The 57,188-nt window shown below is 69.5% G+C and carries 53 protein-coding genes and 1 pseudogene (1 of these 54 cut by a window edge); 28 read left to right on the top strand and 26 right to left on the bottom strand.

The window, feature by feature from the left end:
- Positions 1–1,465: the 5' portion of an MFS transporter gene (locus tag CES90_RS37595; RefSeq protein ID WP_055539554.1), read on the bottom strand. It extends 179 nt beyond the left edge of the window; the window shows 1,465 of its 1,644 coding nt (coding positions 1–1,465); it begins with the start codon at positions 1,463–1,465; the stop codon falls past the left edge of the window.
- Between the two features lie 220 nt (positions 1,466–1,685).
- On the opposite strand from CES90_RS37595, the gene CES90_RS37590 reads away from it, so the two are divergent.
- The 4 genes from CES90_RS37590 (at position 1,686) to CES90_RS37575 (ending at position 5,566) form a co-directional block, all read left to right on the top strand.
- Complete coding sequence (locus CES90_RS37590; protein ID WP_055539555.1) at positions 1,686–2,180, top strand: VOC family protein; 495 nt, start codon at positions 1,686–1,688, stop codon at positions 2,178–2,180.
- A gap of 4 nt (positions 2,181–2,184) precedes the next feature.
- Positions 2,185–3,861 (top strand): bifunctional 3-(3-hydroxy-phenyl)propionate/3-hydroxycinnamic acid hydroxylase, encoded by a 1,677-nt coding sequence (locus tag CES90_RS37585; RefSeq protein WP_189784345.1) that lies wholly within the window; start codon positions 2,185–2,187, stop codon positions 3,859–3,861.
- Positions 3,858–4,700, top strand: a complete 843-nt coding sequence (locus CES90_RS37580; protein ID WP_189784346.1) for a fumarylacetoacetate hydrolase family protein — start codon at positions 3,858–3,860, stop codon at positions 4,698–4,700. Before CES90_RS37585 ends, CES90_RS37580 begins: the two co-directional genes overlap by 4 nt.
- Positions 4,701–4,780: 80 nt before the next feature.
- Positions 4,781–5,566, top strand: a complete 786-nt coding sequence (locus tag CES90_RS37575) for an IclR family transcriptional regulator (protein WP_107467897.1) — start codon at positions 4,781–4,783, stop codon at positions 5,564–5,566.
- Positions 5,567–5,742: 176 nt separating this feature from the next.
- Here the strand turns inward: CES90_RS37575 and CES90_RS50400 are convergent, their stop codons facing one another.
- Positions 5,743–6,195, bottom strand: coding sequence for an ATP-binding protein (locus tag CES90_RS50400; RefSeq protein WP_332836409.1), 453 nt, complete (start codon positions 6,193–6,195; stop codon positions 5,743–5,745).
- A gap of 195 nt (positions 6,196–6,390) precedes the next feature.
- Here CES90_RS50400 and CES90_RS37570 point away from each other — a divergent pair, with 195 nt between their 5' ends.
- The 9 genes from CES90_RS37570 to CES90_RS37530 all read left to right on the top strand — a co-directional run bounded on the left by CES90_RS37570 (position 6,391) and on the right by CES90_RS37530 (position 16,454).
- Entirely contained in the window at positions 6,391–7,872 is a 1,482-nt protein-coding gene (locus CES90_RS37570; RefSeq protein WP_189784347.1) for a carotenoid oxygenase family protein, read from the top strand.
- Positions 7,873–7,878: 6 nt separating this feature from the next.
- Positions 7,879–8,256: a nuclear transport factor 2 family protein gene (locus tag CES90_RS37565; protein ID WP_107467899.1), complete on the top strand. Its 378-nt coding sequence runs from the start codon at positions 7,879–7,881 to the stop codon at positions 8,254–8,256.
- Positions 8,257–8,301: 45 nt separating this feature from the next.
- Entirely contained in the window at positions 8,302–9,606 is a 1,305-nt protein-coding gene (locus CES90_RS37560; protein WP_332836408.1) for an MFS transporter, read from the top strand.
- Between the two features lie 166 nt (positions 9,607–9,772).
- Positions 9,773–11,218: a FadR/GntR family transcriptional regulator gene (locus tag CES90_RS37555; RefSeq protein ID WP_107467901.1), complete on the top strand. Its 1,446-nt coding sequence runs from the start codon at positions 9,773–9,775 to the stop codon at positions 11,216–11,218.
- Positions 11,219–11,364: 146 nt separating this feature from the next.
- Complete coding sequence (locus tag CES90_RS37550) at positions 11,365–12,216, top strand: hypothetical protein (protein WP_229913974.1); 852 nt, start codon at positions 11,365–11,367, stop codon at positions 12,214–12,216.
- A gap of 34 nt (positions 12,217–12,250) precedes the next feature.
- A complete protein-coding gene (locus CES90_RS37545) occupies positions 12,251–13,555 on the top strand; it encodes an acyl-CoA dehydrogenase family protein (RefSeq protein WP_055542665.1) in 1,305 nt (434 codons plus the stop codon).
- Between the two features lie 18 nt (positions 13,556–13,573).
- The gene (locus CES90_RS37540) at positions 13,574–14,374 is read left to right on the top strand and encodes an SDR family NAD(P)-dependent oxidoreductase (protein ID WP_107467904.1); all 801 of its coding nucleotides are present in this window, start codon (positions 13,574–13,576) and stop codon (positions 14,372–14,374) included.
- Between the two features lie 30 nt (positions 14,375–14,404).
- A complete protein-coding gene (locus CES90_RS37535) occupies positions 14,405–14,923 on the top strand; it encodes a flavin reductase family protein (RefSeq protein ID WP_107467906.1) in 519 nt (172 codons plus the stop codon).
- A 67-nt stretch (positions 14,924–14,990) separates the two neighbouring features.
- Positions 14,991–16,454 (top strand): benzaldehyde dehydrogenase, encoded by a 1,464-nt coding sequence (locus tag CES90_RS37530; RefSeq protein ID WP_189784348.1) that lies wholly within the window; start codon positions 14,991–14,993, stop codon positions 16,452–16,454.
- Positions 16,455–16,662: 208 nt separating this feature from the next.
- Here the strand turns inward: CES90_RS37530 and CES90_RS37525 are convergent, their stop codons facing one another.
- The 17 genes from CES90_RS37525 to CES90_RS37445 form a co-directional block, all read right to left on the bottom strand.
- Positions 16,663–17,883 (bottom strand): MFS transporter, encoded by a 1,221-nt coding sequence (locus CES90_RS37525; protein WP_107467905.1) that lies wholly within the window; start codon positions 17,881–17,883, stop codon positions 16,663–16,665.
- A 56-nt stretch (positions 17,884–17,939) separates the two neighbouring features.
- Positions 17,940–19,154 carry a PucR family transcriptional regulator gene (locus CES90_RS37520; RefSeq protein ID WP_189784349.1) on the bottom strand — a complete coding sequence of 405 codons (1,215 nt, stop codon included), beginning with the start codon at positions 19,152–19,154 and terminating at the stop codon, positions 17,940–17,942.
- Positions 19,155–19,234: 80 nt separating this feature from the next.
- Complete coding sequence (locus tag CES90_RS37515) at positions 19,235–20,251, bottom strand: amidohydrolase family protein (RefSeq protein WP_189784350.1); 1,017 nt, start codon at positions 20,249–20,251, stop codon at positions 19,235–19,237.
- 4 nt (positions 20,252–20,255) lie between these two features.
- Positions 20,256–20,777, bottom strand: coding sequence for a 3-hydroxyanthranilate 3,4-dioxygenase (locus tag CES90_RS37510; RefSeq protein ID WP_189784351.1), 522 nt, complete (start codon positions 20,775–20,777; stop codon positions 20,256–20,258).
- Positions 20,778–20,803: 26 nt separating this feature from the next.
- On the bottom strand, positions 20,804–21,229 hold the full coding sequence (locus tag CES90_RS37505; RefSeq protein WP_189784352.1) for a RidA family protein: 426 nt from the start codon (positions 21,227–21,229) through the stop codon (positions 20,804–20,806).
- Complete coding sequence (locus CES90_RS37500) at positions 21,229–21,990, bottom strand: 2-keto-4-pentenoate hydratase (protein WP_189784353.1); 762 nt, start codon at positions 21,988–21,990, stop codon at positions 21,229–21,231. The genes CES90_RS37505 and CES90_RS37500 overlap by 1 nt, the downstream gene beginning before the upstream one ends.
- Entirely contained in the window at positions 21,987–23,024 is a 1,038-nt protein-coding gene (dmpG, locus tag CES90_RS37495) for a 4-hydroxy-2-oxovalerate aldolase (RefSeq protein ID WP_189784354.1), read from the bottom strand. Before dmpG ends, CES90_RS37500 begins: the two co-directional genes overlap by 4 nt.
- A complete protein-coding gene (locus tag CES90_RS37490; RefSeq protein ID WP_189784355.1) occupies positions 23,009–23,971 on the bottom strand; it encodes an acetaldehyde dehydrogenase (acetylating) in 963 nt (320 codons plus the stop codon). Before CES90_RS37490 ends, dmpG begins: the two co-directional genes overlap by 16 nt.
- Positions 23,968–24,819: a 2-keto-4-pentenoate hydratase gene (locus CES90_RS37485; RefSeq protein WP_189784356.1), complete on the bottom strand. Its 852-nt coding sequence runs from the start codon at positions 24,817–24,819 to the stop codon at positions 23,968–23,970. The genes CES90_RS37490 and CES90_RS37485 overlap by 4 nt, the downstream gene beginning before the upstream one ends.
- Positions 24,816–26,291 carry a 2-hydroxymuconic semialdehyde dehydrogenase gene (locus CES90_RS37480; protein ID WP_055539669.1) on the bottom strand — a complete coding sequence of 492 codons (1,476 nt, stop codon included), beginning with the start codon at positions 26,289–26,291 and terminating at the stop codon, positions 24,816–24,818. The genes CES90_RS37485 and CES90_RS37480 overlap by 4 nt, the downstream gene beginning before the upstream one ends.
- Complete coding sequence (locus CES90_RS37475) at positions 26,281–27,777, bottom strand: amino acid permease (RefSeq protein WP_189784357.1); 1,497 nt, start codon at positions 27,775–27,777, stop codon at positions 26,281–26,283. The genes CES90_RS37480 and CES90_RS37475 overlap by 11 nt, the downstream gene beginning before the upstream one ends.
- A complete protein-coding gene (kynU, locus tag CES90_RS37470) occupies positions 27,774–29,063 on the bottom strand; it encodes a kynureninase (protein WP_099965892.1) in 1,290 nt (429 codons plus the stop codon). Before kynU ends, CES90_RS37475 begins: the two co-directional genes overlap by 4 nt.
- A 128-nt stretch (positions 29,064–29,191) precedes the next feature.
- A complete protein-coding gene (locus CES90_RS37465) occupies positions 29,192–30,082 on the bottom strand; it encodes an alpha/beta hydrolase (protein ID WP_055539672.1) in 891 nt (296 codons plus the stop codon).
- On the bottom strand, positions 30,079–31,248 hold the full coding sequence (locus tag CES90_RS37460) for an indoleamine 2,3-dioxygenase (RefSeq protein ID WP_079054936.1): 1,170 nt from the start codon (positions 31,246–31,248) through the stop codon (positions 30,079–30,081). Before CES90_RS37460 ends, CES90_RS37465 begins: the two co-directional genes overlap by 4 nt.
- A 100-nt stretch (positions 31,249–31,348) precedes the next feature.
- The gene (locus CES90_RS37455; RefSeq protein ID WP_189784358.1) at positions 31,349–32,464 is read right to left on the bottom strand and encodes an ArsR/SmtB family transcription factor; all 1,116 of its coding nucleotides are present in this window, start codon (positions 32,462–32,464) and stop codon (positions 31,349–31,351) included.
- Positions 32,465–32,470: 6 nt separating this feature from the next.
- Positions 32,471–33,763: a threonine aldolase family protein gene (locus tag CES90_RS52150; protein ID WP_373313421.1), complete on the bottom strand. Its 1,293-nt coding sequence runs from the start codon at positions 33,761–33,763 to the stop codon at positions 32,471–32,473.
- A gap of 17 nt (positions 33,764–33,780) precedes the next feature.
- A complete protein-coding gene (locus CES90_RS37445) occupies positions 33,781–34,314 on the bottom strand; it encodes a helix-turn-helix domain-containing protein (RefSeq protein ID WP_229913975.1) in 534 nt (177 codons plus the stop codon).
- A gap of 515 nt (positions 34,315–34,829) precedes the next feature.
- Between CES90_RS37445 and CES90_RS37440 the strand changes: the two genes are divergently transcribed.
- From CES90_RS37440 to CES90_RS50390, 12 genes and pseudogenes are all read left to right on the top strand, one after another.
- Entirely contained in the window at positions 34,830–35,645 is an 816-nt protein-coding gene (locus CES90_RS37440; protein ID WP_107468000.1) for a polyphosphate polymerase domain-containing protein, read from the top strand.
- Positions 35,642–36,319 carry a DUF4956 domain-containing protein gene (locus tag CES90_RS37435; RefSeq protein WP_055539676.1) on the top strand — a complete coding sequence of 226 codons (678 nt, stop codon included), beginning with the start codon at positions 35,642–35,644 and terminating at the stop codon, positions 36,317–36,319. Before CES90_RS37440 ends, CES90_RS37435 begins: the two co-directional genes overlap by 4 nt.
- The gene (locus tag CES90_RS37430; RefSeq protein WP_189784359.1) at positions 36,319–38,079 is read left to right on the top strand and encodes a CotH kinase family protein; all 1,761 of its coding nucleotides are present in this window, start codon (positions 36,319–36,321) and stop codon (positions 38,077–38,079) included. The genes CES90_RS37435 and CES90_RS37430 overlap by 1 nt, the downstream gene beginning before the upstream one ends.
- An 86-nt stretch (positions 38,080–38,165) precedes the next feature.
- Positions 38,166–38,912: a response regulator transcription factor gene (locus tag CES90_RS37425; protein WP_055539678.1), complete on the top strand. Its 747-nt coding sequence runs from the start codon at positions 38,166–38,168 to the stop codon at positions 38,910–38,912.
- The gene (locus CES90_RS37420) at positions 38,909–40,480 is read left to right on the top strand and encodes a sensor histidine kinase (RefSeq protein ID WP_189784360.1); all 1,572 of its coding nucleotides are present in this window, start codon (positions 38,909–38,911) and stop codon (positions 40,478–40,480) included. Before CES90_RS37425 ends, CES90_RS37420 begins: the two co-directional genes overlap by 4 nt.
- Before the next feature lie 31 nt (positions 40,481–40,511).
- Positions 40,512–41,348 carry a fumarylacetoacetate hydrolase family protein gene (locus tag CES90_RS37415; RefSeq protein ID WP_189784361.1) on the top strand — a complete coding sequence of 279 codons (837 nt, stop codon included), beginning with the start codon at positions 40,512–40,514 and terminating at the stop codon, positions 41,346–41,348.
- Positions 41,349–41,500: 152 nt separating this feature from the next.
- Positions 41,501–42,790, top strand: coding sequence for a bifunctional glycosyltransferase family 2/GtrA family protein (locus tag CES90_RS37410; protein ID WP_079054937.1), 1,290 nt, complete (start codon positions 41,501–41,503; stop codon positions 42,788–42,790).
- Positions 42,791–42,807: 17 nt separating this feature from the next.
- Positions 42,808–45,054: an ArnT family glycosyltransferase gene (locus tag CES90_RS37405; RefSeq protein WP_229913976.1), complete on the top strand. Its 2,247-nt coding sequence runs from the start codon at positions 42,808–42,810 to the stop codon at positions 45,052–45,054.
- Positions 45,055–45,105: 51 nt separating this feature from the next.
- Positions 45,106–45,849 carry a response regulator transcription factor gene (locus CES90_RS37400; RefSeq protein ID WP_055539682.1) on the top strand — a complete coding sequence of 248 codons (744 nt, stop codon included), beginning with the start codon at positions 45,106–45,108 and terminating at the stop codon, positions 45,847–45,849.
- Complete coding sequence (locus tag CES90_RS37395; RefSeq protein ID WP_189784362.1) at positions 45,846–47,381, top strand: sensor histidine kinase; 1,536 nt, start codon at positions 45,846–45,848, stop codon at positions 47,379–47,381. The genes CES90_RS37400 and CES90_RS37395 overlap by 4 nt, the downstream gene beginning before the upstream one ends.
- Positions 47,382–47,687: 306 nt before the next feature.
- Positions 47,688–47,923: pseudogene (locus tag CES90_RS50395) on the top strand (IS110 family transposase); the annotation flags it as partial.
- 269 nt (positions 47,924–48,192) lie between these two features.
- Positions 48,193–48,414 (top strand): hypothetical protein, encoded by a 222-nt coding sequence (locus CES90_RS50390; protein ID WP_189784363.1) that lies wholly within the window; start codon positions 48,193–48,195, stop codon positions 48,412–48,414.
- 9 nt (positions 48,415–48,423) lie between these two features.
- Here CES90_RS50390 and CES90_RS50385 read toward each other — a convergent pair whose 3' ends face one another.
- The 6 genes from CES90_RS50385 to CES90_RS37370 form a co-directional block, all read right to left on the bottom strand.
- Complete coding sequence (locus tag CES90_RS50385) at positions 48,424–48,609, bottom strand: hypothetical protein (RefSeq protein ID WP_229913984.1); 186 nt, start codon at positions 48,607–48,609, stop codon at positions 48,424–48,426.
- A 556-nt stretch (positions 48,610–49,165) separates the two neighbouring features.
- Positions 49,166–49,753, bottom strand: coding sequence for a TetR/AcrR family transcriptional regulator (locus CES90_RS37385; RefSeq protein WP_055539685.1), 588 nt, complete (start codon positions 49,751–49,753; stop codon positions 49,166–49,168).
- A gap of 133 nt (positions 49,754–49,886) precedes the next feature.
- Positions 49,887–50,372, bottom strand: a complete 486-nt coding sequence (locus CES90_RS37380; protein ID WP_107467999.1) for an SRPBCC family protein — start codon at positions 50,370–50,372, stop codon at positions 49,887–49,889.
- A 31-nt stretch (positions 50,373–50,403) separates the two neighbouring features.
- Positions 50,404–50,538, bottom strand: coding sequence for a hypothetical protein (locus CES90_RS51415; protein WP_269801974.1), 135 nt, complete (start codon positions 50,536–50,538; stop codon positions 50,404–50,406).
- Between the two features lie 37 nt (positions 50,539–50,575).
- Positions 50,576–50,866 (bottom strand): helix-turn-helix domain-containing protein, encoded by a 291-nt coding sequence (locus CES90_RS37375; RefSeq protein WP_268257066.1) that lies wholly within the window; start codon positions 50,864–50,866, stop codon positions 50,576–50,578.
- A gap of 950 nt (positions 50,867–51,816) precedes the next feature.
- Entirely contained in the window at positions 51,817–52,884 is a 1,068-nt protein-coding gene (locus tag CES90_RS37370) for a helix-turn-helix transcriptional regulator (protein WP_189787669.1), read from the bottom strand.
- Positions 52,885–53,233: 349 nt separating this feature from the next.
- Between CES90_RS37370 and CES90_RS37365 the strand changes: the two genes are divergently transcribed.
- Genes CES90_RS37365 through CES90_RS37355 form a run of 3 tightly spaced genes read left to right on the top strand, consistent with a single transcriptional unit; the run spans position 53,234 to position 56,558 of the window.
- Positions 53,234–54,775: a circularly permuted type 2 ATP-grasp protein gene (locus CES90_RS37365; protein ID WP_189787670.1), complete on the top strand. Its 1,542-nt coding sequence runs from the start codon at positions 53,234–53,236 to the stop codon at positions 54,773–54,775.
- Complete coding sequence (locus CES90_RS37360; RefSeq protein WP_189787671.1) at positions 54,772–55,707, top strand: alpha-E domain-containing protein; 936 nt, start codon at positions 54,772–54,774, stop codon at positions 55,705–55,707. Before CES90_RS37365 ends, CES90_RS37360 begins: the two co-directional genes overlap by 4 nt.
- Positions 55,708–55,715: 8 nt before the next feature.
- On the top strand, positions 55,716–56,558 hold the full coding sequence (locus CES90_RS37355; RefSeq protein WP_189787672.1) for a transglutaminase family protein: 843 nt from the start codon (positions 55,716–55,718) through the stop codon (positions 56,556–56,558).
- Positions 56,559–56,625: 67 nt separating this feature from the next.
- On the opposite strand, the gene CES90_RS37350 is transcribed toward CES90_RS37355, so the two are convergent.
- A complete protein-coding gene (locus tag CES90_RS37350; RefSeq protein WP_189787673.1) occupies positions 56,626–57,141 on the bottom strand; it encodes a hypothetical protein in 516 nt (171 codons plus the stop codon).
- Positions 57,142–57,188 lie beyond the last annotated feature (47 nt).

The following is a 57,188-nucleotide window of genomic DNA, read 5'->3' as shown; positions in this document are numbered from 1 at the left end:
CCGATTCGAGGGTCTCGCGGGCGAGCGGGGCCACGGCGCCCGATAGGCTGCCGAGGTCGGCGTTGGCGACTGCGAGTGCGCCTCCTTCGGTGTTGACGGCCTCGGCTACGCCCAGAGCCTGTGGCGGAAGGCCGGAGGAAGCGAGCTTGTCGGCCAGGCCGCTGCTCGCCGTGCCGAGTGCGACGGCGCCGACGACCGCGGGGCCGAGGGCCTGCCCGGTCTCTCGGACGAGGCTGGTGACCGCGCTGGCCATGCCGGCGTACCGGATGTCGACCGTGCCGACCGCGACGGCCGTCAGCGACGAGAACATCGTGATGAAGCCGACTCCCATCAGCAGGATCGGTCCGGTCATGGACGCGAGGCCCGTCGCGTCGCCCGGCAGCAGTGCCATCCAGAACTCTCCGGCGGCGAGCGACAGCAGCCCGCCGACCAGCAGGGTGCGGGGGTGCACGTGCTGCAGCAGTTTCGGCAGGAACGGGGTGAGCAGCAGCGGGACCGCCTGAACGAGCGCGAAGGGCAGAGCGGCCTGGAACGGGGAGACGTGGTGGACAGCCTCCAACTTTATGCTGAGCGCATAGGCCGTGCCGATGAAGCCGAACAGGGCGAGCAGTCCGATGGCGGCGGCCGCGGCGAAGGCGGGGGTGCGGAACAGGTCCAGGCGCAGCATCGGCGCCCGTGATCTGCGCTCCACGGCGAGGAACGCCGTGAAGGAGGCGGCGGCGAGGACGAAGGCGAGCACGATGTGGGGCTCGGAGTAGCCGTCGCTCGCGCCCTCGATGACGGCGTAGAGCAGCGCCAGCAGGGACACGGCGATGGTGAGCTGGCCGGGCCGGTCGAGGCCGCGGTCGGCGGTGGCCTGGCGGGAGTCGACGACCCAGCGACCGCTGACGGCGGAGGTGACCAGGCCGAGCACCGCGAGCGGAACGAAAGCCCAGCCCCAGTGGGCGTGCTCGGCGATGAAGCCGCTGATCAGCGGGGCGATCATCGCGCCGAAGGCGAGGCTGAGTGCCCAGTACGACAGGGCCCTGGCGCGGGCGACGGGCTCCCAGGTGCCCGCGACGATCACCGCCAGCGAGGAGGGGAAGATCGCTGCGGCTCCCAGGCCGGCCATCGCCTGGCCGGCGATCAGCTGGGTCATCGAGCCCGCGGTGGCGACGACCAGGCAGCCGGCCGTGATCAGCAGCCCGCCGAGGACCAGCAGGCGCTTTCGTCCGAACAGGTCGCCGAGGACACCGAAGTTCAGCTCCAGGATGGCCGTCGGGAGGATGAACGCGGCCGGGATCCAGGCCAGGGCGGCGGCCGACGCCCCGAGGTCCTGCTGTATCTCACCGATGAGCGGCGAGGCCAGGGGAATGCCGATCTGAGCCACGCAGATGGCGAAGCAGGCCGCCACCAGCGTGGCGCGGCCCAGCGGAGCGGGCGTGTTCGGAGAGGGAGCGGGGCTCTCGGCAGCGGGATCGGTCATGAGGGATGCCTCCGGCGGTGCTCCGTGGACGCCGTTGACTGAGCGACGCACCGGACACCATGTCTCGGAAACCCGGACTTGGGTTTCATTTGGCAGGACCGTGCACTGCGGACTTGCCTCCAGTCAAGGGGCATGAAGGCGGAATTTTGCGATTGACGACCGGAGATCCGACCGCTAGCGTCCTATAAATCAGTTACTCAGTCCTGATATTGGAGACAGTATGAGCATCACTGGGCTCGGGCACACCGGCTTCTGGGTCGACGACCTCGAAAAGATGCGCGACTTCTACAGCCGGGTCCTGGGGCTGACGGTGACCGATGAGGACGAGGAGCGGCGCATCGTGTTCTTCTCGTCCCGCCCGGACGAGGAGCACCACGAGTTCGTGCTCCAGGAGGGCCGGACCGCCCCAGCCGGAAGCAAGCTCACGCACCAGGTGTCTTGGCGGGTGGACTCACTGGAGTCGATCATCGACTTCCACCACCGGTTCCGCGCCGAGGGCATCGAGGTCCAGCAGGAGGTCACCCACGGCAACGCGATCGGGATCTACTTCTTCGATCCCGAGGGCAACCGCAACGAGGTCTACCTCCGCCTGGAGCGTGACGTGCGCCAGCCGTTCCGCAAGAGCATCGATCTGGACCTGTCCCCCGAGGAGATCATGGCCGAGGTCGAGCGGCTGCTGACCGAGGGCGGACCGGCCTACCAGCCGGTCCAGTAGTCCCATGCCCACGACATCCGAGACGCCGCCTGTCCTGGTCGTCGGCGCCGGACCGACCGGGCTGACGGCCGCCCATCTGCTCGGCTCGCGAGGTGTACGGGTGCTGCTGGTGGAGCGCAACACCACCACAAGCAACGACGCCAAGGCGATCAGCCTCGACGACGAGTCCCTCCGTACCCTGCAGTCGGCCGGCGGCCTGGACGAGGCGGTCTACCCGATCCTTGTGCCGGGCACCGGCACGAGATACTTCGGCGTGGGCGGGCGGCCGCTCGTGCACGCCCGGGGCACTGGCGACCAGCGCCTGGGACATCCGTTCAAGAACCCCTTCGCCCAGCCCGACCTGGAGCGGGTGCTGTGTACGCAGCTGCGCCGCCTGCCCGGCGTCGACGTCCGTTTCGGCACCCGGCTGACCGCCCTCGCCCAGCACCCCGACCGGGTGCGCGTGTCCCTGCGAACAGGCGGGGAGGACGGGCCGGTCGAGGAGTTGGACGTCTCGTACGTCCTCGGCTGCGACGGCGGCCGCAGCACCGTGCGCGACCTGCTGTCCGTCCCCATGCGGGGACGCAGCTTCCCTGACGTGTGGCTGGTGGCCGACACCCTCGAGGACACGCACGACCAGCGTTACGGCATGCACCACGGCGACCCCGACCGACCCGTCGTCATCGTCCCGGGCCAGGACGGGCGTTGCCGCTACGAGTTCCGCCTCAAGCCGGGCGAGTGCGAGGCCGGTACCTCTCCCCCGTTCGCCCTCGTGCGCGAACTCCTGCGGCCCCACCGGGAGATAACGCCCGACCAGATCGAGCGCGCGGTCGCCTACAGCTTCCACGCGTTGCTGGCCGACCGGCTGCGCGAGGGCCGCTGCTTCCTGCTCGGCGACGCCGCGCACATGATGCCGCCGTTCGCCGGCCAGGGCCTCAACTCCGGGATCCGGGACGCGGCCAACCTGTGCTGGAAGATCTCCGAGGTGTTGGCGGGCCGGGCCGGTGACGCGATGCTCGACACCTACGACAGCGAGCGGCGCCCGCACGCCCGCGCCGTGATCGACCTCTCCGTGCGCCTCGGCCGGATCGTCATGACCACCAGCCGCCCGCGTGCCCTGCTGCGCGACGCGCTGGTGCGCACTGCCATGCACATCCCGCCGGCTCGCCGCTACCTCACCGAGATGCGCTACCGCCCCGACACCCGGCTACGGGCGGGGGCCGTCCTCCCGACGAACGGCGCGGGCAGTGGGCTGGTCGGCACGATGCTGCCGCAGCCACGGGTGCTGCACGGACCGCACCACCGCCCCGCACGGCTCGACGACATCCTCGGACAGGGCTGGAGCCTGCTGGGGATCGGCGTGAGCGACACCGACTGGGCAACCGTCGTCCGGGCCGGCCTCCCCGAGGCCACCGCCGTGGATGTCTTCCTGGACGACCGCACACCGCGTGACCGGGCCGGCCGAACGGGGATCGCCGACGCCGACGGCCGACTCGACGCCCTCCTCGCCGGGCTGACCGGATCCTTCGTCCTCGTACGTCCTGACCGGTTCGTGGCCGCCGTATTCGCCCCCGATCGGGCCCAGTACGTCGGCGTGACGCTGCGGCGCTTCGCACGCCCCCGCCCCACCACGGGCACCACCACCGCCACCTCCGATCTCGCCCCCGAGATCCCGTACGACTCCCCAGGAGTACCCCGATGAGACTGAGCACCGTCCGTATCGCCGACGACCGCGTGACCTCCGCCGCCCGGCAGGAAGGCGACGAACTCGTCCTGCTCCCCTACGCCGACGTGGGCGCGCTGCTTGCAACCGGCGACGACTGGCACGAGCGTGCGGCCTCCGCCGACGGCGAGCGCCTGCCCCTGGCCGAGTCGTCACTCGCCCCACTGGTCCCCCACCCGAACAAGATCGTCTGCCTGGGTCTCAACTACGCCACGCACATCAAGGAGATGGGCCGCCCCACCCCCGCCCATCCCACCCTCTTCGCGAAATACGACGGCTCCCTGATCGGCGCCCACGACGACATCCACACGCCGCCGGTCAGCGACGATCTCGACTGGGAAGCCGAGTTGGCAGTCGTCGTCGGACGCCCCGGCCGCCACGTGCCGCGCGAGAGGGCCCTGGAGTATGTCGCCGGCTACACGGTCGCCAACGACATCACCGTGCGGGACTGGCAGCACCGTACCCGTGAGTTCCTCTCCGGCAAGACCTTCGAGGCCACCACCCCGGTCGGGCCCGCGCTCGTCACCCCCGACGAGCTCCCGCCCGGTGCCTCGGGGTTGGACATCTCCTGCAGCGTCGACGGGCACACCATGCAGAAGTCCAACACCGCGGACCTGCTCTTCGACGTGGCCGAGACCGTCGCGTACATCAGCACCATCATCACGCTGCTGCCCGGCGACCTGATCCTCACCGGCACCCCGGGCGGCGTGGGCGCCGGTCGCGATCCGAAGGTGTTCCTTCGCCCCGGACAGGAACTGATCACCACGGTGGAAGGCATCGGGGAACTCCGCAACACCGTCATCAAGGAACAGCTGTGAACCATGACCGCAGGAAAACCGGCGGCCATGCGGCACCGCAGGGTCTCCACCGGCCCACGCCCACCCACTAGAGTTCTCGTATGTCAGGAAACATGTCTCCCAGCTACCGCGAGCGCAACTCCACGGCCGACCGGGCGCTGGACATCCTGACCATGTTCGACGACGTCCATCTCGTCGTCTCCGGAGCCGCCGTGGCCGAGCGGCTCGGCGTGGCGCGCTCCACCGCGTACCGCTACCTCCAGAGTCTGGTGGCCGGGCGTTTCCTCGAAGAAGCCCCGGGCGGCGGCTTCCGGCTCGGCCTACGAGTGTTGGAGATCGCCCGACTGGCCCGCCACAGCTACGGTCTCTCCGAGGTCGCGGTGCCGTCGATGGAATCGCTCGCCGAGGAGGTGCACGAAACCGTGCTGCTGACCCGGCGCACCGGCGACCTGGTGGTCTGCGTCGACCGCGCGGAAAGCACCCGCGCGGTGCGGATCTCGTACGAGCGCGGCAGCGCCCTGCCGATCAACGCCGGCGCCTCCGCCCTCGTCCTGCTGGCCTGGAGCCCGGACGACGAAGCCCGCGGGCTGCTGCAGAGCGCCGAACTGCGCCGCTTCACCTCGGCCACCCTCACCGACGTCGACGCCCTGATGGAACGACTCGGCCGGATCCGCCGCATCGGCTACTCCGTCACCCGGGGCGAACTGGATCCCGACGTGGTCGGCATCGCTGCCCCGATCCGGGACGAGAACAAGCGGGTGGTCGCGGCGGTCAGCGTGGCCGCCCTCGCCTCCCGGGTCTACCCGGAGGCGGAGACGGAGATCGCTCAGAAGGTCCTGGCCACCGCGCAGGAGATCAGCGAGCGGATGGCCGTCGTCGCGGGCTGACCCCTGGTCCTGCTCCGTCCGGGCGGGGTGGCGCGGCAAGCCGTGCCAGGGCTCGAGCGTGCGCCTGGCACACAGTTTTTCAGTATCACGGCACAGTCGACGGTCTGTCGGACCGTCGGGCCCCGTACCAGCGCGAGCACCGCGCATCATCTCTGGCACCCGAAGACACCGACTCATCAACGGCCCTGCACGAAGTCGGCTGCGGGAAGGACCAGGCGGAAGGTGCAGCCCTCGCCCGGGACTGCGTCGAGTTCGAGGCGGCCGCCGTGGCTCTGGGCGATGGCCGCGGCGATGGCGAGGCCGAGGTACGTCCCGGCCGGTCGGTGCCGCCGGTTCTGGGTCCGGTCTCTGTCGTGCCCACCCGCGCGTGGACACGGGTGGGCGGCTGGGTGTGGATGCGGGCGTTGCGCAGCGGGTTCTCCAGGATCTGGCCCAGTCGGCGCGGGTCGCCGAATATCTCGGCCACGTCGATTTCCTCGGTGCCGCTCGGATCTGCCGATGGCGGCAAAGCCACCACCTTTCTTTCTGCGGAAACTCACCCGAGTCGGCCCCGTGCTGACCAAACTCGCCTGCCCCCAGCGAGTTCTGTCAGCGACTGACCACGACGCAAGGCAACGACTCCGAGCCATAGCGTCAACACGGAAACCACAGGGATAACAGCCCAGGTCAGCGAGCGTGCGCGGCGCCTGGTGCCTGCCCGGCCGTCACCGGAAGTGGGGTGCGGTGATTCCACCGTCTGGTTTGGGCAGCGACCGCGTCCTACTGTCAGAAAACCGCAGCTCGTGGCGAAATTCTGCGCGACGGCAGTCAAAGGAGACGGCTTCATGGCAAGGACTTTTCCACCCGAAATCACCATGGGAATGGACGAGCCGTGCCGGTTCGATATCGAGGTGTTCGATCTGGAGGTCGTCGAGGGCACAGTACCCGCGGACATCGATGGTCTGTTCGTCCAGGCGGTTCCCGACCAGGTGTATGTTCCCGAGGTCCCGGTGCTGTGGCCGATGACCACCGCTGCGGGCGGGGACGGTGCGGTACGCGCGTTCCGAATCAAGGACGGCTGCGTCGACTTCCGGACCCGCTATGTACGCACCGAGCGTTTTCTGCTCGAGCGCGAGGCCCGCCGATCCCTTTACGGGAATTACCGGGATCCGTACTCCGACGACCCGAGCGTCGCCGGCGCGAGCCGTACGACGGCGAACACCGCCATCTACTTCCACGCCGGCCGGATGCTGGCGTCGAAGGAAGACGGACTGCCGTACGAGATCGATCCCGTAACCCTCGAGACCCGGGGCGTGTGGGATGCGCACGGTGATATCACGAGTCTTACCTTCACGGCCCACCCGAAATTCGACTCGGACACCGGCGAGATGTTCGGTTTCGGTTACGCCGCGAAAGGCGAGACCACACGCGACATCGCCTACTACGTGATCGACGCCTCGGGCAAGGTGATCCACGAGACCTGGTTCGAGGCACCGTACTCGGCCATGATCCACGATTGCGCGCTGACCGAGAACTTCATGCTCTTCCCGGTCATGCCCATTACCAGCGACCTCGACCGTCTGAAGGCCGGCGGCCCGCACTTCGTGTACGACGGCGACCTTCCGCAGGTCTTCGGAGTCATTCCGCGCTTCGGCGATGCTTCCGAGGTGCGCTGGTTCCAGGCCCCGCCGGCCTTTCCCGGCCACACGATCAACGCCTACGAGGAGGACGGCGTCATCGTCTTCGACCTGTACGAGGCGGACGGCAACGGCTTCGCACCGGTCGTGCCCGACAAGAACGGCAGGCCGACGCCTCCTGGCAGCGTCACCACACGGCACGTGCGCTGGCACATCGACTACCACACCGGCGAGGAGCGGCTCACCGAGCGGGAGGTGCTGGCAGTCGTCAACGGCGAAGGGCCGCACATCGACCCGCATCGCGAGTCGAAGCCGTACCGCCACGTCTTCGTGCCGACGCTCGACCGCGACAAGCTCGAGACCGACGTCAACGGCCGCCCCTATCCGGTGATGTTCAACCAGCTCAGCCACTTCGATCTGGTGGCCGGGACCCGTGACGACTGGTATCCCGGGCCGGCCGCGACGTTCCAGGACCCTGTGTACTTCACCAAGTCCCCTGAGTCCGCGGAGGACGACGGCTATCTGATCGCCACGCTCAACTGGCCGACGGAAAAGCGCAGCGAACTCGTCATCCTCGACACGCTCGACCTTGCAAGCGGGCCGGTCGCCCGGCTGCGGCTTCCTGTACGCATGCGCCTCGGCATCCATTCAACGTGGATCGACGGCGCCCTCGTCCCCTCCTGGAGGTGACCCACCATGTCCGGCGACCAGCCCAAGGACATCGTGCTCAAGATGATGTCACTCCTCGTCGATCCCTCGACCTCGGAACAGGCGCGCGAATACCTCACCGAGTCCTATATCCAGCACAACCCCAACATCGACTCGGGAGCCGACGCGATCATCGAGTGGACGAAAACCGATCAGGCTCGCGCAGCACGGGAATCCATGCGCCCTGCGCCCGAGCCTCCGGTATTCGTCGCCGAAGGAGACAAGGTCGTGATGATGCTGGCCCGGGACCTGCCCGACCCGGACGCCCCGGGAAAGACCTACCGCTCCTACTGGTTCGACATGTGGCGGATCGAGGACGGCAAGCTCGCCGAGCACTGGGACGGCGCTCCCAAAGAAGCAGGATAGACGTCGAATTCGGGCAACGGAGCCCGGTCGCGAGAGGGTTTTCGAATGTCGTCATATGCTCGTATCTCCGCTACGATCGCCGCTTTCCTCTGCATGTCCTTCGGCATGTCGGCGATTTACGTCGGATCTCTGTCGGTCTTTCTCGGTCCGGTTTCGGCATCGATGGGCTGGGGCGTCTCCGTCTTCACCTTGGTGTTCACGGTGTCCGCCTACATCGGCGCTTTCAGTACTCCCTTCAGCGGGCGCCTGATCGACCGGGTCGGGGTGCGGATCCCGGTCACCATCGGTGTCGCGACCTTCGCCCTGGGGCTGTTCGGCCTGTCCCAGATACACTCAACCGGCTTCGTGTTCTGGGCATCCGCCGTCTGCATCGGCATCGGTGCCGCACTGGCCGGGCCGGTAGCCCACGTGCGCGTCGTCTCCTCGTGGTGGGACAGCAACCGGGCGCTCGCCCTCGGTCTGGTGGTCGCGGTGGCCCCCGCACTGTCGCAGTCCCTGGTCGCGCCGGTGGCGCGATGGCTGATCGACGCATTCGGCTGGCGCACCGCCTACGAGGTGCTGGCCGCCGCTGTCCTGGTCGTCGGATGCATATCGGCCCTGTTCTTCCTGAAGGTGCGGAGCGCGGATGCCGCCACGGATTCCCCGGCTGCTGTCACGCCGTCCCCAGCGGTCCTCGAAGGCGTGCCCGCGAAGCGGGCATACCGGTCCCGGACCTTCTGGACCTTGACGGCGGCGGAGTGCCTCGCGACGAGTTCGTTGATCGGCACGCAGGCGCACATGGTGCACTGGTTCACCGGCCGCGGCGTCACCGGCGGCACGGCGACCTTCCTGGTGTCCCTCATGGCGGTGTCCGGGATGGTCGGCGTGCTGTTCTCCGGCTCCCTCACCGACCGCATCAGGTCGCACCGCGTCGCCGCCGTGCTCTACACCCTGCCGGCGATCAGCCTGGTCCTGCTTCTCGCCGCCGGGGACACCTTGTGGATGCTGGGCGTCGGAGTCGTCCTGATGGGATGCGCGCTGACCGCCGTGACGCTCCTGTTGCCCTACCTGATCACCCGGTACTTCGGGCTTCGGGCGTCCGCCGAGATATTCGGCATCAGCCTCGCGTGCAGCATGATCAGCATCGGAACCGGGCCCACGCTGATCGGTATGGGCTTCGACACCTCCGGCAGCTACACGCTCCCGATCTCACTCGCTGTGGCCGCCACCACCGTTTCCGCGCTGCTCATGTTCACCCTGAAGCCGTACATCTACGCGGTGGTCAAGCCCGCTCCTCGCGATGCGGGCAGGACGCACACGGTCACGGGCGGGACGGACACACGCCTCTCCGGACAGGAGGCAACCCCCTAGCGTCGGCGAGCCGCCGGCAACCGAGTGCGATCACGCCCGTTGCTCCGCCACCCCCCGGATCTGAGGGACAGCGATGAACACAATTAGACGCTCTCGCGGGCCCTTCGATGGCCCCGGCGGAGTACAGCGCCCCCTTACGACCGGAGCGACCGGAGCGACGGGAAACATGCTGTCGGAGCTCTACTCCAGCGTGGTCGGCGACCAGGAGCGACTGACCAAGCTGCCTCTGGTTGTCGCCCGGGACATGGAGGAACGTTTCATCCGCGATGGCTGGCCGGTCGGCAAGGTTTACGGCAGCGAGGCCGACATGGCCGCGTACTACGGCGTCGGCCGGGACGTCATGCGGGAAGCCGTACGCGTGCTGGAGGCACGTGACGAGGTGCGGGTACGACGCGGTCCGCAGGGCGGCATCGCGGTCGCCAGGCCGGGCGGGACACATCTGCTGGTCATGATCGGGGGTTACGCCTACCTCACCGGCCTGGGGCTGCCGGACATCGTCGAGGCGTGGAGTGCCGTCCACATCAGCGCCGTACGTCTCATCGGTGACCGGTCACGGCAGGCCGGCGGCAGGCCGATATGGGAGAACCAGGCGGCGGACGACGGCGGGATACCGGACACCGCCGGGCTGCTCGGGCGGTTCGCCGCCGAGGTGATCGACGGAAGCGGCAGCGGTCCGCTGAAGTACTTCAACGACGTCCTGGCCCCGCTGTTGCCGCGGATGAGTACCGCCCTGGGGGCCGACGCGCTGGCCGACATACGGCAGCGGATCATCCATGACCTCGATCGCGGCCGTACGGAGGACGCCGTGCGTCTGGCACGTACGCTCTTCTGCGGCGCGGCGCGGGACACCCTCGCGCAGGTCGCACGGACAGGCGGCTGGAAGGGCACGCCGGTGCCGGAGCCGCTCGAGCAGATGCGCATACCCGCCTTCGCGGCCGTGCGGCGGATGATGTCGGAGATCACGCCAGAGGAATGGGTGCGAGGCCGGCCACTGGGCAACGAGTGCGAACTGGCTGAACGATTCGGCGTCGACCGCAGCGTTATCCGCCAGGCAATCCGCATGATGGAGGACGCGGAGACAGCGGTCACGTTGCCCGGACGCGGACACGGCCTGATGACCCGGTGCCCGAGCCCGGCCCCCCTGAGCCGTCAGGTCTGCGTCTACCTCGCATCGCACTCCGAACCGCCTGAGGGCGCCGCCCTGGCACTCGGCAGTCTCATGATCGAGATGGCCGAGATCGCCGCCCGGAAGACAGGTCCCCGCGATGCCGAGCTTTTCGACGCGCTCTTCGATGAACTGCGGCAACTGACGAGTGCCGCACCGATAGCCAGCGTCCAGCTGATCGAACGGCTGCAGAACCGTCTTGCGCGCAATGTGCTGCTGTCGCTCTTCGTGAATGGCATCAAGGCCTATGTGTCCTGGAGCATGAGCGAGGAGTTGCATGCGCCGTCCTGGGTCATCGAGTTCTTCGCCCAGTCCACACACGATGTCCTGCGGGCCATCGGCCGTCGTGACGCACCGGAAGCGGCCCGGCTTCAGGCCGTGAAACAGGAAATGCTCGCGCAGTACCGCCGAGCTGTGCTCGAAGGGCAGGAGCCGGAATTCCGGTGAATCCGGTGAATCGCACCCGGCCCCTTCGCAGTCGATAACCCCGACAGATCCGAATACGCCGTCTGGTTACCGAGAGGGACGAGACCTAGGGTCAATCTGCCGGGGCCGATAGAAGACATCCACTCGAAGAGCAGGAGCGGGCAGGAATGCGAACCCTGACTGGTGGTGCCGGAATGACGCACAGCTGGGAAACCGAGCGGGACCTTTTCAGGCACGGGGAGAGCTTCCTGCAGAGCTTGGTGGGGCACGATCCGGGCCTCGCGAGCCTCGCGCGTTCATTCCGGGCGACGGAGAACGCCGATGAGGTCGCACCAGGACAGGGGCTCTGGGCGACCGCCGAGGATTTCCTCGGCCTACAGACCTTCGCCGATCCGGTCCAGGGGCAGCTCATGACCATGGGGGTCGTCGTCACGGCGGGACAACGCCAGCCGTTCGGCCTGCGACTGAAGGTCGTCGGGGACGAGGTGACCGAGGCCGAGGCCGTCATCAGCACGGATCCGAGCGGGCACTTCGCCGATGTGGACCAGTTGCTGGCACCCGACGTGCTCTACGGCGCACCGGTTCCGCCCGACCGAGCCTGCGACCGAGACGGGCTGGCCCTTGCGGCGGACAGCTACTGGACCGCACTGCAGGAAAGCGACGGCAGCCTGGCTCGCTTCGGATACCGCTGTGACCGTTATGACAACGGCAAGAAGGTGACGAACACCCTCACCACTCTGCTGTCTCCGGACGCCACCGTCCACACCGTCGCGAGTTGCCTGAACAACACCCGAGGCGCCAGGCCCAAGGCCCGTGGGCGTCGCTGTCCCGTTGTCGACGTGGCCCGCGGAATCGCGGCGAGTGTGGTCGTCGTCGACTTCCACCCCGTCCCCGGCAGCCCGCGACCCGACAACGGCTCTTTTTACATGATGGCCCTCTTCAAAGTGGTCGACAACGAAATACGCAGTATCGACGAAATACGAGAAATCCTGCCGCTCGGCACACCATCGGCTTGGTGAGCGAAAAGATATGTATATGAAAGAAGCGCCAGCTATGACTGATCCAGGGTCTATACACGAGTCACCGTTCACGACACCGGAAGGGCGCCGCATCCGTGACGCCGTGCGGGCAGCGGTACCGCTGATCCGGGAGTACGCCCCGGAAGGTGAGAAAATCGGCTGTCTGCCGTCGCCCACGCTCGATGCGCTGCACGAGGCCGGAGCGTTCCGGGCCTCAGTGCCGCTGGAACTCGGAGGCTATGCCCTCGGGGCGCGCGATCTGGCCGAAATCGTCAGCGCGGCGGCGAGCGGCGACGGATCGGCGGGCTGGACCGCCATGATCGCGAGCGGGTTCACCCGGGTCATGCTCACCTTCCCGCAGGAGACGGTCACCGAGGTCTACGCACGCGCTCCGCAGTGGCCGGGGCCGGTCGTTGCGAGCGCCTCGCTGTTCTCGGAGAGGATTCAGAAGGCCCGCCCGGTTCCGGGCGGCTACGTGATCGAGGCCGGGAACAGGTGGGGCTTCGGCAGCGGCTCCAAGCACGCCGCCTATCTGGTCGTCGGCATCGAGGTGGAAACCGCCCCCGGCACCACGACGCGCGCGATGGCGTTGCTGGAGAAGGGCCAGTACGAGATCGTCGAGGACTGGCACGTCATGGGACTGTCCGGTTCCTCCAGCAACAGCGTCACGACACCTGCGGAAGTCTTCGTCCCCGAACGGCGCGTCGCAGATCTCGCCGGCCTGCCGGGGCGTCTGGACGGCCTGCACCAACGCTACGCGGGGCTGGGCTTCGCCCTCGACGCCCGAGGCCTGATGCTCATCGTGGCCATGGAGACCATGGCTGTGGTCCTGGGAATGGCCAAGGGCGCCTTCGACTGCTTCCTCGACCAGAGCCGGCGCAAGAAGCCTTTCAACCTCCCCTACGACACGCTGGCCGCCACTCCGTCGGTGCAGGTCGTCGCGGGCAAGACGCGCGCCATGATCAACGCGGCGGAAAGCCTGCTGTTCGGCCGCGCGGATCACATCGACCGCAAGGCGCGCGCCGGACAGCCGTTCACGGCGGCCGAGGAGTCCGAGATCACCATGGACTTCGTGCACGCCGGCAATGTCTGTGGTGCCGCCATCGACGCGATACAGATCGCGCTCGGCTCGTCCACGGTCGGTCTGCGCAACCCGATTCAGCGCTTCGCACGCGATGCGCGGGTGGCATTGACCCACGGCTCCACCCGGCTCGACCCGGCGGCGGAGATCAGCGGACGGCATCTCCTGGGGCAGACACCGTTCACCGACGGCATGGCGGCCGTGCCCGGAGTGGCCAAGGCCGCAGAGGCCCCGCGCATCGTCGAACCCGTCGCTTGAGCTGGACCAGGAGACATCATGAACCTCGAACTGAACGGCAAGCGGGTCCTCGTCACCGGCAGCAGCTCAGGCATCGGCACCAGTATCGCGCTGGCATTGGCCGACGAGGGCGCCCACGTCGTCGTGCACGGCCGGAACCGGGAGCGCACGTCCAAGATCGCGGCGATGATCCGGGAGAACGGTGGCCAGGCCGACGAGGTGCTCGGCGACCTCACGGACGCCGACCAGGTCGACGCCGTCTGCCGACGGCTGCTCGACTCCGGCGGCGTGGACATCCTGGTCAACAACGCGGGCGGACGCCATGGAGGCTGGGAGCGCGACGGCTGGTTCGGTACCTCGCCCGGCAACTGGCTCGAGACGTACAAGCTGAACGTGATCTCGACCGCATCCCTGGTCAACAGCCTGGTCCCCGCCATGAGGGAGCGCGGCTGGGGACGCGTCATCCAGATCGCCAGCGCCATCGCCCTGCACCAACCGCCCAATTTCCCCGACTACCAGGCGGCCAAGGCAGCGGAGATCAACATGACACGCAGCCTGTCCCGCGGCCTGGCCGGAACCGGCATCACGGCCAACTCCATCAGTGCCGGCATCATCCACACGCCCGGCTCCGCCGCGGAACTCGCCGCCATCGCTGCCGAGATGCGGCTGGAGGGCGGGTGGCAGGCGCACGAGCGCCACATCGCCGTCGAGGTGTTCCGCCAGACCGCCGGCCGCATCGGCAGGCCGGAGGACATCGCCGCCGCCGTCTGCTACCTGGCCAGCCCCCGCGCCGACTTCGTGACCGGCGTCAACTTGGTCATCGACGGCGGCATCAACTGAACCGCTCAGGCGGCGAGGAGAGAAGTGTCGATGCAAGCATCCCAGGAGACGCCCGAAGAGCTGCGCCGCGCGTTCGGTCATCTGCCCTCCGGAGTGGTCGCGGTCTGCGCCCTCGTGGGTGGCCGGCCCGTCGGGATGGCGGCGAGCTCGTTCGTTCCGGTCTCTTTGAAGCCGCCGTTGGTGTCGTTCTGTGCGGCACGCACTTCCCGCACGTGGGAGGCGCTGCGCCAGGTGCCGAGCCTCGGTGTCAGCGTGCTCGCCGAGGACCACGCGACTTTGTGCCGGGCGCTCGCCTCCTCGGCGGAAGATCGTTTCGCGGATGTCCGATGGCAGGCCGGGGAATCCGGCGCGGTCTTCCTGCCGGGCACGGTGCTGTGGCTGGAATGCGCGCTGGACTCCGAAGTCGAGGCGGGCGACCACGTGATCGCCGTGCTACGGCTACGCGGGACCGCATTGTTTCCGCAGGTGAGGCCGTTGGTGTTCCACCAAGGGCACTTCGAGCGACTCGGCTCGTCCCAGCCCCCCGCCCGGACGCATGCTTCGGCTTGACCGACGGGCGGCGATGTCAATCGCGGCAGCGGCTGACCCCCCATCACCTTATGAGGAGCAGAACATCATGACGTTTCTGGAAGCAGGCGACTGGTCGGAAAGGATCTTCTCCGGCGAGTGGATCAAGGGTTCGGGCGAATCGTACGACGCGCTCGAGCCGGCGACCGGCGAGACGCTGGGTCGTGTCGGTGCTGCCACGCCCGACGACCTGGGCCGGGCCGTGGGGCAGGCGGTGCGGGCGCAGCAGCAGTGGGCGGCGCTGCCGTACGTCGAACGGGCACAGGTCCTGCGGCGTGCTGCGCGCCTGTTCGAAGAGCATCACTCCGAGATCGCCGACTGGATCGTGCGGGAGTCGGGAGCGCTGAGGGCATTCGCAGACTTCCAGACCTCCAACGGCGCAGCGGAGGAGTGCCACGAAGCCGCGGCACTGTCCGCGGCGCCGTTCGGGGAGGTGCTCCGCTCCGTGGAGGACCGGCTGTCGTTCTCCCGTCGGCGCCCGGTCGGCGTTGTCGGTGTGATCTCCCCGTTCAACGCACCGATGGTGCTGGCGATGCGAGCGGTGGCTCCGGCGCTGGCTCTGGGAAACGCCGTCGTCCTCAAGCCCGACCCCCGGACCGCGATCTGCGGCGGTGTGGTGATCGCGAGGGTTTTCGAGGAGGCGGGGCTCCCCAGCGGCCTGCTGCACGTACTGCCGGGGGGCGCTGACGTCGGCGCGGCACTGGTGGATCACCCCCAGGTGCCCGTGATCGCCTTCACCGGATCCACGAGGGCCGGAAAAGCGATCGCGGCAGCGGCAACGCGGCATCTGAAGCGCGTCCACCTCGAACTGGGGGGCAACTCGGCGCTGATCGTCCTGGACGACGTGGATGTGGAGAAGGCGGCGTCCGCGGGGGCGTTCGGCTCCTTCCACCATGCGGGGCAGATCTGCATGGCCTCAAGCCGGCATCTGGTGCACGCGTCGATCGCCGAGGAGTACGTCGAGTCGCTGGTCCGGCGGGCGAATGCCGTGACAGTGGGAGACCCGGCGAGGAGCGAGGTGGCAGTTGGTCCCATGATCGACGAGCAGCAGCTGCAGGCCGCGCACGCTGTCGTCAACGACACCGTGGCGGCAGGCGCTCGGCTCGTGGCAGGTGGCACCTACGAGGGCCTTCTGTACCGGCCGACCGTGCTGGCCGACGTCCCCTTGACCGCACGCGCCTACCGAGAGGAGATATTCGGCCCGGTCGCACCCGTGGTGCCCTTCCACAATCTGGACGAGGCGGCGAGGCTGGCCACCGGAACCGAGTACGGACTCTCGCTGGGCGTGCTGACCCGGGACATCGCCAAGGGTCTGGTATTGGCCGAACGCATTCCCACCGGGCTCGTACACATCAACGACCAGACGGTCAACGACGAGGCCACCGTGCCCTTCGGCGGTCGCGGCGACTCCGGCAACGGTTCCCGTCACGGCGGCGCCACCGCGAACCTCGAGGCTTTCACCGAGCAACAGTGGGTGACCGTCCGGGGCGACATCCCCGCCTACCCCTTCTGATTCCAGGCTGCCCCGGCGCGGAGCTCAGGTCACCGTGAACCAGTTGAAACGGGTGCCGGGCCGCAGTCTCCCCCAGACTGAGCGGGTAACCGCAGCGGCATCAGCCTCCCCGCTCGCATCTTCGTAAGTCCAGGGGCGTAGGGGCACCGACGAAACGCGCTGGCCAGCGGCTACGAATGGCCCCTAGCCGTCGCCATCCCGCAAGGGGTCACGGCTGCGACAGGACCGTGACGCGCTCGGTGGGGCGGCTGCGGGCTCCTGACATCGCTGTGAGCGCAACCGCGGCAGCGAGCGCGATTGCTATGAGCACGGCGCTGGAGACCATGAAGGCGCGATCCACTCCGATGTGTCCGATGACGCTGGAGGCCAGGAACGGCGACACCGCCAGCGCGCCGGCGATACCGGCCTCCCACAGGCCCAGAGCCTTGGCGAGGTGGGCCTCGGGAATGCGCTGTTGGACGAAGGCGATCAACGGGATGTCGGTCAGGGCCGACGCGAGTCCGGTGACGGCGAGGAGCACGGCGATGGCCGCAGGCGCGTGGACCAGGCCCAGCGGAAGGCGGAAGGCTCCGAGCAGGGCCCAGGCCAGGACCGCGGTCACGGCGAGTCTGGGCAGAGGCAGGCGTACGAGCACCAGGGCGCCGGCGATCTCGGCGAGGCCGGCGATGCCCAGCATGAGCCCGTACTCACCGCCTTGGCCGACCAGAACCACCAGACCGACGGCCAGGAACCCACTGGCCACGGCGAGCGCGAGGACGAAGGTCGCGATGACGACCAGCACATCGGGCGCCGCCCGCAGGGCTGCGAGGCCGGCGGCGAGGTCCGCGCCCAGCCGGACGCGCGGCCCGGCCGGGGCGGGACGGCGGACGCGCAGTGCCGACAAGGCCGCCGCGGAGACCAGGAAGGTGAGCCCGTCCACCGCCATGACCAGCGGGAAGGAGCCGAAGGCGAGTAGCGGGGCGAGCAGCAGCGGTCCGACGAAGAAGGCGGCTCGGAAAGCGACCTGGAGCACGCCGTTGGCCTGCTGCAGGTTTTCGGCCGGCACGATCTGGGGCACGATCGCGTTCCGTGCCGGTGCGAAGGGCGCGCCGATGAGGGCCAGCAGGGCCGTTCCCAGAACCAGTACGGTCAGGTTCAGCGCACCTGCCATCACCATCCCCACCCCGGCGGCCACCACGGCCGCACGGGCGAGGTCGGTGCCGATCATCAGGCGTCTGCGGTCGTAGCGGTCGGCGTACGAGGCGGCCACGAAGGTGGCCAGGAACGCCGGGGCGTACGCGGCCACGGTGACCAGCGCGACCGCCGACGGGTTGTGGGTGAGGGCCCATGCCTGCCAGGCGACGGCGGCGGTGTACAGGCCGTCGCCGAGTCGGGAGACGCCCTGGCCGACGAAGAGCAGCAGGAGGTTGCGGTCGCTGAGCAGTGCCATGCCGAAAGGGTCCTCGGCGGCCCCCGCGCCGCTCAACTTATTCGTCGGAACACTAATCAGTCGGGGATCCCCAGATCGCGCATGCGCAGGTGCAGTTCCGCCAGGAAGCGCGTCTGCGCGTCACGCGGGTCGAAGCCGCTCACCTCTCTGATGCGTTGGAGGCGGTAGCGGAAGGTGTTCGGGTGCAGATGCAGCTGCGCGGCGGCGGCGTTGGTGTCGCCGAAATGGTCCAGGTAGCAGCGGAGTGTGGCCAGGAGCTGGGTGTGCTGGTGCCGGTCGTGGCGTTCCAGTGCGGAGACGGCGCCGCCCAGGGTCTCGCCGTCCTGGCGGAGGGCGCCCCGCAGCCGGGAGAGGGCGTACAGCAGCTGGACGTCCTCGAAGGCGGCGACGCGGGGGGCCGACGGGTACTGCTGTTGCAGCCCGTTGATCCGGTCGACGTGGGATCTGGCGTACGGGATCCGGCCCGGATCCGCGACGGCGGCGCTGACGGCCAGGACGATGCGCTCGCGCAGCGCCGCACGGTCCCACAGGTCCCGGGCGACGTTCATCGAGCGGGCCCTGGCCTCGGTGTCGTCCGTGGATGCCGGCCAGGGCAGCACCGCGTAGGTGGCGCGGTCGTGCCGGATGACGAGGGAGCGGGGGTGCACGGTCGTCAGATACAGACGCAGCGTGTCCGACGGGGTCTCGCCGAAGGCCGCCCCTTGTGCGGGCCGGCCCTGCGCGGCGGCCAAAACGGTGACCTTGGCGGTGGACAGCCCCAGTCGTGCGGCGGCCTGTTCGGCGTCCGCCGTCCCGAACAGGAGGGCCTCCAGGTCGTCATGCTCAGTGGTGCCCTGCCCGTCGCGGCTCATGCGGACGGCGATCGTCTGTGCGGCGGCGCGGAAGTGCGCCGTCTGCTGTGGGTCGAACGGGGTCTGGGTGGTGGCCCACAGGTATCCCAGGTGCGGACCGTCGTGCTGGACCCGGCAGGCCATCCGGGGCTTGGCCCGGTCGGAGGCCGGGTCCAGGAAGACGGGCTCCGGGGAGGCGGTCAGGCGGGCGATGTCCCCCCGGGAGCGCAGCACCTCGACGAGCCAGGGCTGGGCCTGCCGCTCCAGGATTCCGGAGACCCTTTCCTCGTCCGCGCTCTGCTGTCCTTTCGACCAGGCGAGCACCCGGAACTCGGTGTCCTCCAGGACGATCGGCACGTCGAGGAGTTCCCCGGCGGCGTCGATGACCGAGAACAGGTCTTCCCGCCGGCCGGCCGTGCCGTCGCGGCCCGGTTGGGACATCTCACTCACCTCCGCAGGTCCGGCAGTCATGTTAGGCGGCTTGCGCACGGGCCCTGGCGCGGCACCGGGCACGCCGCCCGTCAACCGGCGAGCCCGAGGAAGCGTTCGGCGTTGCCCCGGCGGATCGACGCCTTCTCCTCGGGAGAGAGGAAGTCGCTCTCGCGCACGACGCGGCCGACGGGCCGCTCTCCCAGCGGGTACGGGTAGTCGCTGCCGACCATGACCTGTCCGGCGCCGTAGGTGTCCACCAGCAGGCGCAGGGCGCGGGGGTCGAAGACGACGGAGTCGACGTGGAACCGGCCGATGTAGTGCGACGGCGGGTGCGCGGAGGTGCCCACCACGTCGGGGCGGCCCCGCCAGGCGTTGTCCATGCGCCCGAGCCAGAGGGCGAAGGATCCTCCGCCGTGCGCGAAGCAGATCTTCAGCCGGTCGTCGACACGGTCGAAGACCCCGCCGAGGATCATCGCCAGGAGCGACAGATGGGTCTCGGCGGGCATGGCGGTCAGCCACTGCGCCATCCAGCGGCGCAGTCGGGGTGAGTCGTCCATGTCCCAGGGGTGGACGAAGACCGGGACCTGAAGCAGGGCGCAGTGCTGGAGGAAGGTGACGACGCCCGCGCTGTCCAGGTCGTGGTCGCCGACGTGGTTGCCGATCTCGACGCCCCGGTGCCCGTTGGCCAGGCAGCGTTCCAGTTCGCGGCAGGCCGCGTCGGGGTCCTGCAGCGGCACCTGGCAGAAGGGGACGAGGCGGTCGGGGGCCGGGGCGACGATGTCCAGGGCCAGGTCGTTGAAGATCCGTGCGATCCGTGCCGCCTCGGCACCGCTGCGGCCGTAGTGGAAGAAGGCCGGCGTGGGTGAGACGACCTGCATGCCGATGCCGTCGGCGTCCATGTCCTTCAGACGGGCCGAGGCGTCCCAGCACTCGGCGCCGATCCGCCGGAACTTCCGGGATCCGAGCATGATCATCGCGTCGGTCTCCGACTCGACGCGCAGCCAGGGCGCCTGGGGACCGGCGTCGGCGCGGAGGTCGGGCCAGCCGTGCGGGACGTAGTGGGTGTGGATGTCGATGGTGTCGGTCTCGTGCGAGTGCTCGGGCACGGGGTCATCCCTTCCCGGGGTGCTCGGCCCCGCAGGAGCCGCAGATCCGGGCCTGCCGGTCGTCGTAGAAGGCGGCGAAGACGGGGGGCAGGTCGGCCACGATGTCGGTGACCTGGAGCTCCACCTCGTGGAGGACGGCGTGGCAGTCGGGGCAGTACCACTGGAACTTCTCCAGGGTGCCCGGCTCGCGGACCCGTTCGATGACCAGGCCGATGCTGTCGGCTTCCGGGCGCTGCGGGGAGTGCGGCACGCTCCCGGGCAGCAGCCAGGTCTCGCCCTCCCGGATGTGGACGGTTCGCGGGCCGTCCTCGGTCATGACGTCGACGTACATGGAGCCGCGCACCTGGTGGAACCACTCCTCGTACGGGTCGACGTGGTAGTCGGTGCGCTGGTTGGGGCCGCCGACGACCTGGACGATGAAGTCCGATCCCAGGGCCATGGTGCGGTTGTTCACGGGTGGCTTGAGCAGGTGGGCGTGGTCGTCGATCCACTTCTGGAAGTGGATGACCTCGGGAAGGGCGGTCATGACGTGTCTCCTTGAGGGATGGCGGGTCAGTGTCCGGAGCGGCGGCCGAGGGCGGCGATGGCCTGGATCTCGATGAGCAGGTGCGGGTGGGGCAGTTGGTGGACGGCGACCGTCGTGCGGGTGGGGCCGTGGGCGTCGAAGTACTCGGCGTAGACCTCGTTGTAGCCACCGAAGTCGTTCATGTTCACGAGGTAGGCGGTGATCTGGGCGATGTCCTCCAGGTCGGCGCCGACCGACCGCAGGATGGCGCGCAGGTTGTCGATGACGGCGCGGGTCTGGGCCCGGATGTCGAGGGTGGTCGTGCCGAGGGCGTCGGCCTCGGCGCCCTCGAAGGTGTTGTCCGGCCTGCGGGAGCTGGTGCCGGAGACGAAGACGAGGTCTCCGACGACCTTGACGTGCGGGAACCGTCCTCGGGGGGTGGCCTGCCCGTCGACCACGTGTGCGGTGTTCATCAGCGGCCCTTCAGGGTGACGGTGCCGAGCCCCGCGATGTCGCAGGAGGTGACGCCGGGGGTGAGCGGCAGGGCGGCGGTGGCGGCGCCGGCCAGGACGATCTGTCCGGGGGCGAGGGGGATACGGCGCCTGCGGCAGATGTCGAGTAGGGCGTGCAGGGCGGCCAGGGGTGCTCCGAGGATCGCCGCGGTGGATCCGACGGCCTCCGCCTGCGGGGTGCGCAGCCGCACCGCCTTGTTCGCGACGTCGGTGAGCGGGTGCCAGGAGCCGACGGCGTACCCGGCGGCCGAGGTGTTGTCGGCGATGACGTCGGTGACGGTGAAGCGGAAGTCCTGGTAGCGGGAGTCGATGATCTCGATGGCCGGTGCGACCGCGTCCACGCACGAGGCGATGTCGGTCGCGGGGTCGTCGAGGTCGACCGGGCGGCTCAACCGGAACGCCACTTCCGGTTCGACCCGCGGATGGATGAAGGCCGACAGGTCCACCTCCGCCCCGTCGCCGATGCGCATGGCGTCGGTCAGGCGTCCCACGATGATCTCGGAGACACCCATCTGCGCCATCTTGGCCTTGCTGGTGAAGCCCAGCTTCACGCCGGTGAGCCGCTCTCCCCCGGCCTGCCGCAGACCGACCAGGGCTTCCTGCACGGCGTAGGCGTCGTCGATGCCGAGAGAGTGGGTGTCGGCGAGGCCGGGAACGGGGGTGCGCCGGCGAGCGGCCGTGTGCAGACGCAGGGCCCGTTCCAGGCGGTCGGGGGTGCTCATGCCGTTCCTCCTGCCTCGGCGGGCACACGGGCCAGGTCGAGGGCGATGTCGGTGAGAAGGTCCTCCTGGCCGCCGACCAGACCGCGGCGGCCGGCCTCCTGGAGCAGCAGGCGGGAGTCGAGCCCGTGCCGTGCGGCCACACGTGCCGCGTGCAGCAGGAAGCTGGAGTAGACACCCGCGCGGCCGAGGGTCAGGGTGTCGCGGTCGACCTGGACGGGCCGCTCCCGCAGGGGCCGGACGAGGTCCTCGGCGGCGTCCTGGAGGGCGAACAGATCGCAGCCGTGGCGCCAGCCGAGCAGGTCCGCCACGGCGACGAACGGCTCCGCCGGACAGTTCCCGGCGCCCGCCCCTTGTCCGGCGAGCGCGACGTCCACACGCAGCGCCCCGTGCTCGACGGCCGTGACGCTGTTGGCGACGGACAACGACAGGTTCTCGTGCGCGTGGATGCCGATCTGGGTGTCGTCGGCGAGCACCTGGCGCAGGGCGTCGACCCGTTCGGCCACCTCGGACATGGTCAGCCGGCCGGCGGAGTCGGTGACGTAGACGCAATTGGCTCCGTAGGACTCCATCAGCCGTGCCTGTTCGGCGAGCCGGGCCGGGGCGGCCATGTGGCTCATCATCAGGAACCCGGCGACGTCCATGCCGCTCTCGCGTGCCCAGGCGATGTGCTGCGCGCTGATGTCGGCCTCGGTGCAGTGGGTGGCCACGCGCACGCTGCCCACGCCGAGAGCACGGGCCCGGCGGAGATCGGCGATGGTGCCGATGCCCGGAAGCAGCAGGGTGGTGAGGGTGGCGTTCTCGATCACCTCGGCCGCGGCCCGGATCCATTCTTCGTCGGTGTGGGCCCCGAAGCCGTAGGTGGCGCTGGAGCCGCCGAGGCCGTCGCCGTGGGCGACCTCGATGGCGTCCACCCCGGCCCGGTCGAGTGCGGCCACGATGTCGCGGACTTGGGCGGTGGTGTAGCGGTGTCCGACGGCGTGCATGCCGTCCCGCAGGGTCACGTCCTGGACGTAGAGGTTCACTTGCTCACCCATCCTCGGAGTTCGGCCATGCGCTCGGCTGTCCGCAGGGCGGCGGAGGTCATGATGTCGAGGTTGCCTGCGTATTCCGGCAGGTGGTGGCCGGCGCCGCGGACCTGGAGGAAGCAGGTGACCTGAGTGCCCGTCACTTGCCGGCCGAGGTGCGGGATCCACACCTCCCGCAGGGCGTCGAACTGCACGTCCTGCACGAGTTCGTAGCCGGGCACGTACTCCTGGACGTCCCGGACCGCCTGCCCCACCGAGTCCTCGATGGAGCGCAGCGTGCCGGCCGAGGTGTCCTCGACGACGCAGTAGACGGTGTTGCGCATGGACACCGGCGGATCGGCCGGGTTGAGCACGATGACGGCCTTGGCGGTGGCCGCGCCCGCGACCTCGCGCAGGGCCCGGGCGGTGGTCTCGGTGAACTCGTCGATGTTGGCGCGGGTACCGGGCCCGGCGGAGCGGGTCGAGAGGGAGGCCACGATCTCGGCGTAGACCACCGGAGCCACCCGGGAGACGGCCGCGGCGACGGGTACGGTGGCCTGCCCGCCGCAGGTGACCATGTTGACGTCGTCGGCGGCGAGGTGCTTCTCCAGGTTCACCGAAGGGACGGTGAGCGGCCCCGAAGCGGCCGGCGTGAGGTCCACGAGCAGTTTGCCGTGGGCGCGGCAGACTTCGGCGTGACGGGCGTGGGCACCGGCCGATGTCGCGTCGAACACGATCCGGACGTCGGCGAACTCGTCCATCTCCAGGAGACCGTCGATTCCCGCAGGGGTCGTGGCCACGTGCAGGCGCCGGGCGCGCGCCAGGCCCTCGGAGGCCGGGTCGATGCCCGCCAAGGCCGCCATGCGCAGGTTCTTCGACTGCCGGATGACCTTGACCATCAGGTCGGTTCCGATGTTCCCCGAGCCCAGGACGGCGACCTTGACGCCGTCGGCCCGGGCGGTGGTTCCGGTGCTCATGCGCTGTCCTCCGTACGGGGCTCGATCAGGGCCTCGACCGTGCCGAGTCCGTCCAGTTCCAGGCGGTAGCGACCACCGTCGGTGATCTCCGCCATCGGTCCCAGGGCACCGGACATCACCACGTCGCCGGCGCACAGGGGCCGGCCCCGGCGGGCCAGTTCGCGCGCCAGCCAGGTGACGGCGACGACCGGGGAGCCGAGGCAGGCGTGACCGGCACCGAAGGAGACGGGCTCGTCGTCGCGGTACAGCGTCATCCCGACCCGGGCCAGGTCGAGCCCGGTCAGGGTGTGCGGGACGGTGCCGAGGACGACGGCGCCGCTGGAGGCGTTGTCGGCGACGGTGTCGGTGATGGTCAGGTCCCATCCGGCGACGCGGGAGTCCACGATCTCGACGGCCGGCAGGACGAAGGCGGTGGCGCGCAGGACGTCCGCGACGGTGGCGCCGGGCCGGTCGAGGTCACGGTCGAGGACGAAGGCGATCTCCCCCTCGGCGCGCGGCTGTATGAAGCGGTCCAGGGCGACGGGCTCGCCGTGGGCGAGGAGCATGTCGTCGAAGAGCATCCCGAAGTCGGGTTCGAAGACGCCGAACTGCTCCTGTACGGCGGGCGCGGTCAGGCCGATCTTGGCACCGACCCTTCGTGCTCCCGCGGCCAGCCGCGCGGAGGCGAGGCGGCTCTGCGCCTCGTACGCGGTGTCGATGCCGGTGTCGCCGAGCAGGTCACGGACGGGGGCGCAGGGCGTTCCGGTGGCGGCTGCGCGGGTCAGGCGGGAGACGGCGGCCTCGATGGCTTCGTCTCCTCCCGTCGGCGGGGCGGGTGTGGTCGGCTCGGTGTCGGTGTCGGTCGTCATAGCTGCACGCACACATTCGTGGGCTCGGTGTAGAAGTGGAGGGAGGAGGCGCCGCCTTCCCTGCCGATGCCGGAGAGCCCGGCGCCGCCGAAGGGAGAGCGCAGGTCGCGCAGGAACCAGGTGTTGACCCAGGCCATGCCTACGTCCATACGTTGGGCGACACGGTGACCGCGGCGCAGGTCGTTGGTCCACACGGCGGCGGCGAGACCGTAGTCGGTGTCGTTGGCCAGGGCGATGGCCTCCTCCTCGGTGTCGAACGGGATGAGCGCGGCGACGGGACCGAAGATCTCCTCGCGTACGGGGCGGTCGGCGTTGGTCAGCCCGGTCCACAGGGTGGGTTCGATCCACGCGCCGCCGTCGAGGGCCGGGCCAAGGTGCGGTGTGCCGCCTCCGGTGACGACCTTGGCGCCGGCCTGCTCGGCGAGGTCGAAGTAGCGCAGCACCTTGCGCCGGTGCTCCTGGGAGATCAGCGGGCCGGTGGTGGTGTGCGCGCTGAACGGGTCGCCGAGCCGCAGCCGGCCGGCCCGCTCGGCCAGGCCGTCGACGATGTCCGTGAACACGGCCCGGTGGACGTAGACCCGCTCGGTGCACAGGCACACCTGGCCCGTGTTGGTGAACACCGACCGGCACAGCCCGTCGAGCGCCTCGTCGACATCGACGTCGTCGAAGACGATCGCGGCGTTCTTGCCGCCGAGTTCGAAGGACACCGGGCGCACCCCGGGCGCCGCCGCCCGCATGACCGCGGTCCCGGTGGCGGACGATCCCGTGAACGTGATCCCGTCCACGCCCGGGTGGGTCACCAGGAACTCGCCCGCGGAACCGGCGCCGAAGCCGTGCACGACGTTGTAGGCCCCGGCGGGCAGACCGGCATCGGCCAGCACCTCGGCCAGCAAGGCCGCGGTGGACGGGGTTTCCTCGCTGGGCTTGACGACCACCGCGTTGCCGCAGGCGAGCGCGGGGGCGACCTTCCAGGTGAGCAGCAGCAGCGGCAGGTTCCAGGGCACGATCACGGCCACCACGCCCAGCGGTTTGCGCACCGCGTAGTTGAGGGCCTGGCGCCCGTCCGGCAGGTCGGTGAGGTAGGAGTCCTGGCCGGCCGCGGCCACGATGTCGGCGAACGTGCGGAAGTTGGCGATCGCGCGGGCGACGTCGAGCTCGCGGGCCTGGGTCACGGGCTTGCCCGTGTCGCCGACCTCCGCGGCCACGAACTCCTCGAAGCGCTGCTCGATCAGGTCGGCCGCCCGGCGCAGCAGCGCGGTGCGTTCCCGTACGGGAGTGTGGGCCCAGCCATCCGCCAGGGCGCCGCGCGCCGAGCGGACCGCGCGGTCGACCAGGGTCCGGTCCGCCTCGTGCACCTGGGCGAGGGGCGTGCCGGTGGCCGGGGCGGTCTTCGTGAGACAACGTTCCTCGTCGGGTTCGGCGAAGGTGCCGCCGACGAAGTTGCGGATGACGGGCAGCGGTTCAGCGGACATGGGGTGCCTCCTGAGGGTCGGGTTCGCCCGCCTCCTTGTTCGGCGCGACGGGTGCATCCCGGCACATCACGTGGCGGACCTTGAGGGCGTAGACCTGGAGCAGGGCGAGGGTGAAGCCGGAGCCGACCCAGGCGGCCTGCGCCATCACGGGCACCACCGCGGCGGTCGAGGCCACCGCCAGCACACCCGCGATGCCGGCCCAGGCCGTCCAGGCGCCGCCCGGAACCCGCAGGTCCCGCGGTGCGGCCGGTTGAGCGGAGCGGCGGAACGCGAGGTAGGACGCGAGGATCAGCAGCCACACCAGGAGGACGGAGAAGATGGCGACGGAGACCAGGAGGTCGAAGACGCCGTTGACCTTGAAAGCGGCCAGCAGGGCTGCCGCGACGATGCCGACGGCGGAGACCAGCAGGGCCCGCACCGGGACCCCGCGGCGGCTGAGACGGGCCACGGCGGCGGGGGCACATCTGTCGTGGCCCAGGGAGTCCAGGAAGCGGCTGGCCGCGTAGAGCTGCGCGTTGGCCGAGGAGACCGCCGTGATCAGCACGATCGCGTTGGTCAGCGAGGCGGCGGCCGGAATGCCGACCTGGGTGAAGACGTGGACGAACGGGCTGCCGTCGACGCCCCCGTCACCGCCTGCGACGTCCCGCCACGGCACGAGGGTGACGATGAGCCCTATGGACAGGATGTAGAACAGTCCCAGGCGCCAGATGAGCGCACGCATCGCGGTGCGGATGGACCGTGCGGGGTCGGCTGTCTCCGCCGCCGAGAGGGAGACGGTCTCGAATCCCACGAAGGCGAACATCACGACGGACAGGGCGGTCCAGACGGCCGTCAGCCCGTTGGGGAAGAAGCCGCCACCCGAGGTGAGGTTTCCCAGGCCCGTGGCCGGCGTGTGCGGCAGTCCGACGAACACCAGCAGCAGTCCTGCCGCGATGAACACCACCACCGCGGTCATTTTCACGCTCGACAGCCAGAACTCCGCGAAGCCGAAGGACCCGACGCTGAAGAGGTTGACGCCCAGTACCACGGCGGCGACGGCGGCGATGAGCAGGAGCATCGGGGCCTGCGGCCACCAGTAGCGGATGTAGATCGCCGCGGCCACCACCTCGCCGCCGATGGCGACCGTCGTTCCGGCCCAGAACAGCCGCCGGACGACGAAGCCCGCCCACGGGCCGAGATAGAGGTGGGCGATGGTCCCGAAGGTGCCGCGCACGGGATGGGCGATGGTCATCGCCCCCAGCACCCGGGCGATGATGGCGACGAGTACCGCGCCCGCGATGTAGGAGAGGATCACGGCAGGGCCTGCTATGCCAATGGCCGAACCGGACCCCAGGAAGAGGCCGGTGCCCAGCGCGCAGCCGAGGCCGATCAGGGTGGTCTGGCGGTGGGTGAGCGAGCGTACGAGCTCGCCCGGGGGCCGTTGGTCCCCGCCTGCGACGGCCGCCTGCCCAGATGGGAGAAAGGCCGCGTTGCCGGTCTGGGTCATCTTTCCTCCGGACCGGAGTGGGCCAGCGCGTCGGCGGCCCGCCAGCAGTCGTGGAAGGTGGAGTAGAGGGGCACCGGCGCCAGCCGGATGATGTCCGGCTCGCGGGCGTCGGCGACGACTCCGTGCTCGTGGCGCAGCCTGCGGGCCAGGTCGGCCGCGCTCGTACGGCCGACGCGCAGCGACAGCTGGGCGCCTCGGCGTTGCGTGTCCCTAGGAGTGATCAACGTCAGTGGACGGGTGTGGGTGATCGCGTCGAGAAGTCCCTCCAGGTACCCGGTCAGCTTCTCGCTGCGCGCCCGCAGCGCCGCCATGCCGACGGTGTCGAACAGTTCCAGCGAGGTGCGCACCGGGCCCATGGCGAGAATCGGCGGATTGGAGATCGCCCACGCGTCGGCGGTGGCCGGCGGCTGGGAGACCGGTTCCATCCGGAACCGGGTGGCGGCGTCGGTGCTCCACCACCCTTCCAGGCGCTGCAGGCCGCGGTCGGTGACGTGCCGCTGGTGGATGAACACCCCCGACAAAGCGCCGGGTCCGGAGTTGAGGTACTTGTAGGAGCACCAGGCGGCGAAGTCGACGTCCCAGTCGTGCAGATGGAGCGGGACGTTGCCTGCCGCGTGGGCCAGGTCCCAGCCGACCGTCGCGCCCGCGGCGTGGCCGGCCGCGGTGATGGCGGGGATGTCCATCAGCTCGCCGGTGAGGTAGTTGACGCCGCCCAGCAGCATCAGGGCCACAGTGTGTCCCTGCCGGTCGAGGAAGTCGACGACGTCCTCCGTGCGCAGGCAGTCCTCCCCGGGACGCGGACGCAGCCTGATGACCGCCTGGTCCGGATCGAGGCCCCGGAAGCGCACGTGGCTGCGCACCGCGTAGCTGTCCGAGGGGAAGGCGCTGTCCTCGATCACGATCTGTGTCCGCTCGCCCTGGGGGCGATAGAACGAGACCATCAGCAGATGCAGGTTCACCGTCAGGGAGTTCATGACGACGGTCTCTTCGGGCAGTGCCCCGACCAGGCGCGCGGCCGGCTCGGTCAGCAGGCGGTGATAGCCGAACCACGGGCGTACGGCGTCATGGTGGCCTTCGACGCCGAAGCGGCTCCAGTCGGAGAGGTCCTGCGTCAGTTCCGCGAGGGTGGCCTTGGGCTGCAGGCCGAGGGAGTTGCCCGCGAGGTACGCGGTCTCGGTGTATCTGCCGCCGTCGGCGGGCGGTATGTGGAACAGCTCGCGGTGCCCCGGGAGGGCTTCGTCGAGCTGGTGGGCCTCGGCTTCGGAGGCGGTGGGTCGCGCGAGCAAGGCAATGCCCTTCTCGAAATGGTGCCGGATGACCGATGCGGGTCGACGCAGGCGCCGAAGCTGAGCGCCGGGGGCCCGAAGGTGGTGATGAGCGGGGTGGGTCGCTCTGGTGGCGGGGAGTGAAGCGGTCAGCGCCGAGCCGCGGCCAGACGCATCAGACGGAGGGTTTCGGCATGAACTCGGGCGGAGGGCACGGCGAGTTCCACGGGAGAGTCGAAGTGGTTGCGCCCGGACTGCTCGAACGCGGTGACCGGGCAGCCCTGCCGGCGCAGATGCTCCGCGAACGCGCGCGACTGCCGCTTGAACTCGTCGGTCTCACGTTCCCCCCAGGCGATCACCACGGGGCAGCGGACCGAAGGGGTCAGCAACAGCGGACTGCAGTCCTGGACCTCGCTGCCGTCGATGCCCACGACATCGTTGACGTAGGTCTGCCGTACCGGGGTCAGGTCGTAGATCCCGCCGAAGAGCACCGCGCCCGCGATGGGGTCCGCGGGCAGACCCCACTGCCGCCACGGCGTGGCGAGCAGCATGGCGGCCAGGTGAGCGCCGGCGGAGGATCCGGAGACCACGATCCGCTCGGGGTCGATGCGATGGTCGGCCGCCCGGCGCCACAGCCAGACGAAGGCCCTGCGCACCTGGTCGACGATGTCCGAGAGCCGGGCTCGCGGGGCGAGGGTGTAGTCCGGAGTGACGTAGACAGCACCCGCCTGCACCATGGCGGGAGCCGGGAACGCGGTGTCCTCCTTGGACAGCTGCTGCCAGTATCCGCCGTGGACGAAGAACAGAGCGGGTCGGCTTTCCGGGCCCGGTCCCGAGGGACCGTAGACGTCCAGCCGATCGTCGTCTCCCGGTCCGAAGCGCAGGTCGCGGCGGGCCACCGCGGCCAGCTCCTGTCGGGCGAGACGGCTGCGGTCCGCGTAGTCGTCCAGGAACGGCCGGATGTCGTCCACCATGCTGCTGGGTGAGTACTGGGCGTCCAGCTGGTGCTGGTCGAAGTCCCCGTACAGAGGTGCTGTCATGGCAGCAGCCGATCGGTGGTCTCCTCCCGCGACTTCTTCAGAAAGGCGACGAAGTCGCTGCCGCCGGTTCCCTTGGCGGTCTCCTGGTCGCTTTGGAATCGCTTGATGTAGCGCCCGGTGATGCCGATGTGCTGGGCCCGGAGCCGGACCAGGGCGTCCACCGCCGCGTTGTACGCGTCGCCGAGCCGGGGGTGGGTGCCGCGATTGCGCTCGACGCATTCACGGACCGACGGACCGGCCTCGAGATCCTCCAGGAAGCGACGGTGCGGCGCGGGCATGTATGCGCGCATGCCGGTCAGGAATCCCGCCGTCATCCCGTGCGGGTGCGGTATGTCGAGTCCGGCGTCGAAGGCCTGGATGAGGGAGCTCTGTGCGGCGCTCCCGCCGGCCAGCACCAGCGGTTCCCGGTCCACGCCCTCGAAGCGCAGCCCCGGCGCGGACCATCCCGTGAGGAACGGCCTGATGCGATGGTAGAAGACGTAGTGATCGCACCAGCGCTCGACGTCGAGGAACGCGTCGGTCACCTTGTCGACGACATCGCGGATACCGAGCAGCGCCTCGGTGAGGCCGGCCTGGTCCTCGTCCGCCGCCGCGTGCTGGGCCCGTACGAGCAGGCGGAGCCCGGGAGCGCCGGCGAGTTCGACGCCCACCGTCGCCAGATAGAACCACTTCTCGTCGACGCCGCCGAGAAACGTCACCTGGGTGTCGATGTTCGACATGCTCAGCGGTTCGCCGGCGTCGATGCGCCGCCAGTTCTGGAGCACGATGGAGGCGTGGGAGATGATCGGCGCCCGGTCCAGGGTTTCGGCGAGCGTGTGGAGCGGTTGCGCCAACGGTGCCGGAAGCGTGTCCGCGGGTGTGTCGGTGGCCCACACGTACGCGTTCGCGAGAGAGCACAACAGCAGCATGGCCCGTTCCTGCTCCCCGCTGGAGTGCAGCCGGTCCGGTGCGAGGACGGCCAGCGATTCAACTGCCGGGCGCATCCGCCCTGTCATGATCAGGGCCGCGATGTTCCGCCCGAGCCGCTCCCACGGTTCGTAGTACGTCGGCAGCGCGTCCACCGGGTCCTCGGCGGGCACGAACCCGTGCACGGCATCGATGGCGTACTCGCCCAGCGCGGCCACTCGGGGCCGGGGAGCGCGTATGCGGGTCGTTTCAGGGATCATTGCGCTTCCTCCTCGTGCGTCTCCACGAGGCTGCCCTTCCCGCGAGCTGGGGCATATGGACGCCGGCACGAACTCGGCGCCCTCCCATTGGTCTCGGGCACTATGACGTCGCGGTGTCGTCGCCCCTCAGGAAGCTCTCCAGGCCCGGGGTCAGGCCCGCCACCTGCCCGGGCACGAGCCGGTACAGGACGTAGTAGCCCTCGCGGCGGCGCTCCAGCAGGCCCGCGTCCGCCAGCACGCGCAGGTGCTTGGACAGGGCGGCCTCGCTGACGCCGACGAGCGGGGCCAGTTCCTGGGTGCTGCGTGGGCGTTCGGCGATCAGCCGGAGGGCACGCAGCCGGGTGTCGTCGGCGAGCGCCCGCAACGTGCCGACGAGCCGGGTGGGTGGAATCCTTGGGCGGGCTTCCCGGGCGATGGAGGAGACCGGGAAGACGAGGCCGAGAGGCCACGGACCGTCGCAGTTGACGCGTACGTGCGGCCACACATAGGAGCTGGGGGCGAGCACGAGGGTGTCGTCCGGACCGATGGCGACCTCGTGATCGTGCGGTCGCTCCAGCCAGAAGCGTTCGGTCTGAGGATCGCTGCGCACCTCCGGCCACAGGCCGCGCAGCATCCCGTACAGACCGCGCTGCTCGATCTGGTGTCCGGCCTCGCTGACGCCGGCGGCGAGTTCGGGTTCGAGCCGTGCCCATTCCTCCTCGAACGCCTCCCGCCAGTAGCGCTCCAGCATGCTCAGGAACCGTTCGAGCAGCGCGCGGGGGTCGTCGAGGAGCATCGCGGCGATGGCGTCGTCGCTCTCCCGTGCGAGCCGCTCCCGCAGCAGCCGGCGTACGTCCGGTTCGTCCAGCACGCGCGGGTCCCTGCCCTGGCCGCCGCCCGGCCATGGCGAGAGCAGCGGGATGGCGAACTCCAGCCGGACCAGCTCCGGATCCGCTGTGCGCAGGGCGGCCAGTTCGTCGGCGAAGTCAGTCAGTCCGCCGGTCGGCTGCGGAAAGAGGAACTCCGGGAAGTACGAGCGCACCGCGTAGGAGAACGCCTCGATCTCCCGCTTCAGCGCCGGGGACAGCATGCGCATCGCGCGCACCCAGCCGTGCTGGACGGGGTGGTGCTTGGGCTCCACCAGCACATGGAGACTCAGTACGGCTTCCATCGTCGGCGAGTAGGCGAACCCCACCCGCTCCGCACCAGTGGCCGGAATCCGGAACACGATCGTCATGACCCATCATCCTCTACCGGGCAACGGCCGCGGGCACGCCGTTCTCGCCGTACCTGCCCCGACATGCTGAGCGTATGCAGGACGGCGTCCGCTGGCCGTGCCGGTCTCCCGCAGCACCGCGCTGCGCCATCTGCGGCACTTGCCACTGCCACAGCAGGTGGTCCCGAGGGTGATCGGCGTGGACGGAGCCGCGGCCGCCGCGCGCTGAGCAAGCCGCCTGGCCGGCTCCGGTCGGTGGTCAGCGGGTGTGGCGGCGGACCGCGTCCAGAAGCTGGTCGATGTCTTCGGAGGTGTGAGAGAAGGAGGTGACGAGGCGGACGATGCCCGGCGCCCAGCGATCGTGGTAGAAGGTGTAGCCCTCCGCGAGAAGCCCTTCGGTTGCCTGCTGGGGCAGGCGGCAGAAGAGGATGTTGGCCTGCGAGCTGCTGAGGAGTTCGGTGCCGGGATGGCCTTGAGACCGTCGCCGAGCCGGGCGGCCATCGTGTTGGCCCGGCGGGCGTTTCGCAGCCACAGACCGTCGGTGAGGTAGGCGTCGAGCTGGACGGTGTGAAAGCGCATCTTGGAGGCGAGCTGGCCGGCACGCTTGGCACGGAAGGCGAGTTCGCTGGCCAGTGCCGGATCGAAGGAGACGATGACGTCCGCGGTCATCGCGCCGTTCTTGGTGGCCCCGAAGGACAGCACGTCGATGCCGGCCTGCCAGGTCATCTCGGCCGGTGTGACGCCCAGGTGGTCCAGGGCGTTGGCGAAGCGGGCGCCGTCCATGTGGCAGCGCAGTCCCGCGTCCTTGGCGATGGTTGCCGGACGGCGGATCTCGTCGAGGGCGTAGACGCTGCCGCGCTCCGTGGCCTGACTGATGCTCACCACCGACGGCTGCACACTGTGAACGTCACCGGCCCTGCGGCGCACCGCCTCGCGGAGCGCGTCGGGGTCGATCTTGCTGTCGTGGCCGGGAACCGTGACGAGTTTGGCGCCGCCCGTGAAGAACTCCGGCGCACCGCACTCGTCGACGTTGATGTGACTGGCCGGGTGGCACAGCACGCTGCCCCAGGGTGGGGTCAGGGCAGCCAGACCCAGGCAGTTCGCGGCGGTTCCGGTGGAGACCGGGAAGACCTCGACCTCACGTTCGAAGATCTCGCTCAACCTGTGGCGGACGCTGCCAGTGAAGGGATCGTCGCCGTACGACAGGGCATACCCGGCCGCCGCCGCGGCGACAGCCTGCGCTATCTCGGGCGAGGCGCCCGCCATGTTGTCGCTGAGGAAGGCCTGATTGGAAGGGATGACGTCGGTGCTGATGCTCATAGGTGAGGTTCCTTGGCTCAGGTGCCGATGGGGGAGGCGAAGACGCCGGTGATGTCCACCGCCTCGGCGGCGGTGCGGTAGAAGTGCGGGACATCGCCGGCGAAGGCGAGCATGTCGCCGGGGCCCAGGTCCTGCGGGGCATCGACCGGCCAGGCGGTCACGTGCCCGGCGGCGATGAGCAGGTGCTCGATCGTGCCGGTGGCGTGGGGGACGCCGGTCAGCTCCGTCTCGGGCGGGATACGCAGCCGCCAGTTCTCCAGGCTGATGCGGCGCAGCAGGTCCCGGGCGACCTCGCCCGGCTCAGCGGGGTTGCCCGGCCGGTAGACCGGCCCGGTGTCGGCGTCGCGCGCCGGCAGGTCCGCGATCGGGATGCGCAGCGCGACGGCGATCGCGTCCAGGGTGCCAATCGTCGGATTGCCCTTGCCCGCCTCCATCTGCGACAGCGTGGCCTTGCTCAGCCCGGCGCGCCGGGCAATCTCCGCGGCGCTCATGCCACGCTGCCGGCGGCGCAGACGGATCTTCGCGCCGACCGCGGCCGCGGTACTGCTCACCGGCCGCTGGCCGGACCCAGACGGCGCGGCCATCGGTGGCGGGAGTGGGTGGCGGAGTAGGACACGCGGATACGGCCAAGGTCATTTGGCGACCACCGCCGAATTCGCCAACGGTGTCCTGAGAGGGACGTGACCGAAGCCGGCCCCGAACTGCCCGCCGGCATCAACCCCCTGGGCACCCGAGACCGATACCGGCCGTCGCTGGGTCGGCCCACCGCACTGCGGGTGGTCAGCGCCGCCGCCCTACGGATCATCCACCAAAACCGACCAGAGCTGTCCCGGACCGTGAGGACGCCGCGTCAACGCGCGCAGTTCATCCATTGGCCATCTTGAGTACTCCTGGAATTACCTCGCAATTCTCAGCTGCTTCTCACATCCCACCGGTTTTGTGTCCTGCGTCGCCCGATCGGGCCGTACGACGAAGGAGGCGCATGGTGGCACTACCGGTGACCACGTGGCGGAAACCCGAGAGCCGGGGGGAGGAGCAGCGCCCGGCAGAGGAGCAGCCGTTGCACGTGGCCAGCAGGCTGCACTCGTTCAACCGGTTCGAGCTCAAGTACCTCGTACCGGTCGAGGAGGCGGCCGAGATCCGGGACGAGCTGGCCGAGCGGATGGACCGCGATCTGAACAGCCCGGTCGGCGGGTACGGCGTGTGGAGCCTGTACTACGACACCCCGCAGCTGCGGTTCTACTGGGAGAAGATCGAGGGCCTGAAGTTCCGGCGAAAGCTGCGCATCCGCCACTACGGGAACCTGGACGGGGTGACCGACGAGTCCCCGGTGTGCGTGGAGATCAAGCAGCGCGTCAACCGGGTCACACAGAAGCGCCGCATCACCCTTCCGTACGGCGTCGCCCGCCGGCTGTGCGACGGCCGGGAGATGGTGGAGCACTCCGCCAAGGAAAGCGCCTTCATCCAGGAGGTGCTCGAACTCGTCGTACGGCTGAATCTCCAACCCACCGCGATCACCGGCTACCAGCGCGAGGCCCTGGTCGGCCGAGACGCGGACACCGGACTGCGGGTGACCTTCGACCGGCGCATCCGTGGCCGGGACCGGGACTTCCACTTCGGGACACCGACCCCCGAGAACCGGTTCACCATCCCGCCGCACCTGTCAGTGATGGAGATCAAGGTCAACGAGCGCACGCCGTACTGGATCACGGACCTCGCGGCGCGTCGGAACCTCAACCTGATCCGGGTCTCCAAGTACGTGCAGTCCATCGAGGCGTTCGGCCTGGCACCCCGGTCCGTGTTCCACATCCACGAGGCGGACCACCAGCCGCCGCACACGTATTCGGCGCACGAAGCGCCCTTGAAAGAAGGAGCACAGTGAACTTCGATCTGCAGGAACTCAGCGGTACGTTCAGCGTTACCGACGTCGTCGTCGCCATGGCGCTGTCGTTCATTCTGAGCACGTTGATCGGCCACGTGTACCGGTACACGCACCGCAACGTCTCCTACAGCCAGTCCTACGTCCAGACGCTCATCATCGTCGGGATGGTCGTCGCCCTGATCATGTTGGTGGTCGGATCGAACCTGGCACGGGCCTTCTCGTTGGTCGGCGCGTTGTCGGTGATCCGGTTCCGGAACGCCATCAAGGAGACCAGGGACGTCGGCTTCGTCTTCCTGGCCATGGCCATCGGCATGGCCTGCGGTGCCCGCTTCTACACCCTCGCCGCCGTCGCGGCCGTGGTGATCTGCGTGGTCGTCGTCGTGATGTTCAAGTTCAACTGGTTCGCCCTGAGCGTCCAGCGCCAGGTCGTCAAGGTCCAGGTCCCCGCGGGCGAGGACTACACCTCGGCCATCCGTGACGTCCTCATCCGGTACACCACGGAGTTCGAGCTGGTGAGCACCGAGACGATCCGCGGCGGCGCGCTGACCGAGGTGTTCTACACGGTGCGCATGAAGAAGGGCACCGAGCCCGGCGACCTGGTGGCCGCGCTGCAGGAGCGGACATCGGGCCAGCGGGTGACCGTGCTGACCGGTTACGACTCGACCGACCTGTGATGGCCGGCGGCAGCGAGGCGGCTCCCCGGCGCAGGCCGCGGCGGCTCCGCGACCGGATCCCCGTACGGCTGCGGCACCACTGGAAGCCGGCCGGCACCCTCTGCGCGGGACTGGTGGTGATGGTCTACTTCTTCGGCGACGCCCGAATCTCGCCGTACGTCACCTCCTCCTCCCGCGTGGAGGCGGACGCCATCACGGAGAACGTCGAGGGCACGGTCGACCTGTACGACACCTCGGTCTCCCACTCCATCCAACTGGAGTACGACCAGACCGACTTCACCAAGATGATGAAGGAGTTCCGCGAGGACGGGACCAAGGACTACATCGAGGCCGACCTCACCATCGACGGGGTCTACCTCGAGGACGTCGGAATCCGCCTCAAGGGCAACTCCACACTGTTGTCCCTGCGCGGAAGCGGCCAGGGCATGCGCGGTGGCGGCCGGACCATGCCCGAAGGCGCCGAGCAGGGCGCCCCGGAGGCGCAGCAGGACGGCGCAACCGGGGGCCGGGACCGCGGCCAGGCCAATGGCCGCGGTCCCGGCGGGGCCGGTGGCATGGGGGGCGGGATCACGCAGTACAACCTGTCCGACAAGAAACCCGAGGAACTGCCCTGGCTCATCAAGATCGACGAGTTCATCGAGGGCCGCGCCTATCAGGGCGAGCGTGAGATCTCGCTGCGCCCCGGAAGCAACGGCCAGGTCCCGGTGAACGAGGCCCTCGCGCTGAGCCTGACGGACACCACCGGTCAGAAGAACGAGCGGTACGCCTTCACGTCGGTACAGGTCAACACCCGCCCGGTCGCCACCCGGTTGATGGTCGAGAGCCCGGACACGGATTACGCGGAGTCCATCGCTGACGGCAACGGCGTGCTCTACAAGGCGCGGGCCGGCGGCAGCTTCGAGTACAAGGGCGACGACCCGACCGACTACGAGGAGTCGTTCGAGCAGCTCAACAAGGTGGGCAGTCAGGACCTGGAGCCGGTCATGAAGCTCATCAAGTGGGCGAACGAGGCGTCGGACGAGGAGTTCGAGAAGGAACTCGACCAGCACGTGGACGTCGAGTCCCTGGCGACGTACCTCGCCGCGCAGAACCTGCTCATGAACTTCGACGACATGGCCGGACCCGGCAAGAACTACCTGCTGTGGTACGACCTGGACACCAAGAAGTTCTCGGTCCTGGGATGGGACTACAACTTCACCTTCACCGGCGATGCGACCTCGGGCCCGGACGACGACACGGGCATGGGCGGTGCCTTCGGTGGTGGCGCTGGAGGTGCCACTGGGCAGAGCAGCCAGGGCGGCCAGGGCACAGGTGGCCAAGCCGCGCAGAACATGCCCTCCGGGATGCCGTCAGGAATGCCCGAAGGAATGCCTGAAGGAATGCCTTCGGGGATGCCCGAGAATCTGCCGGAAGGCATGCCGTCCGGAATGCCTTCCGGTCTGCCGGGCGGTCAGAACGGCCAAGGCGGTCAGGGCGGTGAGGGCGAAGGCGGTGGGTTCGCCGGCATGATCGGCCACCCGCTGAAGGAGCGCTTCCTGGACTCGGACACCTTCGATCCCCTCTACAAGAAGGCGTACAAGGAGCTGTACCAGAAGTTCTACGGCTCCGGGACCGCACTGAAGGCGCTGAACGCCATCGCCGAACAGGCGGGGAAGGCCGGTGCCGACGGCAAGGAGCTGGACTCAGCCGTCGAGAAGCTGCGAAAGACGGTCACCGAGCGTACCGCGGCGCTGGCCAAGAACAAGGAGGTGACCGGCTGATCCCCGGTGCCCGGACGGCAGTCCCCCATGGGGCGCCGTCCGGGCGTTCGGCGCACCGCGAACGCCTCACCAGCGAAGGAAGGTCCATGCCCGTCGTGCCGTCGGCGCCCGCGCCACCCCAACACAATGTGCTCGTCGTCGAGGACGACCCCAGCATCCGCACCTTGCTCACTTCCGCCCTGCACGCCGCCGGCTACTCCGTGAGCACCGCCGACACAGGCCAGACCGCCATGTTCGAGGCCGGTCGCGGCCAACCCGACCTGATCGTGCTGGACGTCGGCCTTCCGGACATCGACGGCTTCGCGGTGACCCGTCATCTGCGGGCTGAGGGCGTCTATACGCCGGTGCTGTTCCTGACGGCGCGCACAGACGTCGAGGACCGCATCATCGGCCTCAGCTCCGGCGGCGACGACTACGTCACCAAGCCGTTCCACGTGCAGGAGGTGCTGCTGCGCATCCGTGCCATCCTGCGGCGCAGTGACATGCCACCGGGCGGAGGGACCAGGAGGCCGCCGCTGCGGTACGCGGATCTGGTGCTGGACCAGCAGACCCACGAGGTGCGCCGGGCCGGGCTGCCCATCCAGCTGTCGCCCACCGAGTTCCGGCTCCTGGTCTGCCTGCTTGCGCAGCCAGAACGCGTGGTGGGCAAGAAGCAGATCCTGTCCGAGGTCTGGCACTACGACTTCGCCGGTGACGCCCGCATCGTCGACACCTACGTACGCAACCTGCGGCGCAAGATAGACCGGTTCGAGCCCCAGCTCATCCAGACGGTCCGCGGTGTCGGCTACTGCCTGCGGGCCGCGCGCCCCGGACCGGGGGCGGCGGCGCTGTGAGGCGGTGGCTGCGCCGGCTGAGACCGCGCTCGCTGCGAGCCCGCCTGGTGCTCGGCGTCACGCTGCTGGCCACCTCGGCGGTTCTGCTCTGTCAGGCGGCAGGACTCGCCCTGCTCCACTCCTGGCTGACGGACCAGGTCGACCGGCGACTGACCCGTTTCCAGCCGGTGCCCCAGCTTTACAAGGACGTGGCCGACGGCCGGACGGCGTCAGGGGCGCCCGGCAGGACGGGCAGCCTCCCTTCGGACTACCGGGTGTACTTCTACGACAGAGGCGGCCACCGGATTGCCATGTCGCTGAGCGGCGACGGGGGCAGTGCCGGGCCGCGACTCCCGAAGGCGGAGGCGGAACTCGGCCTCAAGAACGGCCGCCCCGCCACGGTCGCCGCGACCGACGGCGGCAGCACCTGGCGGGTGATCGCCCGGTCCGGCACCGACGGCACCCGGGTCGTGGTGGCGCTGCCTCTGAAGGAGGTGGACGAGGCGACCTCCCGAATGCTGTGGTTCAGCCTCGCTATCGGGGTGGCCGTCGCAGCGGGGGTCGTCCTCTTCGGCACCCTCGCCGTGCGGCTGGGACTGCGGCCGCTGGTCGGCGTCGAGCGCACTGCCAGGCGCATCGCCGAAGGTGAGTTGGAACTGAGCGTTCCGGACCGGCATGCGGTCACCGAGGTCGGCCACCTCAGCCGTGCCCTGAACACGATGCTCGACCGGCTGCGCACCGCGCTGCGTCGCACCGAGGCGTCGGAGCAACGGCTGCGCCACTTCCTGGCGGACGCCGGCCATGAACTGCGAACTCCCCTCACGTCTCTGCAGGGCTTCGCCGAACTCCTGGTGCAGGAGCCGGAGATGAGCCTGGAACGACGCCGGGAGGCGCAGCAGCTGATCGTGCGGAACGCCGACCGGATGAGCCGTCTCATCGAGAGCCTGTCCCAACTGGCCAGGCTCGGTGAGGTCCCCGCGACGCGGTGGCAACCGGTCGACCTCCTCTCTCTCGTGGCCGACGGTATCGCTGCCGTCGCCGTGCGACACCCCGGGCGCAGCATCGGCCTCGGCACTCTCGCCGACCCCGAGGACGACGCCCGCGTGGACGAGCTGGACGTCGTCGACGCCGTCGGCGACCCGCATCAGCTGGCGCAGATCCTGTCGAATCTGCTCACCAACGCGTGCGTCCACACTCCGACCGGGACACACATCCAGGTGCGCGTCGGCACTCTCCGAGTCCGCCCACACGGGCCGGGCACGACGGGACCGGGCCGTACCAGCGCCAACGCTCCGCTCATACCCGGCACTCGGGTCTGTGTCGTCGAGGTCGCCGATGACGGGGCCGGCCCGACCGAGTCGCACGCGCGGCGGGTGTTCGAGCGGTTCTACCGCGCCGATTCGGCCGAGCGGGCCGCGGCAGCGGGGTCCGGCCTGGGGCTTGCGATCGCCGTCGGCGCCGCGGAGGCCAACGGCGGACGTCTGGAACTCGAGGCCAGGCCAGGTGAAGGCTGCACATTCCGTCTGCTCCTGCCGTATCAGCCCGCCGTTGCAGCGACGGCTGCCCCGGCTCCCCACACCTGCGTATAGGGCCGCATCGCTACCAAAAGGAGTGCCACCGGTGAAGCTCAGCACCGTACGACTGGGACAAGGCCGTACAGCCGCCGCACGTCTGCAGAAGAAGCACTGCGTGGTGCTGCCCTACCCGGACGTCGGGGCGCTGATCGCCTCCGGCGAGGACTGGCGGGAACGAGCCGCTGAGGAAACCGGTGAACGCCACCGGCTGGACGACATCTCCTACGCGCCCCTCATCACCCGGCCGAGCAAGATCGTTCGTGTGGGACCCAACTACGCCACACGGGTACGAGAGACGGGCACCTCCTTCCCCACCGTTCCGGTGTTCTCCGTGCGGCAAGGCGGCCAAGGCGTTGCCGGTGCCCGCGACGCCATCTGCCTGCCGGCCGAGGGACGGAACGTGGACTGGGGCGTGGAGTTGGGCCTGGTGATCGGGTGCCGGACCCGTGGAGTCACGGCCCGGACGGCGCTGCGCCATGTCGCGGGCTACACCGTCGTCAACGGCGTCGCCGCGCGGAGCGACTCGGGAAGCGCCCCCGCGGCGGGACTGTCCACGGACGTCACCCTGGTGGGACCCGCCATGGTCACCACCGACGACGTGCCGATGGGCGGCCGCGGTCTGACGATGAGCTGTGTCATCGACGGGCGGGTCCGCCAGAAGGCGAACACCTCGCAGCTGATCTTCGACGTCGCCACCGTCATCGCCCAGGTCAGCACCGTGACCACGCTGCTGCCCGGAGACCTGATCACGATGGGCACACCGGCCGGACCCGGCACCGTTGGCGAACCCGAGGTCCTTCTGTACCCCGGTGCGGACATGGTCACCGAGATCAAGGGTGTCGGGGAACTCAGGAACTCCGTGATGCGGTCGTGTCCGCAGTGAACCGTGGGAGCACTTTCGGCCATAGATCTGACTCCCCGTCAGTTCCCAGCATTTTTTCCCCGCCTCCACAGGCAGGGCGGCAACAGTGAGGCCGCGGCCCGGACCAGGGCCTCAGAGCCGCAGTCTGCCGTCCCCTCACGCCTGAGGAAGCCATGACTCCCACCCCCCACCTCACCGAGACCACCGCCCGCCCGGAGCGCTTGGCCCCGTTCCAGCAGGTCGAGCGGTCCCTTCACGCACATGCCGGTACCGCGACGGTCGACATCGTCGTGCCGGTCTACAACGAGGAACGCGCCCTGCCCGGCTGCCTGCGCACACTCCACGCCCGACTGGCGACGGACTTCCCCTTTCCGTGGCGGATCACTGTCGCCGACAACGCCAGCACCGATGACACCCTCGCCACCGCCCGTCGCCTCGCCGACGAACTGCCGGGCGTCGGCGTCGTGCACCTCGACCGCAAGGGCCGCGGGCTCGCCCTGCGCACCGTCTGGGGCGCCAGCGACGCGGACATCGTCGTGTACATGGACGTGGACCTGTCCACCGGCCTCGACGGGCTGCTTCCGCTGGTTGCGCCCCTGGCCAGCGGTCACTCGGACCTCGCCATCGGTTCCCGGCTGGCACCCGGGTCGCGCACGGTGCGCGGCCCACGCCGCGAATTCATCTCCCGCTGCTACAACGGCATCATCCGGCTCACGCACGGCGTCCGGTTCACCGACGCCCAGTGCGGATTCAAGGCCGCCCGCACCGAGGTGCTGAAGCCGTTGCTGCAGGTGACCCGCGACGACGCGTGGTTCTTCGACACCGAGCTGCTGCTGCTCGCCGAGCACAACGGACTGCGTGTCCACGAGGTCCCCGTCGACTGGGTCGAGGACGTCGACACCCGGGTGGACATCGTGGGCACCGCCACGGACGACCTGCGAGGACTGTGGCGGATGGGGCGGCTCAAGGCATCCGGCGGCGCCCGGGTCGACGTACCGTCTCGCCCCGCACCGGCCGCCGAGCACCCCGACGCGGTCCTCGCACCCGCCACCCGACGTGGCGCCTTGTCCTGGGAGGTCGGCTGCTTCCTGGCGATCGGTGTCGTCTCCACGGCCGGGCAGGCGCTGCTGTACTGGCTGCTGCGCGGTTGGTGGAGCCCGGCTGTCGCCAACCTGGTCTCGCTGCTCGTCCTCACCGTCCTCAACACGGAGGCGAACCGACGCCTCACCTTCCGGTACTCCACGGCTCCGCCCGCGCGGGCGCACCTGGGCGCCGGCGGCCTGTTCGTCCTGGGCTACCTGGTCACCTCCGGCGCGGTGCTGTGGTTCAAGTCGATCGACCCCGGGGCCTCGACAGCCGCGGAGACCGCGATCCTCGCCACGGCATCCGTCGCGGTCACCTGCGTGCGATTCACCGTGCTGCGGCTGGCCGTCTTCACCAGCACCCCCCGCCGTACCCGTTGACGAGAGCGACTTCCTACATGAGCAATCCCACGCACCTCAAGCCCGTAACGGCCGCCTCAACACCCGACGATCCGCCTGCGTTCGTCCGCTCGCTGCCCGCCTGGGCGGCACCGGCCGCACTCGGAGCGATCCTCGTGCTCGCGGCCGTCCTGTACGGCTGGGCACTGGGCTCTCTGGGATGGGCCAACAGCTACTACTCCGCGGCCGTGAAATCGATGGGGAAGAGCTGGACCAACTTCCTCTTCGGCTCCTTCGACCCGGCCGGGGTGATCACGGTCGACAAGCCGCCGGCCGCGCTGTGGCCGCAGGTGGTCAGCAGCAAGGTCTTCGGGTTGCACGGCTGGGCGCTGGTGCTGCCGCAGATGATCGAGGGCGTGGCGGCGGTCCTCGTCCTGCACCGCACCGTGCGGCGCTGGGCGGGCGAGGGGGCGGCGCTCGTCGCCGCACTGGTGCTCACTCTCACGCCCATCACCGTGGCCATCAACCGGGACAACAACCCCGACACGCTGCTCGTCCTGCTGCTGGTGTCCGCGGCGTACGCGCTCACCCGCGCGTTGCAGGCCGAGGGCAGGATCGCGACCTGGTGGCTGTGTGCGAGCGGCTTCCTGATCGGGTGCGGATTCCTCACCAAAATGCTCGCCGCCTGGATGGTCATTCCCGCGTTCACCCTCGCCTGGCTCGTGGGAGGAAGCGGCCCCTGGATACCGCGAGTGCGGAGTCTGCTGGGCGCGGGGGCCACCCTGGCGGCGTCCTCCTTGTGGTGGGTCGCCATGGTCGCCCTGTGGCCGGGCGACCGCCCCTACATCGGCGGCAGCAAGGACGGTTCGGCCTGGGATCTCGTGGTCGGCTACAACGGGCTGGGCCGGGTCTTCGGCTCGAGCGACGGAATGTCCCAGAGCATGGGCGGGTTCGGCGGCGGGTTCGGTGGCGCGTCCGGCCTGGGCCGGTTGTTCAACGCGCAGGTGGGCGGCCAGATCAGCTGGCTGCTGCCGGTCAGCGCACTGGCCTTGGCCGTCGCCCTGGTCGGCGTGGTGATGCGCCGACGCGGCATGCTGTCCGCCGACGCCCTGCTGCCGGCCTCCGGCTGGCTGCTGTGGGGGACCTGGCTGGTGGTCTGCGCGGCCGTGTACTCGACACAGAAGGGCATCTTCCACCCCTACTACACCACTCAGCTCGCTCCGGCGATCGCCGCCCTGTGCGGCGGACTGACCGCCGCCCTGGTCCGTGTCCACCGTGCCGGCGTGCGCTGGGCGCCCCTGGTGGGCGTGGCCGCGGTCGTGGTCAGCGCGGTCTGGGCCGTAGCACTGGTCCGCCGTGACTCCGACTGGAACGGCTGGCTGGTGTGGCCGGTCCTGCTGCTCGGCTGCGCCGCGGTCGTCCTGCTGCTCCTCGCGCGGCGGCGTGGTCGGCTGCTGACGGTCGCCGTGGGTGCTGCCGTCGCGTCGGTCCTGGTGGCCCCGGGAGCGTGGGCGGTCAGCGTACCGGGCTCGACATCCGCTATGGGCGGGTCCAACCCGACGGCCGGTCCGACGACGTTCGGCTTCGGCGGGGGCGGCCGCATGCCCCGGCAGAGCGGGAACGACGGCGACCTTCCGTCGGGGATGCCGTCGGGCTTCCCGGGTGGTGACGCGCCTTCGGGGCAGTCCGGTCAGCCCTCCTCCGGCGATGTTCCTTCGGGAATGCCGTCAGGTATGCCGTCCGGTATGCCCACAGGGGGAGCGACCGGCATGCCCGGCATGTCCGGAGGCTCTACCTCGGGAGACAGCGACATGCCGTCATTTCCCGGCGGCGGTTCCGGGATGGCCCCGAGCGGACGCGGTGGCTTCGGCGGCGGCGCGGAACTCACCAGCGAGCAGCGCAAGATCCTCGACTACGCCGTGGAGCACGCACCTCAAGCCCGCATCAAGCTCTCCGTCGAAGGCGGTGCCATGGCCGCCAGCTCCTTCATCCTGGGCTCGGACGAGACCGTCATCGGCATGGGTGGTTTCATGGGCAGCGACAACGCGCCGTCGGTGGACCAGTTGAAGGAGTGGACGAAGAGCGGGGAACTACGCTACGTCCTGGGCTCCGACACGAACAGCGGCGGCAGGCCGGGCATGACCGGGTCCCGCAACTACAGCAAGCAGCGTTCCGACTGGATCGCCGACAACTGCACCCAGGTTCCGGCATCGGCGTACGGCGGCACGACGTCGAAGGCGAGCAGCGGTAGTGCGATGGGCTTCGGAGCAGGAGCCGACGTGCTCTACGACTGCACTGCCAAGTAGGCGACGCCGGAGCAACAGGGACCACCCGGGAGAACGGACCAGCATCACGTCATGACCGAGCAGTCCGCAACGACTCGTCCGCGACATCGGCTTCTCGTGGTCGAGGACGAGCCCAGCATCCGCACCCTGCTGGAGGCGACGCTCCGCCTGACCGGATACGAGGTGAGCAGCACCGACACCGGACAGTCCGCCCTCGTCGAGGTCGAACGCCTGCGACCGCACCTGGTGCTGCTCGACGTGATGCTGCCCGACCTGGACGGCTTCGAGGTGACCCGCAGGCTGCGGGCGGCGGGGGACGAATGTCCGATCCTGTTCCTGACCGCCCGCACCGGCACCGACGACCGCATCCAGGGCCTGAGCGTCGGCGGCGACGACTACGTCTCCAAACCGTTCAGCATCGAGGAGGTGCTGCTGCGTATCGAGGCCATCCTGCGCCGCACGGCACCGGTGGACGCGGCACTCCCGCTACCGAGCGTCCTGCGCTACGCCGACCTCGAACTCGACGAGGGCGCTCACGAGGTGCACCGCGCGGGACAGTACATCGCCCTCTCCCCGACCGAGTTCAAGCTCCTGGCCTACCTCCTGTCCAACGCCGGCCAGGTGGTGAGCAAGGTCCAGATCCTCGACCACGTCTGGAGCTACGACTTCGCCGGTGACGCCAGGATCATCGAGACGTACGTCCGCTACCTGCGCAGGAAGATCGACTCCTTCGAGCCGCCGCTCATCCAGACCGTGCGCGGCGTCGGCTACTGCCTGCGGCTGCCCCGCGACCACGAGGGAACGCCGGAGCAGTGATCCCCCGCCTGCCACGGCCACCCGGCTCACTGCGACAACGACTGATCCTCGGCGTCACCGTCCTCGCCACGGCGGCGGTACTGACCTCCCAGGCCATCGGCTACGTGGTGCTCCGCTCCTGGCTGCTCGATCGCGTCGACCAGCAGCTGGTGGAGTTCCACCCCCCGACCCCGACCTTCCACGACGCCCTCCGGAATGCTTTCCCCGCGCCGACCGAGCACCTGGACGCCCTGCCGTCGGATTTCCACGTCTACTTCTACGACTCCTCCGGGCTTCGCCTGAACAACTCCCTCGGCACGGAGGCAAAACCGGGGCCTCGGCTGGCCGATCAGGCACAGGACCTCGACCTGAGGGACGGGCACCCGGAAACCGTGTCCGCCATCAGCGGTGACGGCCGCTGGCGGGTACTGCTCAGCCCTGGCCCGAACGGCATGAGCGCGGTGGTCACCCTGCCGCTCGACACCGTCGACGGCGCCACCTCGAAGCTGTTGTGGCTGAACGCCGTGCTGCTCGCTGTCACGATCGCCGGCCTGCTCGCCCTGGGCAGGTCGGTGGTGAGGCTGGGGCTGCTGCCACTGACCAGGGCGGAACGAACTGCCCAGCACATCACCGCGGGCCGGCTCGACCTGCGACTGCCGCACACCGACCCGCGCACCGAGATCGGACGACTGGGCCGGGTGTTGAACTCCATGCTCGACAGACTGCAGACCGCCCTGCTGGCCCGCGAGACCTCCGAGGCACGGCTGCGCCGGTTCATCGCGGACGCCGGGCACGAACTGCGCACTCCGCTCACCACCATCCAGGGGTACGCCCAGCTCGCACTGCGTCCGGAGCGGCGCCCGGAGCGTGAGCTGCGGGAGGCCAACCGGTTCATCGCGCAGAACGCGGAGCGCATGAGCCTGCTCGTCGACGACCTCCAACTGCTCGCCACCCTGGACCGCGAACCCTCCTACCGCAGAGAACGGGTCGACCTGCTCTCGCTCGCGGCGGACGCAGTGAGCGCGGCCGCCGTCCACAGCCACTCCCACCCCGTCGGCCTCGGCCCGCTGCCCACTCCGGCAGATCCGGGCGGCACCGAGGAACTCGACGTGGCCGAGACCGTCGGCGACCCGCGCCGACTGGGCCAGATCCTGGAGAACCTGCTGTCCAACGCCCGCATCCACACGCCGCCGGGCACCCGTGTCCACGTACGGGTGGGCACGACAGAGACCGGACCCGGAACCGGCGGCACCGACCGGCCGGGACGCACCTCCGCATCGCCGCCGCTCCCGGAGCGCCTCCCGGTCAGCGTGATCGAGGTGGCGGACGAAGGACCGGGCCTCGCCCCCGTCGACGCCGAGCACGTCTTCGAGCGCTTCTACCGGGCCGACCCCGCCCGTTCCCGCAGCCACGGCGGGAGCGGCCTCGGCCTCGCCATCGCCGCGGCCATCGCCCAGGGCCACGGCGGCCGTCTCGAACTCGACACCGTCCCGGGCGAGGGCTGCACCTTCCGCCTGCTCCTCCCAGCAGCCGACCTCGGGCAGGGCCGTTGATGAGTCGGTGCCTTCGGGTGCCAGAGGTGATGCGCGGTGCTCGCGCCGGTACGGGCGTCCGACGTTCCGACAGACCGTCGGCCACGCCGCGTCATGGCTGCGCCGAGGGTTGTCAGGCGCCGGCGGCGGGCGGCTCCGGGCGGGTCCGCCGTCGGCTGGGCTCCTGCCGCCGGGGCTGGTCAGAGCTCTCGTACTTGGCGCGGCCTGATCGACGCGCGGATAGCGCGGCAGCAGGAAGATCAGCAGGAGAGCCCGTTGTACTTGACCTGCGGAATCGACCGGGCTGAGGATCACCACGACGTCGCCATGGTCGACCAGGACGCTCGACTGCTCGGCAAGCTCAGGATCGGTGATGACGCATCGGGCTTGCAGGACCTGCTCCCTTGCTGGCCGAGCATGGTGACAGTCCTGAGGACCCCATCCCGATCGCGATAGAGACTTCTCGTGGACACCTTGTGACCTGTCTGCAGGCTTCTGGCCGCCGGGTATACGCGATCAACCCGATGACTGTCGCTCGGTACCGCCACCGGCACGTCGTCTCGGCTGTTCGAGGGGGGTGTCCAGGTGTGAAAGCGGGGGCGTGGTGCGGTCGCCGCCGGAGGAGAACGACATCAGCCGCGGCGACCGCGGGACGCCAGCGAGCAATCCACGGCCCGTTCAACGCCCCTCCGGGCCTGTCGGCGCCCGGGGTGTGCGGGAGTCACCTCGGTGGACTGTCACACCGCAGGGGCGGGACCTGGAACCGCGGGAGCCGCCGCAGCGCACGGTTCCGGCGTCTTCTTCCCGTTCCGCCCGCTGTACCCGGTTCCCCTTGTGGAGACCGCTCACCTGGCGGGCGGGACGCGCGGACGTCGACCCCACGCGCCTGGCCATCGGTGGAGCGAGTGCGGGCGCGGGGCTCACAGACAGCCGTCCGCCCATGGATGGCCGCCGTTTCCGCACCGTCCACCACCCCTACCGGGCCGCTGCCGGGTGGCACACCACCCACTCGCCGAAGCCCGGCGCGAAGGACCTCGGCACCTGCGGCGGATAGACGTGCACCTCAGGAGCCCCCCTCACGGCTCGGCCGGGAGGTTTCCCCCTCGGGAGCGGCTTGGTCCCCTGGCTGACCTGGCTCGGGGATCCTCCACTGCGTATGGTCGGGCCAGAGCAGGACACCCAGGGCACCCTCCAGGTCCACGAACGACAACATGTCGGGCCAGACCGTGCCATTGAGCACGTTGGTGATGGCCTGCCGATTGACACCGCTCCTCTTCGCGAGGGCGTTGGCGCTGACTCCCGCTCTGCCATCGCCTCAGCGAGCTTGCGGGCTATGGCCTGTGCGACGAGAGCACCTCGATGCAGCTCCATCACGGCGTGCGGCCAGTCGCCGTCGATGACGAAGCTGCTCGGCTTCTTGGCACGTCTGATTCCTCGAGGCACGGCATAAGCGTGGCCGAGGTGCACCCAAGGTGCGCCTGCGCCACCTGACACAAGCCTTCTTGCGGACAGGGTCTGGGCCAGCCCGCAGTCCACTGCTGGCACGCTCATCGTGGGAGCTGACCGCGTCGCACTCGATTCCGGCGTGGCCTGCATTGGCGCTGCACTTCCACGTCGCGTGCGTGGACCCGGCCGTGGACTCGTACGCGGAGTCTGTGGGGTGTTGTGGTACCTGGCAAGCGGGCGGTCATCCACGAGGCTGAGGTCCCAAGCGGACGCGATCACCGCCTAAACCGGTCAGCCGGTTTGAGGGCTGCGGATCTCCGAGAAGGACAGCGCGTGCGGCGTCGTGATCGACAGCGACTTCAGGCCATGGCCAGGACGGCCGAGACCAAGGACCGCAGGCAGACGCGCTCGGCTTCCTCGTCCGGCAGGGAGAGGTGTTGCATCGTCAGTCCGTCGAAGCCGGCCAGGAAGAACCTCGCGATCGCCTCGGCGGGCTGGCCGAGCCGGTGACCGGTGCGTTCGGCGGCCTGCTCGACCTGCTTCGTCGTCACCGCCAGGATCTCGCCGTGGTGGCTCTGAAGAGCCTCCTTCAGGTGTGGCGTACGCAGGGCGAACATGCTCAGCTCGGTGAGCAGCTGATACGACGCGGGCTGTTCGAGCACGGTACGCCAGAGTGCTTCGGCGAGCGTGACGAGGGTTTCCTCGAAGCTCGCGTCCGTGGGCGCGGCCCGTGTCACCTGGTCGACGAGGTCGTGCGTGAGCTGTTGCATGACGGCCCGGTACAGCTCCTCCTTCGTGCCGAAGGTGTAGTGCAGGGTCGCCTGGGCCACGCCGAGCTCGGCGGCGATGGCGCGGGTGCTGCCGGCGGCGACGCCCTCCCTGGCCATGAGGCCGATGGCCGCCTTGATCAGTTGTGGGCGGCGCTCCGCCGCGGATACATGAGCCATGAAGCGATCCTATCCGACTCAGTCTGTCGAACAGGTCGCTCGACAAATCGTCGGTACATGATGAGGGCCGCTCCTGGGCGGCGGCCGGCTGGACCGGCGGACCGGCCGCCGGCCCAGGAGCATTCACCGTCTGTCAGCGAGCGGTCCTCGATGCCTCGGAACGGAGCAGGGTGTTGAGGTTGGCCATGGAGGTGCGCATTCCGGCGCGCATCGCGGGCTGCTGTATGGAGTCGAGGAGCTGGCCCAGGGGGCCGAGGCCGATGGTGTACTCGACCTGGTAGAGCATCTCGGTCGCCTCCTGTCCGTCGGCGGTCTGGACCGGGCGGAACTCGAAGATGTTGGTGATGTCCTGGAGCGGGGCGAATCCGACGCCGGTGTCGACGCGGCGCTTCAGGGGCACGATCTCCTCGACGGTCCAGACCGAGTCGGTCTTGAGCGGGCCGAGGGTGCGGTTGCGCTCGGAGTAGGTCTTGCCGATGGTGGCGACGCCGTGGTGGTCGGTGACCTCGATGGCTCCGGCGACCCACTCCGCGTACCGATCGGTGCGGGCGATGACGTCCCAGACTCGTGTCACGGGGGCGTCGATGACGGCGGTCTCGCTGACCACGTACTTGTTCATCGCGGGATTTCCTCTCGGATGTCGCTTGCGCTCAGTTCTGGTGGAGGAGGAGTTCGGTGGCGGTGTGGCGGCCGGAGCGGACCGCGCCGTCCATGTAGCCGTTCCAGTAGGGGGAGAACTCGGCGCCCGGCGACAACTGCCGTGCGTCCCCCACCAGTTCACTCACACAGGGATCAACGACCCGGAACACCTACCGTTTCGGATCAATAGGACTCTGGCACATTCGCCTCCGCTCGCGATATTGCCTCTTCAGGCGTCGCCTCATTAGGCACGTCGCCTGTAGCGAGAACTATCTCGCGATACCTGTCCGCGAGCACGGCTGCAGCCACCCGCGACTCCACGTCCAGCTTTCGCACAATCCTCGTCAGATGCGATCGAATCGTCCGTTCGGCCACGCCGAGCTCTGCCGCAAGCTTCCGGTTGGTCATGCCGGTAGGCAGTAGAGACAGAACTTCACGCTCACGCGAAGTCAGCGCTGCGATACGGATGGACACGTCTCCCTTTTGGGTACTCAAAAATCCCCCCGGATTTGAGATTTTTTGAACTGGTCAGACGCCCAGAGACTGTACCTAAACCAAACCTTTCAATCCGAGGCATCAAGAGGAGCGCGCCCTCTGATCACCTTGCCTGACAGGGTCTGAGGTGCAATCGCCCACTCGCATCGCCGTACGGCGGTCCCTCACACCGCGCCGTCGGCACCTCAAGAAAACCGCCTGCAAGGCGCGTCGGCATTAGAGGCCGCCGATCCTCAATGCCGCCTGATACTCCGCTGACGGATTGGCCGGAACTGGCCCGTACCCTGCCCTTGCCACTCAGGTCGAGGCGTCTGAAAATCCCCGGTCAGCGGCATGGCCCTGCGACACAGCTCGCCGGCACGACTCCTCGCCTTGCCCTCACACGACCCACCCAGCTTCTGGCCGAGCCCCCGCAGGTGCACTGCACCTTCATCGCGCACAAGGACCGATTCGTATTCTCGTCAGCACTCCAGCACAACAATGATGCCCGCAGAACAGGCAAGGTATCTTCACTCTCAAAAAACCCAGAAATTGAGCGCTCCTCAAACGTCGATATCCGGCCAATACGCCGCCTTCGGGCGGCGTTCCGTGCACTGCCAGGAGAAATCTAAGAGAGCCCTTCCGCAAGCACTACCCTCATCTTTTGGCACCCGGAGGGGGTGCATTCTTCAAATGTCAACAAAATAGGGGCGTACAGGACTCATGCAATGTGGTCGCTGATACAGGTGACGCTGCGGCATCGGTGTCCACATTGACTTCCTGTCCTGCCACAATCGGCCTGCCCCACTCCCGTTCGGACTGGTGCTCCACACCGGCGCAACGCGCTCACGCAGATCGCGGCCAGCTGTTGCACCTCCGTCGGCACCGCACCCACCTACACAGCAGCGGCGATCAGCCTGCACACCAACCGCACAACCGGCCCGCGCTCGTCAACCGCCCGGAGCGGTCGGCGCCTCCGGAGCGGGCACGGCGGCACCGGTCGAGGGCAGTGGATGCAGCTCCCCCGCTGTCCCCTCGCGCGGCGGTCCGTCCAACCCCACCTGGGCGATACGGACCCCCAGTTGGGTGCGGCTGGCCGCGCCCAAGGTCTCCGACAGGCGGGCGATGTGGGCGCGGCAGGTGCGGACGCTTATGCCGAGGCGTTCGGCGACGACCGCGTCCTGGTGGCCCTCCGCGAGCAGCGCGGCGATGGAGCGCTCCCGGTGGGTGATGCCGGCGATGCCGCTGGAGGGGAGGGGGGCGGTGAGCGGGAGGCCCAGCCGCCAGAGCCGTTCGAAGACGGTGACCAGGTACTCCACCAGCGCGGGGTGGCGGATCTCCAGGGCCATCGTGCGGTCGGCGTTGGCGGGGATGAAGGCCACGGTGCGGTCGAAGACCATGAGGCGTTCCACGACCTCGTCCAGGGTCCGGGCCTCCGCCGCGTCCCCCATCATCTCCATGTAGTTGTGCAGGCCCTGCCCGTGCCGGGCCACATGGGTGTACAGGTCCCGCATGCGCACACCCCGGCGGCACATCGCCAGTGCCCGGTGCAGCCCCTCGCGCAGCTCGTCCTCGCGCCGGATGCCGCCCGGCTGGACGGTCAGCACCTCCGTGATGCACCGGTCGGTGGCCTCGTCGATCGCCGCGCGGATTCGCGCCAGCCCGTCGAGCACCCGGATCGCCGTACTCTCCACCGGCGGTTGCGCCCGCGAGCCGCCGAGCCCCGCATACCACTCGACGGCGTCGACCGCCGCCCCCATCCGGGCCTGACTGGCGCTCACCTCCGCGTGGACGCTGCGCAGCAACCGGGTCATCACCTCCTGCGGGGAGGTGGGTACCAGCCAGCCCATGTCGTCGGGGTCGGGGTGCAGCAGCGCCAGCTCGACCAGGCAGGGAGCGGCCTCGGCGTCCTCGCGCGGGACGCGGCCACGCCGTACGGCTCTGGAGTACACACGGTCCCCGGCCTCGCAGAGCCGATCGGCACCGTGTGGGTGCTCGTCCGTCGCGTGCCCGGCCATCACCCAATTCACCCCCGGTTCCAGCCTGTTCGCAGCGCAACTATGCGCGGCCCGAACCGGCTCCGCAACACGGCTCCACCGTCTTCCTGCCCCGATGGGCCACCATGTGTCCCGTTCTGTTCACCCCTCAGGTATTCCGCGCTGCAACAAGCTGAAAGAACGGACGTGTGCGTCTCCCGGAGGGAGGCGGCAGAAGGGAACGAGGGCGGAAAGAGGCCCTCGGCTGCTTCCGCCTCCCCCACCCGGCCGTACTTCAAACACTCCGTTTCCCCAGGTCACGATCGCTTCCGTCAGCTCCCGGAAACGAGATAGTGACCAGTTTGTTACACCTCACACTTAACGTCGGGCCATGGCGGACATATTTGACGCGTACGCGTTGGCCGACGCGTGGGACGAGATGTTTGAGCGGCCGGGTGAGGTCAGGACCGCCTATGAGCCGGTGCTGGCGGCCCTGCAGCCCATCGAACCGGCCGAACTGAGGTTCAGGGCGGACCAGATGGCCCGTGCGTTCACGGACCGGGGTGTGACGTACGCCTTCGCGGGCGAGGAACGACCATGGCCGCTGGACCTGGTGCCGCGGATCCTGGACGCACTGGAGTGGGACCTCATCCAGCGCGGGGTGGCCCAGCGCGTACGGGCACTGGAGGCGTACCTCGCGGACGCCTACGGGCCGTGCCGGGCCTTCGAGGACGGCGTCGTGCCCTGGCGGCTGCTCCTCAACTCCCCCCATTTTCATAGATCCGCGCACGGGGTCGAGCCTCCGGGCGGGGTCCGTATCCATGTCGCCGGCATCGACCTCGTACGCGACGAGGCGGGCGACTTCCGGGTGCTGGAGGACAACGTCCGGGTGCCGTCCGGCGTGTCGTACGTCATCGAGAACCGGCGTGCGATGACCCGGGTGTTCCCCTCGCTCTTCGCCGAGCAGCATGTGCTGCCGGTGGACGGCTACGCGCAGAAGCTGCTCGCCGCGCTCCGGGCCGCCGCGCCCGGCGGGATCGGGGATCCGCGGGTCGTCGTGCTCACCCCCGGCCCGAACAACGCCGCCTACTTCGAACACGCCCTGCTGGCCCGGCTGATGGGTGTGCAGCTGGTCGAGGGGCACGATCTGGTGTGCCGGGGAAACCGGGTGTGGATGCGGACCACACGCGGGGAGATGCCCGTGCATGTCGTATACCGGCGGCTCGACGACGACTTCCTCGACCCGCTCCACTTCCGGCCCGACTCGGTGATCGGCTGCCCGGGCATCATGAGCGCCGCGATGGCGGGGAACGTCACACTGGCCAACGCGGTCGGCAACGGCATCGCCGACGACAAGCTGCTCTACACGTACGTACCCGACCTGATCCGCTACTACCTCGGTGAGGAACCGATTCTCCCGAATGTGGAGTCGTTCCGGCCGGACGAGCCGGGGCAGTTGGAGGCGGTGCTCGACCAGATCGACCGGCTCGTCATCAAGCCCGTCGACGGGGCGGGCGGTCAAGGGATCGTGATCGGTCCGAAGGCGGACCGGGAGACCCTGGAACGCACCCGCGAGGCCGTCATCGCCGACCCGCGCGGCTGGATCGCCCAGCGGCCGGTCGCCCTGTCCACCTCCCCCACCCTCTCCGGCGAACGCATGGCCCCACGCCACATCGACCTGCGCCCCTTCGCCGTGAACGACGGCAACGAGGTGTGGGTGCTCCCCGGCGGCCTCACCCGCGTGGCGCTCCAGGAGGGCAACCTCATCGTCAACTCCAGCCAGGGCGGCGGCTCCAAGGACACCTGGGTGCTCGCCGAGGGACCCGCCGAGCAGCGGTACGAGGAGGTCGGCGGCCCGCTGGAGAAGGCGCCGCGTCAGCTCGGACCGGACGGCGCCGGCACGGTCGTACAGGAAGGGGCACAGCAGCAGTGAACGACGTGATCCTCTCCCGGATAGCGGAGGCCCTGACCTGGACGGGCCGGTACGTGGAGCGCGCCGACGCGACCGGCCGCATCCTCGACGCCTACCTCCACCGCCTCCTCGAAGACCCCTGGCGCGACGAGGACGCGGCCTGCCGCTCGCTGTACGCGATCCTCGGCGTGGACGCGCCCGACCAGCACTGCGACATGCAGCAGGTGCTGGACCAGCTGGCGTTCGACGCCCGGTCGACGGGGTCGATCGAGGGCGCGCTCGGGGCGGCCCGGCTCAACGCGCGCAGCGCCCGTGAGGCCGTCTCCTCCGAGATGTGGGAGTGCCTCAACTCCACCTGGCACGCGCTCGCCGACCAGCGGACGGCCGCGCGCCGCACGGGTGGCCCGTACGCGTATCTGGAGCTGGTACGCCGGCGGGCGGCCCTCTTCTTCGGCCTCGCCGACTCCACCATGAGCCGCGACGACAGCTGGCGTTTCGTCGTCCTCGGCCGCAGCCTGGAGCGGGTGGACATGACCGTACGGCTGCTGTCGGTGCGCGTGCTGGACGCGGCGCACGCGCCCGACTGGCCGACGCTGCTGAGCGCGAGCGGCGCCGACGAGGCGTACGCGCGCGTGCACGGGGGCTTCGGCGACAGCCCCAAGGTCGCCGAATTCCTGCTCCTGGACCGCGACTTCCCGCGCTCGGCGCTGCACGCCCTGACCACGGCGGAGGAGTGCCTGGCGGCGCTCGGCCGTCCCCGTCAGGACCCGGCCCGCCGCCCGATCGGCGCCCTGCGCACCCACCTCGAATACCTCGACTCCGAGGCCTTGGAGGCCGGACTGCCCACGCTGCTGCGCGACTTGCAGCAGGCGTGCATGGCCTCGGCGGAGGCGGTGGCCGAGAAGTTCTTCCCGTACCAAGGTCCCGTCGAGTGGGCCCAGGAAGGAGCGTGAGGACGGCCATGGTTCGCCGACTGCGCATCAAGCACACCACCCGCGTCGCATACGCCCAGCCCGCGGCCTCCTCGCACAACGAGGTCCGTATGACCCCGCTGACGCTCCCCGGCCAGACCACCCTGGACGCCCGTGTCCTGGTCAACCCGTCCACACCCACCTGGTCGTACTGGGACTACTGGGGCACCCAGGTCACCGGCTTCGACCTGATCGACCCCCACTCCACCCTGACGATCACCGCGTCCAGCCTGGTGGAGACGGCCCCGCCGGAGCCGCTGTCGGACGCGCCGGGGTGGGCGGAGATCGCCGCGGCGACCCCCGACTCCCGCCTCCTGGAGTACCTGACCCCGACCAGCCGTACGACACTCCCGGCGGACCTGCTGGACAAGGCCCGGGAGGCGGCGGACGGCCTCGACGTCCACGAGACGGCGGTCGCGGTCTCGTCGATGGTCGCCGACCACGTCTCGTACGTGCCGGGCGCGACCGGCGTCCACACCAGCGCGAGCGAGGCGTGGGACCAGGGCGCCGGCGTCTGCCAGGACATCGCCCACCTCACCCTGGGCATGCTCCGCGGCCTGGGCCTGCCCGCCCGCTACATCTCCGGCTACCTCCACCCCGAACGCGAGGCCGAGCTCTACCGCCCCGTCGCCGGCCAGAGCCACGCCTGGATCGAGTACTGGGCCGGCGACTGGACCGGCTACGACCCCACCAACCGCGTCCGCGCCGACGAGTCCCACGTCGTCGTCGGCCGCGGCCGCGACTACGACGACGTCACCCCGCACAAGGGGATCTACCGGGGGGTGCCCGGGGGGCCGCCGGAGGTGACGATCGAGTTCACGCGGGTGGCGTGAGCCGGGTCAGGAGGCGATCAGGTCACGGGTGGCGGCGGGCGTCATCAGGTCACGGGGGCGGCGGGCGTCAGGAGTCGGTCGAATCGTCCGACGGCCGTACGTAGTTGGTCAGCACGCAGCCGCCCTCGGCCTCGACCCGGGTGAACCCCTCCGGGGTCTGCATGCCCGGGTTGCAGTCGAGGAGCATCAGGCCCTTGTCGAGGAAGGTCTGGATGTAGTCGCTGTCCACGTCGAGTGCGAAGTCCATCCCCACCATCAGGGGGTCGTCCTCGTTCTCGTCGATGAGCGCCACGTCCTTCTGGAACTGGGTCATGTCGCTGACGTACAGGAACTCGATGTCCCCGTCGTCGCCGAGCTCGCACTCGCCGCCGCCGTCGAGGGCGGCGCTCACCTCCGACTTGATCAACCGCATCTCGCCGGACGAGAAGTAGTCGGTGTCGGTGCAGCCGCCGATGTTCTTCTCCACATAGCTCGCCACCCCTTCGGTGTTCGAGGCCATGGGCAACTCGACCTCGTCGCCGCAGGCGGTGAGGGTCAGGGCGAACAGAAGGGCACAGCCGGAAGCGGCCAAGCGGGTACGCACGGGGGTTCCTTAGGTGATCGAGCGGAGTGAGGGATGGGGGATGGGGG

This window comes from Streptomyces capitiformicae, from assembly GCF_002214185.1.
GTDB lineage: Bacteria > Actinomycetota > Actinomycetes > Streptomycetales > Streptomycetaceae > Streptomyces > Streptomyces capitiformicae.
Note: the sequence above shows the minus strand (reverse complement) of the source record. Positions and strands in the feature narration are given on the sequence as shown.

What these genes read in the sequence shown, in the direction of transcription:
- CES90_RS37590 (WP_055539555.1), top strand. Translation starts at nt 1,686, where the DNA reads ATGAGCATCACTGGGCTCGGGCACACCGGCTTCTGGGTCGACGACCTC.
- CES90_RS37585 (WP_189784345.1), top strand. Translation starts at nt 2,185, where the DNA reads ATGCCCACGACATCCGAGACGCCGCCTGTCCTGGTCGTCGGCGCCGGA.
- CES90_RS37580 (WP_189784346.1), top strand. Translation starts at nt 3,858, where the DNA reads ATGAGACTGAGCACCGTCCGTATCGCCGACGACCGCGTGACCTCCGCC.
- CES90_RS37575 (WP_107467897.1), top strand. Translation starts at nt 4,781, where the DNA reads ATGTCAGGAAACATGTCTCCCAGCTACCGCGAGCGCAACTCCACGGCC.
- CES90_RS50400 (WP_332836409.1), bottom strand. Translation starts at nt 6,195, where the DNA reads ATGGCTCGGAGTCGTTGCCTTGCGTCGTGGTCAGTCGCTGACAGAACT.
- CES90_RS37570 (WP_189784347.1), top strand. Translation starts at nt 6,391, where the DNA reads ATGGCAAGGACTTTTCCACCCGAAATCACCATGGGAATGGACGAGCCG.
- CES90_RS37565 (WP_107467899.1), top strand. Translation starts at nt 7,879, where the DNA reads ATGTCCGGCGACCAGCCCAAGGACATCGTGCTCAAGATGATGTCACTC.
- CES90_RS37560 (WP_332836408.1), top strand. Translation starts at nt 8,302, where the DNA reads ATGTCGTCATATGCTCGTATCTCCGCTACGATCGCCGCTTTCCTCTGC.
- CES90_RS37555 (WP_107467901.1), top strand. Translation starts at nt 9,773, where the DNA reads ATGCTGTCGGAGCTCTACTCCAGCGTGGTCGGCGACCAGGAGCGACTG.
- CES90_RS37550 (WP_229913974.1), top strand. Translation starts at nt 11,365, where the DNA reads ATGCGAACCCTGACTGGTGGTGCCGGAATGACGCACAGCTGGGAAACC.
- CES90_RS37545 (WP_055542665.1), top strand. Translation starts at nt 12,251, where the DNA reads ATGACTGATCCAGGGTCTATACACGAGTCACCGTTCACGACACCGGAA.
- CES90_RS37540 (WP_107467904.1), top strand. Translation starts at nt 13,574, where the DNA reads ATGAACCTCGAACTGAACGGCAAGCGGGTCCTCGTCACCGGCAGCAGC.
- CES90_RS37535 (WP_107467906.1), top strand. Translation starts at nt 14,405, where the DNA reads ATGCAAGCATCCCAGGAGACGCCCGAAGAGCTGCGCCGCGCGTTCGGT.
- CES90_RS37530 (WP_189784348.1), top strand. Translation starts at nt 14,991, where the DNA reads ATGACGTTTCTGGAAGCAGGCGACTGGTCGGAAAGGATCTTCTCCGGC.
- CES90_RS37525 (WP_107467905.1), bottom strand. Translation starts at nt 17,883, where the DNA reads ATGGCACTGCTCAGCGACCGCAACCTCCTGCTGCTCTTCGTCGGCCAG.
- CES90_RS37520 (WP_189784349.1), bottom strand. Translation starts at nt 19,154, where the DNA reads ATGTCCCAACCGGGCCGCGACGGCACGGCCGGCCGGCGGGAAGACCTG.
- CES90_RS37510 (WP_189784351.1), bottom strand. Translation starts at nt 20,777, where the DNA reads ATGACCGCCCTTCCCGAGGTCATCCACTTCCAGAAGTGGATCGACGAC.
- CES90_RS37505 (WP_189784352.1), bottom strand. Translation starts at nt 21,229, where the DNA reads ATGAACACCGCACACGTGGTCGACGGGCAGGCCACCCCCCGAGGACGG.
- CES90_RS37500 (WP_189784353.1), bottom strand. Translation starts at nt 21,990, where the DNA reads ATGAGCACCCCCGACCGCCTGGAACGGGCCCTGCGTCTGCACACGGCC.
- dmpG (WP_189784354.1), bottom strand. Translation starts at nt 23,024, where the DNA reads ATGGGTGAGCAAGTGAACCTCTACGTCCAGGACGTGACCCTGCGGGAC.
- CES90_RS37490 (WP_189784355.1), bottom strand. Translation starts at nt 23,971, where the DNA reads ATGAGCACCGGAACCACCGCCCGGGCCGACGGCGTCAAGGTCGCCGTC.
- CES90_RS37485 (WP_189784356.1), bottom strand. Translation starts at nt 24,819, where the DNA reads ATGACGACCGACACCGACACCGAGCCGACCACACCCGCCCCGCCGACG.
- CES90_RS37480 (WP_055539669.1), bottom strand. Translation starts at nt 26,291, where the DNA reads ATGTCCGCTGAACCGCTGCCCGTCATCCGCAACTTCGTCGGCGGCACC.
- CES90_RS37475 (WP_189784357.1), bottom strand. Translation starts at nt 27,777, where the DNA reads ATGACCCAGACCGGCAACGCGGCCTTTCTCCCATCTGGGCAGGCGGCC.
- CES90_RS37465 (WP_055539672.1), bottom strand. Translation starts at nt 30,082, where the DNA reads ATGACAGCACCTCTGTACGGGGACTTCGACCAGCACCAGCTGGACGCC.
- CES90_RS37460 (WP_079054936.1), bottom strand. Translation starts at nt 31,248, where the DNA reads ATGATCCCTGAAACGACCCGCATACGCGCTCCCCGGCCCCGAGTGGCC.
- CES90_RS37455 (WP_189784358.1), bottom strand. Translation starts at nt 32,464, where the DNA reads ATGACGATCGTGTTCCGGATTCCGGCCACTGGTGCGGAGCGGGTGGGG.
- CES90_RS52150 (WP_373313421.1), bottom strand. Translation starts at nt 33,763, where the DNA reads ATGAGCATCAGCACCGACGTCATCCCTTCCAATCAGGCCTTCCTCAGC.
- CES90_RS37430 (WP_189784359.1), top strand. Translation starts at nt 36,319, where the DNA reads ATGGCCGGCGGCAGCGAGGCGGCTCCCCGGCGCAGGCCGCGGCGGCTC.
- CES90_RS37425 (WP_055539678.1), top strand. Translation starts at nt 38,166, where the DNA reads ATGCCCGTCGTGCCGTCGGCGCCCGCGCCACCCCAACACAATGTGCTC.
- CES90_RS37410 (WP_079054937.1), top strand. Translation starts at nt 41,501, where the DNA reads ATGACTCCCACCCCCCACCTCACCGAGACCACCGCCCGCCCGGAGCGC.
- CES90_RS37405 (WP_229913976.1), top strand. Translation starts at nt 42,808, where the DNA reads ATGAGCAATCCCACGCACCTCAAGCCCGTAACGGCCGCCTCAACACCC.
- CES90_RS37400 (WP_055539682.1), top strand. Translation starts at nt 45,106, where the DNA reads ATGACCGAGCAGTCCGCAACGACTCGTCCGCGACATCGGCTTCTCGTG.
- CES90_RS37385 (WP_055539685.1), bottom strand. Translation starts at nt 49,753, where the DNA reads ATGGCTCATGTATCCGCGGCGGAGCGCCGCCCACAACTGATCAAGGCG.
- CES90_RS37380 (WP_107467999.1), bottom strand. Translation starts at nt 50,372, where the DNA reads ATGAACAAGTACGTGGTCAGCGAGACCGCCGTCATCGACGCCCCCGTG.
- CES90_RS37370 (WP_189787669.1), bottom strand. Translation starts at nt 52,884, where the DNA reads ATGGCCGGGCACGCGACGGACGAGCACCCACACGGTGCCGATCGGCTC.
- CES90_RS37365 (WP_189787670.1), top strand. Translation starts at nt 53,234, where the DNA reads ATGGCGGACATATTTGACGCGTACGCGTTGGCCGACGCGTGGGACGAG.
- CES90_RS37355 (WP_189787672.1), top strand. Translation starts at nt 55,716, where the DNA reads ATGGTTCGCCGACTGCGCATCAAGCACACCACCCGCGTCGCATACGCC.